We start from the raw sequence: 56226 nt of genomic DNA, 5'->3' as shown, positions 1-56226 counted from the left end.
GATGCACGCGTGACGGCGCTGCAAAAAGCCTTGACCACCCCTGACGCCCAAACCGCTGCGTTTTTGCAAGCCATGGCCGATGACGCTGTAAAAGTGAACGGCACACACGTGCTGGTGGTACGCGATGGCCAAGCGACAGACCCTGTGACCGGTGAAGCCAGTGCGCTGCCTGACACCGCAGAAGACGTGATCAACAACAACCGCATGCGCGGTGAGATTGATGCCGCGTTATCTGCCTTGCAATTGCTCAGCCCCGATGTCGCCTTACGCACGCAAGCCGCCAAATCGGTGCTGAAAGAGCCTGATCCCACCAAACTCGCCATGCTCGAAAAAGCCTTGGCAAGCGAGGCTGATGAGGGCGTGAAAAAACAAATGTTGTTAGCTCGCGCTGCAATTTTGCTCAACAGCGACAACGCTGACGAACGCTTTGCCTCGGCGAAAACTCTGGCCGACAGCCAAACCCCCGACACCCAACTCTTGCTCAATCAACGTCTGAGCCAAGAGGAAGACAAAAAAGTCCGCTCGCAATTGCAAACCTCGCTGCTCACCATCCAGGCCGCGCTGAGCTGGGGCGACAAACTCGGCGCATTGTTTACCGGCATCAGCTTGGGTTCCATCTTGTTACTCGTGGCATTGGGCTTGGCCATCACCTACGGCTTGATGGGCGTCATCAACATGGCGCACGGCGAGCTGATGATGATTGGCGCGTATGCCACCTATGTGGTGCAAGGCCTGTTTCGTCAGTACTTGCCAGGCATGTTTGACGCGTATTTGTTGGTGGCTGTGCCTGCTTCATTTTTGGCAGCAGCCCTCGTGGGCGCGGTGCTCGAACGCTTGGTGTTGCGCCACTTGTATGGTCGCCCGCTTGAAACGCTGTTGGCCACTTGGGGCATCAGCTTGGTGTTGATGCAAGGCGTACGCAGCATTTTTGGCGCGCAAAACGTGGGGGTTGAAAACCCCTCGTGGATGAGCGGTGGCGTGCAACTGCTGGCCAACCTCTCGCTGCCCTACAACCGTTTGATCATTCTTGGCTTCGCTCTGTTTGTGTTGGTCGGCATGACGCTGTTGATCAGCCAAACACGCTTGGGTTTGTTTGTGCGCGGCGTCACCCAAAACCGCCCCATGGCTTCAGCGCTCGGTGTGAACACGGCACGCGTTGACACCTACGCCTTTTCACTCGGTTGCGGCATTGCGGGCTTGGCCGGTTGTGCGCTCAGCCAAATTGGCAACGTGGGGCCAGACCTCGGACAGAGCTACATCGTCGATGCATTCATGGTGGTGGTACTCGGTGGCGTGGGGCAACTGGCAGGCACGGTGTACGCCGCGCTGGGCTTGGGCCTGATGAACAAATTGCTCGAAGGCGTGGCCGGCGCAGTGCTGGCCAAGATTGCGGTGCTGGTATTCATCATCGTCTTCATTCAAAAACGTCCCCAAGGCATCTTTGCCATGAAAGGCCGCAGTGCGGAGGCATGACATGACACATCTACCAGAACCGCCCGCATTGTTGGGCACCAAAGGCTGGGCATTTTTCTTGGCCGCCTTCATCACCGTGTGTGCGGTGGTGCCTGTGCTCAACCTGTGGGTGCCTGCCGACAGCGCGTTCCACCTCAGCGACTACGCCGTGGCTTTGATGGGCAAGATCATGTGCTACGCCATTTGCGCGCTGGCGATGGATTTGATTTGGGGCTACACCGGCATCTTGTCGCTCGGGCACGGACTGTTTTTTGCGCTGGGCGGCTACATGATGGGCATGTACCTCATGCGCCAAATTGGCACCGATGGCAATTACAAAAGCAATCTGCCCGACTTCATGGTCTTCCTTGACTGGAAAACCTTGCCTTGGCATTGGAGCTTCAGCGACAGCTTTGCCGCTACGTTGTTGCTGGTGGTTTTGGTGCCCGGCTTGTTGGCTTTTGTGTTTGGCTACTTCGCGTTTCGCTCGCGCATCAAAGGCGTGTACTTCTCCATCATCACGCAAGCCATGACGTTTGCAGCCATGCTGCTGTTCTTCCGTAACGAAACCGGCTTTGGTGGCAACAACGGCTTCACCGATTTCAAACGCATCTTGGACCTGCCCATTGCCACGCCCGCCATGCGCATGACCTTGTTTGTGCTCACGGGTTGGGCATTGTTGATGAGCTTTCTATTCGCACGTTGGTTGGTGCAAAGCAAGTTTGGCCGCGTGCTGCAAGCCATCCGCGATGCCGAGAGTCGCGTGATGTTTTCTGGCTACTCACCTCTGCCCTACAAGCTCACCATTTGGGTCATCTCAGCCGTGATGTGTGGCATTGCGGGTGCCTTGTATGTGCCGCAAGTGGGCATCATCAACCCGAGCGAGATGAGCCCTGCTAACTCGATTGAGATGGCGGTTTGGGCTGCTGTGGGCGGACGCGCTTCGCTGATTGGCCCCATCGTGGGCGCGTTCTTGGTCAACGGCATGAAGAGCTGGTTGACCGTGACCGCCCCTGAGTTTTGGTTGTACTTCCTTGGCGCTTTATTTATCGGCGTGACGCTGTACATGCCGCATGGCGTGGTGGGCTTGATTCAAAAACTCAGCACCAAGAAAAATGCACAGGAGCGTGTATGACCCCCGATCTGTTTGAAGAAGGCTCAGAGCGTTTGGCCACATACCAAGCGCGTCAGGCGGTTGAAGTCACCTCGGGCGACCGCAGCGCGGGCTATGGTCGCGTGCACGAACCCGGCAGCTTGGATCTCACGCACGGCCGCATCTTGTATTTGGAAGACGTGCATGTGAGCTTTGATGGTTTCAAAGCCATCAACGGTTTGTCGCTCGACATCGCACCCGGTGAGCTGCGCTGCATCATCGGCCCCAACGGGGCGGGCAAGACGACGATGATGGACATCATCACCGGCAAAACCAAGCCCGACTCGGGTCAAGTGTTCTTTGGCAGCACCATCGACTTGCTGCGCCACACCGAACCCGAAATTGCACAACTGGGCATTGGTCGCAAGTTTCAAAAACCCACCGTGTTTGAACAGTTGAGCGTGTTTGAAAACTTGGAGCTCGCCTTGAAAACCCACAAGGGTGTGGCCGCGTCGATGTTCTTCAAACTCAACGGCACGCAACGCGACCGCTTGAGCGAGGTGTTGCACACCATCCACTTGCAAGACAGCGTCACGCGTCAAGCAGGCAATCTGAGCCACGGTCAAAAGCAATGGCTAGAGATTGGCATGTTGCTCATGCAAGACCCCAAGCTCTTGCTGCTCGACGAACCCGTGGCCGGCATGACCGACTTTGAAACCGAACGCACCGCCGAGCTGTTCTTAAGTCTCAAAGGCAAACACTCGCTGATGGTGGTGGAGCACGACATGAGCTTCATCAACACCATCTCCGACATCGTCACCGTGCTGTGCGATGGTTCGGTGTTGGCGCAAGGCACGCTGGCACAGGTGCAAGCCGACGAGCGTGTGATTGAGGTGTACCTAGGCCGCTAACTCTGACGTTCACTATGCAAACACACGACATGCCTTTACTTCAGGTTTCAAACATCAACCAGTTCTACGGCGGCTCGCACATCCTGCGTGACGTGAGTTTTGAAGCGAACTTGGGTCGTATCACGGTGCTGCTCGGGCGCAACGGCGTGGGCAAGACCACGCTGCTCAAGTCGCTCATGGGGGCTGTGCCGATTCGCGATGGCAGCATCACCTTCAACGGCGCGTCGATTGAACGTGCCGCACCGTACGAACGTGCGCGTGCCGGCATTGGCTACGTACCACAGGGACGCGAAATCTTTGCGCGACTCACCGTAGAAGACAACTTGCGCATGGGGCTGGCCACTCAGCCTGCAGGCACAGACATACCTGCTGAGTTGTTTGAGTTGTTTCCTGTGCTGAAGCAAATGCTGCATCGCCGTGGCGGCGATTTGTCAGGCGGGCAACAGCAGCAACTGGCGATTGCACGGGCCTTGGCGTCTGGCCCAAAGTTGTTGGTGTTGGATGAGCCCACCGAGGGCATTCAACCCAGCATCATCAAAGACATTGGCCGCGTGATTCGCATGTTGGCCAGTCGTGGCGACATGGCAATTTTGCTGTGCGAGCAGTATTACGACTTTGCCGAAGAGTTGGCGGATGACTATTTGGTGATGGAACGCGGTGAAGTCATTGCACGCGGCATGGGCTCAGACATGCAGCGGGACAACGTTCGTCAGTTGGTGGCGATTTAAGTTGTTTAGCGCCTGAAGTTTTTCCGTGCGTGAAGGTTTCTCGCCGGAGGAAATCAGGTGATGCGGGTGCGGCGGCTTCCTCATGCTGGGGTACCAGAAATCGTCAGCCGCCGCGCCCGCATCACCTGATCGGTCGTCGAAGAAAAATGTCACCCTAAAAAACTGCCAGCCGCAGTCTGGGGGTAGAGGGCTTGGGCAGGTGACGATTTCTGGTACCCCAGCATGAGGAACCTGCCCAAGTCCTCTACCCCCAGCGAGCCCAGCAAAAAGCAGAAACTACATGGACCAAATTCGAGGCGGCACATTCGACATGCCCCATAGGCCCCGACGCCAAGCCGCCCAAACCCCACGCAACAACGTCTGCGCAGGCTCCACCAGGGGCGACAAGGTGCGCAACACCACCACGCGTGGATGCGGCGATGTCACACCCGCCACCAGGCCTGCAGGCGCAACTTCAGTCAACTCACGCGCCAAGGCCAACGCCAGATCGCGCCGTTCACGCAACAAATCAGACCCACACGCCAGCACCAAAGTCGCCATGCAACGGTGCTTGGCCAAGCCCAAGGGGCCATCCATCAAACGGGTATCTTGCGCATCTAACAAACCACGCTCAAGCCACACGCCCGACATTTCCATGTGTTGCTGCAACTGCCCGCTCTCAAACGGCAAGTTGGCATTCGGGAGTCCAAGCGCAGTGATGTCCCACGCCATCATCTCGGCTGTGGGGGCTAGGTCAAACACCGCATGGTTCAAACCGTGGCAGCCGTTATACGCAATGGTTTCCAGCGGCAGCCACTCTAGGCGTGCACCGTCGCCCACATGGGCTTTGACTTGTTGTGTCGCGAGACCTTGCTCGCTTCTGTAAAAACGTGTGGCGCCAGGCGTGGTGAGCAAGGCATGTGCGTGCGCATCGACGTTCAACGTGATGTCTAAGGTATCCCCACCTACCAAACCACTGGGCGGATGTACCAACACGTTGTGGCACACCGCATCCCCTTCGGGGTAGAGGCTCTGCAACACACGCAAAGGTCCACTGTGCGAAAACTTCGCCGTGGTGCGTGACGCGTTGTGCGTGTAGTCGATTTGAAGTTGTGCGAGCCAGCCTGCCATGTTTGCCCTGTGTTGGTGCTTGTTTATTTAAGTTTGGTGCATTCGGCACCAACAACAGCCGCACGCACAACCCATGCGCAGCTTGTGTGGTGCATCGTGCCATGTCCAAAGCAGCTCAGCTGTGCTTCATGCATACGACACTGCAGACTTCATGCCATGGCACCGTGTTTGGGCATAAAAGCTGCTGTGCATCCTCCATGAGGACTCGTTGGTCATGGTTGGGATGGATGTTAGGGGTGAACTGCGTCTACGCGTTGGCCCATGAGACTGTACCCACCATTGAAGTGGTGGCGCACTACGACAACAGCCTTGGATCCAGCAACGCTTCATCGCAAGGCAGCATCACCTCAGCATTGCTAGACAACCGCCCCTTGATGCGTCCAGGTGACGTGCTGGAATATGTGCCGGGTATGGTGGTCACGCAACACTCCGGCGATGGCAAAGCCAATCAATATTTTTTGCGCGGTTTCAACCTTGACCACGGCACCGACTTTGCCACCAGCCTCAATGGCATGCCCATCAACATGCCAAGCCATGCGCACGGTCAAGGGTATAGCGACTTGAATTTTTTAATTCCTGAACTGGTGCAGCGTGTGGATTACCGCAAAGGCCCCTACTTTGCACAAGACGGCGACTTTGCCTCTGCCGGTGCCGCAGACTTTCACTACAAAACACGCCTCGACAAAGATTTCACGCAACTCACCCTTGGACAGCGCGGCTATGGCCGAGCCATGGGCGCTGCATCACACGAATTAAACAACGGCATGCGCTATGTGGCGGCCATGGAGTTGATGCACAACGATGGCCCATGGACCGTGCCCGAACGCTTGCAACGCCGCAACGGTGTGTTCATGCTCAGCGACGGCTCACGCACCAACGGCTGGACGGCCAGCGCCATGCACTACACCGCCCGCTGGAATGCAACCGACCAAATTCCTTTGTCTATGGTGGAGTCAGGTCAGCTCGGTCGCTTTGACAGTCTCGATCCCAGCGACGGCGGACACACCCAACGCAGCAGTGCCTCAGTGGACTGGCGGCAAACGCATGATGGAATAACTGACAAAGTTCTGCTCTATGCCATTCGCTCCGAGTTGTCTTTGTTTTCGAATTTCAGCTACTACAGCACCCGCAGCACAGTAGGTGATCAGTTCATGCAGCAAGAGCAGCGGCAGGTGTATGGGCTCAAAGCATCACGCCAATGGACACTCGAAGGTGCGACGCGATGGGTGAACACGCTAGGCCTTCAAGCACGCAGCGATGTGGTGGATATGGACTTGGCCAACACACAAGGCCGCCAGCGCAACGACTGGCTTCGACAGGATCATGTGCATCAACAACTCAATGGGGTGTTTGGTGAAACACAAACGATGTGGACCACTTGGCTTCGCACCCAAGTGGGCTTGCGCGCCGACCAGTACAACACCTACGTCAGCAATGCGAACACGCCCAACCTTCTAGGCGCGGCCAGTAGTGCGCTGTGGTCACCCAAATTCACCGCTGTACTAGGGCCGTGGCACAAGACTGAGTATTTTTTAAATGCAGGCCATGGTTTTCACAGTAATGACGCACGCGGCGTCACAGACCCTCATCAGCCCACCCCAGCTCTGGTGCGATCTAGGGGCTATGAAGTTGGCATCAAAACAGAGGCAGTGGAGGGCTTGCAATCATCACTGGCCCTGTGGCGGCTCAACTTTGCGTCAGAGCTGGTTTACGTGGGCGATGCAGGCGCCACAGAAGCCGGAGCAGCAAGCCAGCGTACCGGTGTGGAGTTCAACAACCGCTGGACGCCCAACCGTCGCTGGGTCATTGATGCCGACCTCGCGTGGACACGACCACGCGCGATGAACACTGATGCAAGCCATGCCTACATTCCTAATGCCGTTGAAAGCGTGGCACTGTTGGCCGCCACGGTTAAAGACGTGGGTCGTTGGAACTTCACGGCTCAACTGCGCCACATCGGCTCGGCCGCTCTGGCCGAGGACAACCGCGTGCGCACGTCGCCAAGCACCGTCGTGAACTTCAAAGCGCGCACACAGCTCGATGCCCATCAAAGCGTGCACATCGATGTCTTCAATGCCATGAATCAACGTTACAGCGACATTGCGTATTTAGGTCATGATTTAAAACCCTACGCAACACCTAGCACTTCCGTGCTTCACGGCGACCAAGTGCAGGTTCACCCTGGTGAGCCTCGAACCTTTCGGGTGACCTATACCCAGCAATATTAGGCTGGCGCCGCCTACACTTGGGCGGTGACTTCTTCTCTTTCCTCCTCTGAAACTGTTGCCATCATTGGCGCAGGCCCTGCTGGTCTCATGGCCGCCGATATACTCAGCGCCTCTGGCGTGACCGTGCATGTGTATGACGCCATGCCCTCGGTGGGCCGCAAGTTTTTACTCGCAGGCTTGGGTGGCCTCAACCTCACACATGCCGAACCGTTTGACACTTTTGTCACTCGCTACGGCGCACGCCAAGACGCTTGCCGTGCATGGCTTCAAGACTTTGACGCCAACGCCATTCGCGACTGGGTCAAAGGCTTGGGGCTCGACACCTTTGTCGGCACCTCGCAGCGCGTGTTCCCCACCGACATGAAAGCTGCGCCTTTGTTGCGTGCGTGGCTACATCGTTTGCGCCACCCTTCGCAGGGCATGCCCGTGACCTTTCATATGCGCCACCGTTGGAACGGCGCACTCAACCACCACGACCAAGGCTACACCTTGTCGTTTGACACGCCGCAAGGCCCCGTTACCACGCAAGCTCGCGCTGTGCTGCTGGCATTGGGTGGCGGCAGCTGGGCCAAGCTGGGTTCAGACGGCGCATGGCAACCGTGGCTGCGTGACTTGGGTCTGGATGTGGCCCCCTTACACCCCAGCAACTGTGGCTTTGATGTACAGAGTCGCACAGGCCAACTAGGCTGGAGCACGCGTTTGTCTGAGCAATTTGCTGGCACGCCACTCAAGTCGGTGGCCTTGTCGTTCACCGACAGCTTGGGGCAACGCTTTGAACGACGTGGTGAGTTTGTGTTGACGGCCACAGGCATTGAGGGCAGTTTGGTCTATGCAGCCTCGGCTTTGCTGCGCGATGACATCGATCGCAGCGGCCACGCCACTTTGCACCTCGACCTCAAACCAGACTTCACGCCTGAGCGCGTGTTGGCCGAGGTGTCGCATCCACGCGGCTCACGCTCGTTGTCGAGCCATTTGAAAAGTCGTTTGAATTTGCAACCCGTGCATTTGGCGCTGTTACACGAAGTGTTGCCAAAAGACGCGATGGCCGATGCAACGCAAATTGCATCGGCCATCAAGGCCTTGCCCTTGACGCTCATGGCGCCCCGTCCCATCGACGAAGCCATCAGCACGGCAGGCGGCGTCAAGCTAGAAGCGTTGACACCTGAGCTCATGTCCCACCAGCACCCAGGCTTGTTTGTGGGCGGCGAGATGCTGGACTGGGAAGCGCCCACCGGCGGCTACTTGCTCAGCGCATGCTTGGCAAGTGGCCGTGTGGCGGGCTTAGGTGCCGCGCGTTATTGCGCGATGGCTTCGATGGCGATGTCGATGCGCACTTCATCACCCACATAAGGTGCGTATTTGCCAGCGTTGAATTCGCTGCGCTTGATCACGGTGAACGCGTTGGCGCCAATGGCGGGCTTTTTCAACATGGGGTGAGGCATGGCTTGGAAGCTGGTCACAGTCAAGGTCACAGGCTTGGTCACGCCCTTGATGGTGAGGTTGCCTTCCACCAGCTGAGGCTTGTCACCATCAAACACCACCTTGGTCGATTTGAACGTCGCCTGTGGAAACTTGGCAGTGTCCAAGAAGTCTTCGCCTTGAATGTGTTCGTTGAAATCAGCAAAGCCGGTGCTCACCGATTTGGTGTCGATCACGATGTCTACTGAGCCCTTTTTGGCTTCAGCATCAAACACCACTTTGCCCGTGGTTTTGCTAAAGCTGCTCAGCTGTGTGCTGTAGCCAAAGTGTGAATACGAAAAACGTGGGAAGGTGTGTGTACCGTCCACACCATAAGTCACTGGGGCTGCCAGAGCGGAAGTGGCGACTGCGCTGGTCAGCGCCAAAGCGGCGGCGATGCGTTTGATAGATGTCATGTGAAAGCTCCTTTTAAAAAATCATTTGCCAGGATTGGCGGTGAGTTGAAAGTTGACTTGGATGTCGTTGGCAACGACATCAAACTTGGCCCAGATGCCCTCGCCAATGACGAAATCACCACGGCGCATGACAAAGCCGCCGGTGAACACACCCGCGTTACCTTGCGCCACATGCTTGAGCGGGAATTTGATGTCTTGGCTTTTGCCTTTGATGGTGAGCACACCGCTCACTTCAAACTGGTTAGCGCCCGTGGGCTTAATTTGCTTGCTCACAAAGGTAGCTTTGGGAAACGCTTTGACGTTGAACCAAGATTTACCCACCACTTCGTCATCTGCATCAGATGAGCCTGCATCGACGCTAGCTAGGTCAATTTCAATTTGCGCTTGTGCGGCGGCGGGTTTGGCGGGGTCAAACGTCAACTGTGCGTTGAATTTTTTAAACTGGCCGTCCATAGCCACGCCCATTTGTTTGTACTGAAACGTGACTTTGCTTTTGTCGGCTTGGATGGCTTTGTACTCCACCGCTTGCGCAGTCAGCGCCAACGTGGCGACGACGAGTGTGAGAAGTTTTTTCATACGGAATCCTTTGCAGAGGTGCCATGCGGCAGCATGCGTTTCAAAATATCGTCTTTGTCAATCCAGTGGTGTTTGAGCGCGGCGGCTACATGACCTGCCAACAAGAACAACAAGAAGAAGTTAAGCACCTCATGCACCTCGTGCAACAAGTGGCCGAGCTCTTTGTCTTTTTCTAGCAAGTCGGGCAGCGGCAACACGCCAAACCAAACCGTTTGCACGCCCTTGGCGGAGCTCAACAACCAGCCACTCAATGGAATGATGATCATCAACCCGTACAAAGCCGCGTGACCCAAGTGCGCCAAGCGTTGCAAGGTGGGCGACATGCTGCTTGGGTAGGCCGGCGGTGGGTTGAGCACACGCCAAAGTAGGCGCAGCCAAACCAAGGCGAACACTGTCACACCCGCCCATTTGTGCCATGAGTAGTACTGCAACTTTTCTGGCGACAGCGCCATGTCTGTCATCACAAAGCCTAAGGCCAACAAACCCATGATGAGCACAGCCATGCCCCAATGCAACAGTTTTGCGACGGCGTTATAGGTCGGGTTCATGTGCGCTCCTTTAGTGGACGAAGGCATAGCCATCCATCGAAATCACGTAGTTATTGATGCCACGATAAAACGCTTGTGGTGTTGCATCAGCGCCTGCAGCGCCCAAAGCCACAAAGAGTGGCAGCAAGTGGTCCTCGCTCGGGTGAGCCTGTGCACCATCTGCATTGAGTCGGCGATAGTTCATCAAAGCGTCCACGTTGTGTGCGCTCAGTTGTTCTTGCAACCAATCCGTGAACCGTGGGACATAGGCTGGTGTTTGTCCACCCATCGCTGTCGCCGTTTGCCAATCTCGCAAGTTGTGTGTGAGATTGCCCGAGGCGACCACCCAAATGTTTTGATCAGCCAAGGGCGCCAAGGCTTGTCCCATGCGATACGCATGCGCTGGACCGCCATGCATCTGCATCGACAAGGGAACAATGGGCACATCGGCATCAGGAAACATTTGGCGCAAAGGCTGCCAAGCGCCGTGATCTAAACCATGCTGACTGTCTGCCACCTCAAAACCTGCAAGTTGCAATGCAGCTCGCACTTCCTCGGCCACCTCGGGGCAGCCCGTGGCTGGGTATTGAATGTCATAGAGCGGCGCAGGAAAGCCGTAAAAGTCATGGATGGTTTCGAGCTGTGTGGCACTGCTCACGGTAGGAATGCGCGTGTCCCAATGTGGGCTCACCACCACGATGGCGCGCGGCGCAGCCAGTCGAGTCACCACCTCAGACATGGCAGCACCAGCAGCCCCTGGCTCGAGTGCGAAAGTGGGCGCGCCATGTGGCACGAAGAGGACGTTTTTGAATGCGGTCATGCTGTTTCTCTGTTCTGGGACGTGAATGTAGACACGAATCACCCAACGAAAAAGTAGCAAATCTTCAATTGTTTGTTGCAAAATGAACAACAATGGACAAATTCAATGCAATGCAACTTTTCGTGCGCGTGGCAGAAACGGGCAGTTTTACGGCGGTCGCTCAACAGTTAGGCGTGGATCGCTCCGTGGTGACACGTCAAGTCTCAGCGCTGGAAACACAGCTGGGCACCAAGCTGATGACGCGCAGCACCCGCAGCCTCACGCTCACCACGGCAGGTTCGGCTTATCTGGAAAAGTGCCGCGTCATCTTGAACATGCTGGACGCTGCAGAATCAAGCTTGGCGGAAGAAAAGGCCGTACCACGGGGCCGCTTACGGTTGGGTTTGCCTCTGAGCTTTGGTCTGCAACGCCTCATGCCTGTGCTGCTGCAGTTTGCACAAAAACACCCGCAAATTGAGTTGGTCATGGATTTTTCTGATCGACGTAGCAAACTGATCGAAGAAGGCATTGACCTGTCAATTCGCATCACCAACCGGCTGGAGCCCAGCGACATTGTTCGCAAATTGGGGGCGTCGCGCCTCATCACCGTCGCTTCACCACAGTATTTGGCCGAGCACGGCAAACCCAAGCACCCCAGCGATCTCGCGCATCATGCAGGGCTGCTGTATGCGTTGGATTTTCAATCGGACACATGGGCGTACGCGCACAAAGACGGCACCGTCACACGCGTGAACATGCGTCCGCGCTTGGCGGCCAACAACGGCGAGGCTTTGATGGAGGCCGCGGCACAAGGTCTAGGCATCACCCGCCAACCCGACTTCATTGCACGCCCTTACATCGACAAAGGCCAAGTCAGCGAGGTGCTGCCGGGCTTTGCATCTGAACCTTTGGGTATTTACGCGGTCTTACCAAGCAACCGTTACGTGCCGCATCGCGTGTCTGTCCTCATCGAGTACTTGGCCAAAGCTTTGAACCCAGACATGTCTGCCTAAGGGCGTTTGGCCAGCAAATCTGAATGCGCTGCTTCGTACGCAGCGGCCACTTGCAACAATTCTTCATCGCCTTGCGGACGCCCCATGAGCTGAATGCCCATTGGCCACGCATGCGTGGAATGAAAGCCTGCTGGCACGCTGATCGCAGGCAAGCCACCCAAGGTGGCATAGATGGTCACTTCCATCCACCGATGGTAGGTATCCATTTCACGACCACCGATGTGCGTGGGCCAACGTTGGTCAACGGCGAATGGCCAAACTTGCGCCACAGGCAAGGCGATCACATCCACGTTTTCAAACAGCGTGAGCAGGTGGTGATAGAAGCTGGTGCGGGTTTGACTCGCTTTGGAAAAATCGTTGTAGCTCAAAGTCAACGAGTGGTCATATTCCCACAGCGCTTCAGGCTTGATGTGATCACGCGCATCGGGCAACGACATCAACGCCCCCACGCGTGGCCCCACCAAAGCACGACGCCATGCCAGCCAGCATTGCCACAAACGATCGGTGTCAAAGCCCAGTGACAGCGGCGTCACGATGGCACCTTGCGAAGCCATGCGCTGTAACGCCTCTTCACACACCGACACAATGCCTGGCTCCATGGCGAGATAACCATTGAGGTCTCCCAACCAACCAATGCGTACGCCTTTCATGCGCGATGCATCGCATGTCACGCCGTCCACGCTCAATGGGGACGATAAGGACAAGGGCACACGCGTGTCATGCCCCGATTGCACCTGTAGCAGCTTGGCCAAGTCGGTGACCGTCCGAGCCATCGGGCCTTCCGTACCCAATTGGTCTAGCCACACATCGCTGCTCGGTCCAAATGGCACACGGCCTTGGCTTGGGCGCATGCCAAAAATATGGTTCCATCCCGCCGGGTTGCGCAACGAGCCCATGAAGTCAGAGCCATCGGCCACCGGCAGCAGGCGCTGCGCCAATGCCACGGCCGAGCCTCCGCTGCTGCCGCCAGCGCTGACCTTCACATCCCAAGCATTGGGCGTTGCGCCAAACAATTCGTTGAACGTGTGCGAGCCCAGCCCGAACTCTGGCATGTTGGTTTTGCCGACCACGATGCAACCTGCGGCTTTCATGCGCGCAGCCATCACACAGTCTTTTTGCGCCACCATGTCCTTCAACAGTGGGCTGCCATAGGTGGTGGGAAAACCCACCGCCGCTCCTGTGTCTTTGATGGCTTGTGGCATGCCGTGCATCCAACCACGCGAGTGGCCCACCGCCAACTCGGCATCACACACATCAGCTTGCGCCAGCAAAGTGTCATCCGCTGCCAAGTTGACGATGGCGTTGTAGGTCGGGTTGAGTCGATGGATGCGCTGCAAATACGCCTGCATCACCTCGCGACACGACACCTGCCGCGCGTGAATCGCTTGCGACAAGGCGTCTGCATGAAGGTCGGTGATGGCGTCGTGTGCGTTCATTTACTGAGGTTGCAAGTTGATCGATTTGGCGATGGCTTGGTAGCGTGCGATTTCAGACACATAGAGTTTGTCCAACTCTGCAGGCGTCATGGGCTTGGGCAAAGAGTTGCCTGTGCCTTCGTAGGCCTTGCGAATGTCTGGGTTTTGCAAGCTGTCGTTGATGGCTTTGTTGAGTTTGGCCACCACATCAGCGGGCGTATTTTTGGGCACTTGGATACCCGCCCACAAATCAAACTCAAAGCCTTCTAAGTTTTTATTCGCCGCCAGCGGCTCCAAGTTTGGAAAACGCGCCAATGGTTGCTTGGCCGTGATGCCCAAAGCTTTGACCTTGCCCTCTTGAATCAACGCAGGCACGTTGCCCACCAAGGGCATGAACACCATGTCAATTTGACTGCCCATCAAGTCGGTCAAGATCGGCGCCATGCCTTTGTAGGGTACATGCAGGGTTTTGGCTTTGGTGAGTTGCGTGAAACGTTCACCCACCAAATGGTAGAGGGAGCCTGGGCCCACGCTGGCATACGAGAGCTCTTTACCACCGGATTTTTTTGACAACTCAATCAACTCATTGACGTTGTTGACGGGCAAGTCCTTGCGGGTCAACAACACCATCGTGGTGGTGACCAACTGAGCGGCTAACTTCAAATCTTCTGGTTTGTATTTGACTGCGCTCATGGCGAGAGGCGCCAGCATGAGCTCCATGGGCGAGCCCAACACCATTTGGTAACCGTCCGCCGGTGCACTCAGCACTTTTTGCACACCCAACGCGCCGCCGACGCCGCCCGTGTTTTCGACAACCACTTGTTGTCCTAACTGCTTAGACAGCTCTGGCTGAATTTGCCTTGCCACAAAGTCAGAGCCGCCGCCCGCTGGATAAGGCACCACCATGGTGAGCAAATGATTGGGGTAATTTTGCGCCCATGACGACAGCGCCGCAGCACTCAAAGCGGCCAACATGAACGTGCGTTTGGTAATAGAGAGCAACGGCATAAGGTTCCTTCGCGATAACAAGATGAACAAAGCATCTAGCATCGCGGCACTGACGTGCAAGGGCTATCAAAAATTGGCAATTCGATGCTCGGGATTACCCGCAACCTTGCAGATGGCTGGCTTAAGCGGCTGCGCGCAAAGTGGCGGAGGGAAGTTCGCCAAAGAGACGTTTGTAGTCTTGCGAAAACTGTCCCATGTGCCAAAAGCCCCAGCGCGAAGCGATGTCAAACACGTTCTCGCCCACCTGCGCTTGCTTGAGCGCTTGCTGCGTGCGATTGAGTCGCGTGATGCGCTGGTATTTCATCGGACTCATGCCCAAAATTTCTTGGAAGCAATAGTTAAGCTTGCGCTGGCTCACGCCCACACGTTTGCAAATTTCCAACATGGACAACGCTTCGTCTCCACCGGTTTGCCACATCCATTCGCAGGCACGGTCAACCACCGCCTTGCGCATGCCGAGCGCTCGCACGTCTGACATATCGCAAGATGCAGGCAAGGCGTCAACCCATTCCAAAATCACATCGTCGCGCAAGATTTCCAATGCCTTGGCATTGGCGGCCAAGGGCAGGCCAGACTGGCTACATTCAAAAATTTGCCGATGCAAAGCCAACAAGCGTTGCGCACGATCGGCCCCAACGGAAACCACGCGCTGTTGCGACACCCAAGCGGCCATGGACGTGTGTTGCGTGCGCGCCCAAAGAGACGCCAGCAACTCGGCGTCCACCACGATGCCGATCAAGTTGAAGTTGGCAGGGCTGCACAAATCCAACCCATCACTGGGCCCGACCATGACATCGTGTTGACCCACGGATGCGCCTGAGAACAGAGCGGGCGTAGTGTCTGAGCATGCAGGCAATGCGAACAAATAACTGTCGTCCCCCAAGTCGCCGCGTTGGCGAATGGCTTGGTTGGCCCCCTCATGCACCAAGCTCACGCCCGGCAGCTGCATGAGATGCACTTGCCCTGAAAACTTGCCACACGACATTTGGTCGTACTGCAAAGACCACCCCGCCTGCGCCTGTGCTTGCTCATGCGCATCATGGGTTTTGACCAAGCGCGACCAAGGCTGCGCGGCAGAGCCGCCAAGCCGATGATCAGAAGCGCAGGTGTGAGGCATGGCCTGAGTTTAGTCAGACCGCGCCCTAGTACAAACCCCAAATCAAATGTGCCAAATCTCGATAGCGGTGGCACACGTCACTTCTTACGATGCAAGCAAATTCTGATGAAGGAGAGGCTTGTGTCCTTGCAGTCATTCACCACGCACAGCGCGATCGCGACGATCTTGGCCATTGGCGCCACGCTCAGCCATGCCGCAGCGCCAGCACCTGAACCTTTGCCCGCCGAGACGCTCACCGTCAGCAGCATCTCACCCAACATCACACAACGTGTGTACGTGGCCGACATCGCGATTGGGCACATCTCCGACGGGCGCATCCGCGTGTTCGATGCACAGCATGGCAAGTTCTTAGGCATGGTGTCGACGGGGTATGCCGGCAACTTCACCGTCAACCCTGCCGCACATGAGTTGTATGTAGCCACCACTCACCTCAGCCGCAGCTCTCGCGGCGACCGCACCGACGTTTTAGAGGTGCATGACACGGAGAACCTCGGCTTCAAGTACGAAGTGATCTTGCCATCTAAACGCGCACAAGCCCTCAACTACCGAGGCCTCGTGCGCACCAACAGCACTGGTAATTGGGTGTTTGTACAAAACGCAACGCCCGCCACATCCATCACGGTGGTCGATCTAAACCAACGCCGCGTCTTGGCTGAAGTGCCCACACCCGGCTGCTGGGGCGTTTTGCCTTCTGCCACGCATGCCATGCGCTTCTCCATGTTGTGTGGCGACGGCAAAGTGGCCACCGTCACCTTGAACGAGCAAGGGCAAGTGAGCGAGCGCCAAACCACCGCCAAATTGTTTGATGCCGATATGGATGCGTGGTTTCACCATGCCGAACAAGTGGGCGACAGATATTGGTTCGTCTCGTTCAAAGGTGTGTTGACCGAACTCGACCTCAGCGGCCCCGTCGCTGCCGTGCGTCAAACACGTCCTTTGGTCGACGCTGCAGCAGCACGCAAAGGCTGGCGTCCTGGCGGCTACCAAAACTTTGCCATTGACCCAAGCGGCCAACGTTTGGTGGTGGCCATGCACGCACAGGGCAGCGAAGGCACACACAAACGTCCCGCCCAACAACTGTGGACGTTTGATCTGGCAAGCGGCAAACGTCTGAGCACTGTGCCGGGACGCAGCACCATCTCTCTGACCTTTTCACGCAACGGTCAACGCCTACACGGCTTAAACGGTGAGGACGGCAGCATGACCATTTGGCAATGGTCTGACACGGGCCCAAAGCGTGTGCAAGCCACCGTGGCCAAAGCCGGTGAGTCATCAATGCACCTTGAATCTCACGACTAGGAGCACGCATGACAGACCTCTTGAACAGCCCCTTGTGGGTACTCATCTCAGCCTCCGCGCTGGCGGTGCTGTTTGCGCATGCGGCTTTGCTCAAAGCAGCGGACCGCGAACTGCTGCTTCACCACTTGGCTGGTTATGGCATTCCAGTGGGTGTGCGCGGTGCGTTGGCACATGTGGTCATAGCAGTTGAGGGTGTGACCGCCGCAGCGCTTCTGTCGCCTTGGCGTAGTGTTGGCGCATGGCTGGCTGCTGCGCTGTTGGGCATTTATGCCTTGGCCATGGCCTTGCAACTCGTGCAGCGGCGTGTCATTGACTGCGGCTGCGGCGGGCAAGCGCTGCCTGTGTCATGGGTCTTGGTGTTGCGCAATAGCTTGCTGATGGCGCTCGCGTGGATGGCAAGCCAAAGCGCCGACATGCGCGATTTGGCATGGATTGATTTTTGGGTGGTGATGGCCGCAGTGTTGCTGATGGTGGTGCTCTACACCGCCATTCACCAAGTGCTGATGCAGCAAGCCATGCTGCGACAACGTCTGTTTTCTGGGAGCTTGTGATGAATGCTTTGACAATTTCTGTGGCCTTGTTGTGGGTGGCTGTGCTGGTGCTTGCTGTTTTGTTGTGGGCCATCTCACGACAAGTGGGCGTGTTGTTTGAACGCGTAGCCCCTATGGGAGCTTTGGTGACGGACTCAGGGCCTCCCGTGGGCTCGCCCTCACCCATCTTTCAGCTCACCGGCATTCAATCTGAACCTGTGCAAATTGGCGGCGAGCATGCCACAGCGAGCTTGGTCTTTTTCTTGTCACCGACATGCCCTGTCTGTAAAAAGCTCCTGCCCGTACTCAAGGCCGTGGCACACGACGAGAAGCAAGACCTGCGCATTGTTTTGGCCAGCGACGGCGAGGCTGCAGAGCATTTGCAATTTGTGCAACAACAAAGCTTGAGCGGCATGCCTTATGTGTTGTCCACTCAGTTGGGCATGGAATACCGTGTGTCACGCTTGCCTTACGCCGTCTTGCTCGACAAGCAAGGCGTTGTGGTTTCTAAAGGTCTGGTGAATTCGCGCGAACAGCTTGACAGCTTGCTCAACGCGCATGACATGCAAACCCCCACGATTCAGCAATACCTCAGCGGCTCACCCGCATAAAGGAGGCACATCATGCAATGGCTCTTCCAACTCATTGACCGATTGACCGAACGGTCTGTTCGACAAGTTGCCCATTCCCACGGACGACGCAGCCTCATCACCAAACTTGGCGTGGCCTTGGTCGGCGGTGCCGTGCTACCCATGCTCCCGTTTGACCGCAGTGGGCAGTTCATGTCGGCCAACGCAGCGCAACCTAAAAAGCCTGCGCCCAACATGGACCCCACGCAGTGCGAGTACTGGCGCTATTGCGCATTTGACGGCTATCTGTGCACCTGTTGCGGTGGCTCTCTCACGCAATGTCCACCGGGCACTGAAGCCTCTAAGGTCAGTTGGGTGGGCACATGCTTGAACCCCGAAGATGGTCGACATTATTTGGTGTCGTACAACGACTGTTGCGGCAAAGGTTCGTGTGGCGAATGTTTATGCAACAACAACGAACGCGAACGCCCCGGCTACCGACTGGGTGTGCACAACGACATCAACTGGTGCATGGCCAATACCAGCTCGATGTTCCATTGCACCACCTCCATCATCGTTGGGGTGGCTTGATGCGTCGACTTCGCTGGGTTGTGTGGGCCTGTGCATGGCTCTGCCAAGGTGTTGGGGCGCAAACCACAGGCGCCGCTTTGTTTGAAACACACTGCAGCACTTGCCATCAAACCGATGGGGGTGGAACAGTAGGTCTAGCGCCGGCACTCAAAGGTGAACACTGGCAAGCGCTCAACAAAGACCGCCAATATTTGCTGACGGTACTCACCAAAGGTCTATCGGGACGCATTGAGGTCAATGGTCAAGTATTCATTGGCAACATGCCCTCGTTTGCGTCGCAGCTCGATGATGCGGCGTTGGCTGTATTGGCTCAGCACGTGCGCACGCTTCAAAGGGATGCACAGCAGGGACAGGCTTATTCAGCCGAAGAAGTGTTCGCCGTACGACAACTTGCAGGCAGCCCTCCTCAAACGCGCCAACGCCGCCAGACCTTACTCAGCGGGAACTGACATGCGGTTGGTGGCTGGCTTGGTGTTTGCAATGGCTTGCCTGAGCAGTCTGCATCTACAAGCTGGCGTGTTGGGAACGGCCGCACCCGTACGGGCTGAAGCCCCTTCGGTAGCCACCACCAGCAGCCCCCGAAGTTTGTATGTTTTGCATTGCGCCGGTTGCCACGGCATGGACGGCTCGGGCTCTGAGCTCGGTCAGGTGCCCGATATGCGGCAACTCGGTCGGTTTTTGACGCACCCGGAAGGTCGACGTTTCTTGGTGCAAGTGCCGGGGGTCATGGGGTCAGGCTTGAGCGACATCGATGTGGCACGCGTGACAAACTGGGTCTTCACCAACTTGGTCACCGATATCAATAGGCCAACATTTACGCCCTACACCGCTCAAGAAATCCAACAAGCACGTGCCAATCCCCTCAAAGATGTGATGGCCACGCGGGCACGATTACTCGCCCAAAAACCTTAGGCAATCGCCCCATCGAACTGAAACGCGCTAGGCCACTATGATGTAGGGCCTGCCCCATTTCATTTTGTTCAGCTATGTTCCGCACCCTCCTCAAATCAAAGATCCACCGCGTTGCCACAACCCAGTGCGAGCTCCATTACGAGGGCTCCTGCGCCATCGACGAAAACTTGCTTGATGCCGCCAATATTTGCGAAAACGAGCAAGTGCATATTTGGAACATCAACAACGGCGAACGCTTCATCACCTACGCGATCAAAGGCGAGCGTGGCTCGGGCATGATTTCAGTCAACGGCTCTGCCGCACGCCGCGCCAGCGTGGGCGACTTGTTGATCATTGCCTCCTTCGCGCAAGTGCATGAAGACCAAGTGGCCAAGCATGAGCCGCAACTGGTGTTTGTGGATGAACACAACCAGCAAGTGGGCCTGCGCCACCATGTACCCACGCAAGCCGCGCCTGGTCACAGCACGGATGAGTGCTAATTTAACTTGGCCTCAAGATCAACCCGCTCCGAGTGAGCGGGTTTTATTTTGGATCTACCAAGTGGCCACGTACATCACGTTCAACGTGATTGATGACGCGGCAATGTTGGCTTTTGCGTTTTCATAATTGCCATCCATCACCTTAGAACGGCGCACGATTTGTTCTCAGTATCGGGTAGCGATTGAATGTGGGATCGTGGTACGGGATTTGTTTGATCCAAAAATCCATGCGCATCTCTGGATCGTCTTTGAAACGATCATCGCGATCCATTCGTGTTTGATATTCTTTGCGCAAATCGGGTAGTTTTTGATGAAGCGCCTCACCATAACGCTCTCTGATTCGCCGATCTTCGCGATACATCCACTGAGCAATTTGAAGTTGGCGATGGTTTGAGATGTGATCCGTCACTTCGTAAGCCGTGTTGAATAAACCCCAGCGCGACAACGAGTCTGGTGCGACAGGCTCTAACAGGTGTGCAGCCAATAGCGATCGCGCTTGCCGTATTGGCACGTAGAGCGAACCCGCCAGCAAATCCGCATATGCATCCACCCACTCACCTTGCACATTCGTTCTGAGTCGACCTTGAAATGTTCTGGATTCAAACGAAATATTCTCTGAATTAACTTCCAATGCTTGCACCGACAAACTTTTGAGCGAACGGGGCAGCGTTTGGTAGACGATGTGGTGCTTTTGAAGATACGGCAAAACAACCGATGCCCATCCTGCGGGGATCAAATAGCCGGCTTGAGGCAAATTAACAATGGCATCGTTGACAGGTTGGATGTCGTTATAAACAGGCACACGCCACACCACAGGCTCATTCAGGTGATAAGTGATATGCCGCCCACCGACGACGGGTGCTTGCAAGTGCGTGGTGTATTCGTATCCCAGCAAGTCCATTTGACCCGTGGGTATTTCAACACCTGTTTCGAGTAGGTTGTGCCAATCTAAGGCGACCGTCTCGCTGTACATTTTTTCGGAATGTTCATCGGCATTGGTGGCAACTTTTAAAAGCTCACGACCATCTTTTGCAATCAGCTCCAGCGCTGCAGTCAACACATCAATGCCCGTTCGAACTCGCTGCGCATAAGGCGTCCAGGCATGGTGTTCGACCAAGAGCCCTATCCGATTACGCAGAACAGCGTACACATGTGAGAACCGCGGTGCGTCTGCATCGCGCATGATGCCAGCCCTTGGATTTTCGAAATCAAGCAAAACCGGGGTGAAATCCAGTGGATGCTGCCCCTTTGCGCGCAAACGTGACATCATGTCACTCAACAGCTGCTCGGACACCTCATGCAATGCATCATCAGCACTGAACATGGAGGACATGGACAACGACACGCCATGGCGAAAGCGAACACCATCGGTCACATGCAAATCCAGCGTTAGAAGCGGGTCCCATTGCGCCACCAATTGAAGCATCGCGTTCATCTCGGGGGATTGACCCAGCATCCAATCACGGTTCAAGTTGATGCGTTGTGCGGTGACACGCTCGCCTTGCAAACCAGGGCCATTTTGATTAGGCCGGTTGTAGGGACTTGGGCGTTCATGCCCGTCCACATTAAAGACAGGCACAAACAAAAGCAGCTGTTGTTTCAGCGGATCATGGCTCGGTGGCGTATTCAGCCATTGGCGAATCAGAATGAGGCCTGCGTCTTTACCGTCAATCTCACCTGCATGCGTACCCCCGATCGCCAATACCACGGGGATTCCTTGGCGTTTAGCCTGAGTGGGGTTTAACGCACCACTGCGACTCACGGCCAAGACCCATAGCGGTCGCCCCTCTGATGATCGCCCCATGCTGAAGCAACGTGCCGAATCGGGATACTTTTGCGCCAATGTCTGACACATCGTTTCGACCTCGGCATAGCCGCCTGTCAGACGAAACTTGCTCGTCTCTGCTTGCAATAAATCCGTCGCTTCTTTTGCCGCTTGTCCCCACCCGCTCGTGGTGCAAAGAAAAAAGAGAACTAACCAGCGAAGAAAAAATTTACCGTCGAACAAAAGAGGCCCTCTACGAGAAGGTGAATAGAAAAATTTTGATGATTCTCGTCTTCTTTTGATCGATTTCTCACCCCTACGCCGATCTCAATAAAGCGACTTATTTAGGCAAAAAACACGGAGTCAGGCTCGGCAAGTTCTATGGCCGAATCAACTAAAGCATAGGTTCTAGAACATATTTGATATTGAGAGAAATACCGCGAATCACTACGATCTTAGGGTTTTTAAATTTCCCCTATTCCATGAGATTTGCCATCGTTACATCCTCTATTTCTCTTGTGCTCATCGCGATCGTGAGCGCAATCGCCATTGCGCTGTTGTCTTGGATTTACGCTTCAAGCTCTAGCAGCGAGCCAACCCCAGATAACAAGGTGGAGATCTTGTGGGGACAAAGCAGCTAAAGCCATGAAACCACGCATCCTCATCGCCATATTTTTCACGCTTGCCAGCATCAGCTCAGCAGCCATGCTTTTTTTAGACAAACCCAACAAGTCATTGCGCAGAGCCAACGAACTAGCAAACACGATTGAAATCAAGTGGGGCGAAGGCTCTGAAGCTGGCGTACCAGAGATCTTGACTAAAACCTCAAAATAAAAAAAGCCTCTGCGCTTTCATTGCGCAGAGGCTTTTGTCGGCAAGGTCTGCTTAGCGTGACTTACGACGTGCAGGAGCCTTTGCTGCTTTAGGGGCATGCTCTTTCAATTTAGCGATACCTTCTTGTGCCAATTCAGCTGTCTTTTTGGCGTTTTTGCGCACTTCGGCAAATGCTTTGTTGCTAGCTTCCACGGCCGCTTTCACAGCTGACACAGCAGCTTCCGAGCCTTCAGGTGCTTTTTTCAAGTTGTCAGCCAAAGCCTTGTTGGCAGCGGCATGGGCTTGATCAAAATGACCTTCAGCAAAGGCTGCGCCTTCTGCTTGAAACTCTTGGCTCAACTCATACGCTGTCGCAGCAAAACCTGCCAAGCTTTTAGCCGAGTTTTCCAATTGGGCTTTCAACAGCTCCAAAGCGGCAGCAGGGTCTTTGACTTCTAAAGCCGAGACCAATTGTTCTTGGGCCAATTCCGCATTGACACGCGCTTGCTCCAACGCCAATTCGGTCACACGCTCGAGTTGCGCGAAAGACATATTGGCCAAGTCAAAAGCAGCTTTCACAGAAGCATCCACTTGAGGTTTGATTTGGTTTTGCATTTGCAATCCTTTAAAAATTAAATTCGATGGAGGGATGGTATAGGCGTCTTTTTCGGAAAACAAGCCAAAACGCGCCCTTTAGAGCCAGCTCTCTATCTCAAACATGGCCGAAACGATGGTTTGTCCATAACGCTTTAACAAGGTATTTACCAGATTGCCACAGATGCATCGTTGGTTATTCTTTGCACTCAGCTTACAAATTTTGTCCTATTGGCCATATGCAACAGCTTTTCAATTTCAGCCTCAAAGCCTGTTTGGCCCTGGTTGCCGTCGGTGAGGCTTCCTTGATCTTTTTAAGCGACTTCTCAGGTTACATGTTTGATGTGGTGATTTTGTCGCTCGCGTTTGCCATGACGGTCTATTGCTTTGTGAGAGCCATACGCAACTACACATCGGACGTTCAAAAGCTGGGTTTATAGGCGTTCATTCGAGCTACCATCTGCGGCATGCTGCAGTACGAAACCGTTCCCGTCACCCCATTCCAACAAAATTGCTCCATCGTTTGGTGCGACCAAACCATGAAAGCCGCAGTCATCGACCCTGGTGGCGATTTGCCCGTCATTCAGGCAGCCTGCCAACAGTTGGGCGTGACCTTGGAGCAAATCTGGATCACCCACGCCCACATTGACCATGCCGGCGCCACGGCAGACTTGGCCGAACAGCTGGGTTTGCCGATCTTCGGCCCCCATGAAGGCGATCAGTTTTGGATTGATGGACTGCCACAGGCTGCAGCCAGCTATCGCTTTCCACCGGCACGCGCATTCACCCCCACGCGCTGGCTGAATGACAACGACACCGTCACCCTCGGGCAACACACGTTGCAAGTGCGTCACTGTCCGGGCCACACGCCTGGGCATGTGGTGTTCTACTCACCCGAAATCAAGCGTGCTTTTGTGGGGGATGTGTTGTTTGCCGGGAGCATTGGTCGCACAGACTTTCCTCGCGGCAACCATGACGACTTGATCAACAGCATCACCCAGCGTTTGTGGCCGATGGGTGACGACACTGTTTTCATTCCCGGCCATGGCCCTGAAAGCACATTTGGTCGAGAACGCAAAACCAACCCCTATGTGGGTGGCACCTGACGCATCAAAGTGTTATTTGGTCCGCTCGTATAGCGGCATGACCTTGGGCAAGTTGGCCTGAATTTCTTCAATCCGCGTGTTGCCCGAAGGGTGCGTGCTGAGCCATTGCGGCGGCGCACCTTTGTTGGCTGCACTCATTTTTTGCCACAGGGTGATGCCTGCACGCGGGTCGTAGCCGGCACGGGCGGCGATTTCCATACCCACCAAGTCCGCCTCGGTTTCATCATCGCGGCTGAATTTGAGGTTCAACAAGTTAGCACCTTGTTTGGCAACCAAATCCGTAAGTTGTGGATTCACACCAAAGAACACGGCCGCAACCGTACTGCCAATTGTTGCCACGCCATTGGTGGCAGCCGCTTTACCCATGCGCTCACGGGCGTGTTCGCGCAAGGCATGGGCAATTTCGTGGCCCATGACCATGGCCACTTCATCATCCGTCAGTTGCAACTGTGTGAGGATGCCGCTGTAAAAGGCAATCTTGCCACCGGGCATACAAAACGCGTTGATTTGGTTGGAGCCCACCAAGTTCACTTCCCAGGTCCACTCTTTGGCACGCGGATTCCATTCAAAGCTGTGCGGGATCAGCTCTTTGGCAATGCGGCGCAAACGAATCACCTGTGGATGGTTGTCTGGCCCCAGCGCGTTTTTGCTAGCGGCTTCTTTCATCATGTCGCTGTATTGTTTGCGAGCCGATTGCTCCACCTCGGCTGCTGGCACGAGCCCTGCAAACACCGAGGCCTCTTTGTTGACTTCTACGCCATCGCGCGCGAGCAACGCACCGCTGCCTAAACCGCATGCGCAACCCACACAACCGTAAAGAAAAGCACGTTTGGTGACCATAGAAAATTCTCTTGATGAAAGCCTGAAAATAGAGGCATGAACGATACAACAAAACCAAGTTGGCTTGCAGCCTTACGTGTGTACCTCGAGCCTGCGTCTTGGCGCATGTTGTGTCTTGGTTTTTCGGCAGGTTTGCCGCTGTTGTTGGTCTTAGGTACCCTGAGTTTTCGCCTGCGCGAAGCGGGCATTGACCGCAGCACAATTGGTTTTTTAAGTTGGGTCGGTTTGGCTTATGGCTTCAAGTGGGTGTGGTCGCCCTTGGTCGACCGTTTGCCTTTGCCCTTGCTCACCCACTGGCTGGGTCGCCGCCGCAGTTGGCTGCTGTTGTCCCAAATCATGGTGATGGCGGGCTTGGTGGGCATGGCGATGCTAGACCCACAAGTGGCGTTAGAACCTGTGGTGTGGTGTGCGCTTGTTGTGGCATTTGGTTCGGCCACACAAGACATTGCATTGGATGCTTTTCGCATTGAATCCGCCGACACCCAGCACCAAGCGGCCTTGGCCGCAACCTATCAAACCGGCTACCGCTTGGCCATGATTTGGGCGGGCGCTGGCGTGCTGTGGGTGGCCGCTCGTGCTTCAGGTGCTGAAGAAACGACCTACCAACACACAGCTTGGCAAACTGCATATTTGGTCATGGCGGCTTCGATGGGTGTGGGCGTGCTCACAGTGTGGGTGTCTCCAGAGCCGGCCTTGCGTGAACTGCCCCCTGCACGCAATGCCGCTGAATGGTTGCGTGGCGCACTCATTGAACCCTTTGCCGACTTCATTCGGCGCTACCGCTGGCAAGCAGCGATCATCCTTGGGCTGATTGCCGTCTACCGCATCAGCGATGTGGTGATGGGCATCATGGCCAATCCGTTTTATGTGGACATGGGCTACACCAAAGACGAAGTGGCGGCCGTCACCAAAGTATTTGGCGTGATCATGACCTTGCTGGGTGCATTCATCGGTGGCGTGTTGTCGATGCGCTTGGGTGTGATGCGCATTCTCATGTTGGGTGCTGTGCTCAGCGCTTTGACCAATTTGTTGTTTGCATGGCTGGCCACACGCGGCCATGATCTAACGGCTTTGGTCTGGGTCATTTCGGCAGACAACTTGGCCAGCGGCATTGCGTCCGCAGCATTCATTGCATATTTGTCGAGCCTGACAAACGTGAACTACTCGGCCACACAGTACGCGCTGTTCAGCTCCATGATGTTGCTGGCCCCGAAATGGTTGGCTGGCTTTTCGGGCGTGTATGTGGACGCGCATGGCTATGAGGCGTTTTTCACGAGCACCGCGTTGTTAGGTGCGCCTGTGTTGCTTTTGGTGTGGTGGGCTTCGAGGTTGTCACCTCGCTGATTTACCTTGTCTTTACCTCGCGTTCAGAGAAGCACACACTTGGCAAGTGCATGATGAGCCCACCATGAATACCTTGCTTTTGATTGAAGATGATCATCGCCTTGCCAATATGGTGAGCGAGTACTTAGAACAATCCGGTTTTTCAGTGCAGCACGCACCGAATGGCTTGAACGGACTCAAAACCCTGCAAGACATCCACCCTTCTATGGTGCTGCTCGATTTGATGCTGCCTGACATGGACGGCTTAGAGGTTTGCAAACGCATCCGAGCTTTGCCTGGTACTCTGGCACAAACCCCCGTTCTGATGCTGACCGCCAAAGGCGACCCGATGGACCGCATCGTGGGCTTGGAACTCGGCGCTGACGACTACCTGCCGAAGCCGTTTGAGCCTCGCGAATTACTGGCACGCATTCGCGCCGTGCTGCGACGACATGCGCCACATGAAACCACCAAAACCTCACACCAAACTTTGAAATTCGGCTCTCTTGAGCTCGATCGCGATGCCCGTACCGTCACCGTGCAAGGACAAGTGTGTGACCTCACCTCTTACCAGTTTGATTTGCTGTGGGTATTGGCTGAGCGCGCTGGCCGTGTGCTGTCGCGTGACCAAATCATGGGGGCCGTACGCGGCCGTGAGCTAGAAGCTTTCGATCGCTCGATTGACGTACACATGGGTCGCATTCGAACCGCCATTGAAGACGATCCCAAAGCCCCCAAAAGGATCCTCACCGTGCGCGGCGTAGGCTACGTGTTCGCCAAACAGCAAGACTGACATGACTTCCTCATCCACACCCAACCGTTCGTTGCACTTGCCCTTGTACGTGCGCATTTGGTTGGCCGTGGTGTTTGCAGTGGCGGTGTTGACCCTGCTCACGGGTTGGGTCATGCGCATGTCGGCCGAGCCTCCGCTGCGCGAAGTGATGGTGCGCAACACGTCTGGCGAATTGGTGGGCGAGGGCAAAGCACGTTTGCGACCACTGGATAATCTGCCAATTGAAGCACCTCCGGTGCCCGACCCAGACATGCCTCATCCGCCAGGACACTTTGGCTCGGGCCCTGAATTCATGGTGCGCATGCACAACGGCGAAATGATGCATGTGCATTTGCCTCGCCCACCCCGCAACTTTTGGTCACGCACGCCTTTTGGCTTCGCGTGGACCTTGGGCTTGGTGGCCTTAGCTGTGGCGCTTGGCACATATCCCATCGTTCGCCGACTCACACGCCGCTTGGAGAATTTGCAAAAAGGTGTGGAGCAGTGGGGCACGGGTAACTTGTCGGCCCGTGTGGCAGAGCAAGGCAATGACGAAGTGGCCTACCTTGCACAACGCTTCAACCATGCCGCCGAACAAGTGGAGCAACTGGTCACGTCGCACAAATCGCTGCTGGCCAATGCCTCACATGAACTGCGCTCACCCCTCACCCGCATTCGCATGGGATTAGAGTTGATGGGCGACTCGCCTTCGCCAACCATGAAGGCTGAGATTTCGCGCAGTGTGAGCGAGCTCGATCAACTGATTGATGAGATTTTGTTGGCTAGCCGACTCGACGCCAAAGAAGCCGACCTCGGCACCATTGAACCTGTCGACTTGACAGGCCTTGCCAGCGAAGAGTGCGCCCGTGTGCAAGCGCATTTGGAATTGGGTTTCGACCCACGCAGCATCATCGTTCCCGGCGTGGCCAAGCTGCTGCGCCGTGTTTTGCGTAACTTGTTAGAGAACGCGCGCCGCTACGGCACGTCAGACATTGAGGTACAGCTCAGCGCTCAGACTGTTGACCAAGAAAACTGGGTCCGGTTGTGCGTGTGTGACCGTGGCCCAGGTGTGCCACCTGACTTGCGCGAACGAATTTTTGAACCGTTTTATCGCTTGCCAGGCGCCAGCGAGCGCGAAGGTGGCGTGGGTCTGGGCTTGTCGTTGGTGAAATCCATCGTGCAGCGCCATGGTGGCCGCGTTCATTGCGAAGACCGTGAAGGCGGTGGCGCTAGGTTCGTGGTGATGCTGCCAGCCTGATCAGCAAGCAAACCCGGCCACTAACCGCTGCACCATCTCGGCCGCAGAACATTCTGCACACCCCGAACGGTTGATGCCGGACCACAAAGGCGTGAAGTCATCACACCCCTTCGCCTCGGCTTTCGCACGCAACGGAGCGATGCTTTGCGTGGCCATGGGGAATATGGGGGCGGTTGCGTTTTCAGGGCCGATCTCGTGCATCACTCGGTTGAACATGCCTCTCGCCAACCCCCCTGTGAATAAATTGGTCAGCGCTGTCGGCGCTTGCACATCACGCAAACGCGCACGATGAAGTGCGCTGGTCTTGGCTTCGTGGCACAACAAGAATGACGTGCCCACTTGCACAGCCGAGGCACCTGCAGACATGGCCGCATGCACATCGTGTGCATCAGCGATGCCGCCAGCAGCGATGATGGGTACATGAATATTCGGTGTCAGTTGCTGGAGCAGGGTCAATAAATTTGACTGTGCTGTCACATCACGGTCTAAAAAATGGCCACGATGCCCACCCGCTTCTAGCCCCTGTGCAATCACGCCATCAGCGCCGTGCGAAACCAACCATTGCGCCTCCTTCAACGTCGTTGCGGACGACAACACCAACGCACCACGCGCTTTGACACGCGCCAACAGCGGTTGACTCGGCAAACCAAAGTGAAAGCTCACCACCGTGGGGGTGAACTCCTCCAGCACTTCCGCCATTTCTTCATCGAACGGGCGACGTCCAGGTGCAGCGGGAATGGTGGATGGGTCAACGCCAAATTCTTGGTAATAGGGTCGCAAAGTGGCTTGCCACGCCGATTCAGCGGTCGTCGTGTGCGTAGGCGTTGTGTGGCAAAAGAAATTGACGTTGTACGGCAAGCCACTGGCTTGCAGCACTTGCAATTCACGTCGCAAACTTTGAGCATCCAGCATGGCTGCAGGCAGCGAACCCAAACCTCCAGCAGCGCTCACGGCCATCGCCAAGCTGCTGTCTTGCACGCCCGCCATGGGCGCTTGAATGAGGGGATAGCGAGTTTTAAGAATGTGATGGAGTGACATGGCGACTATGATGGAAATCTAAATTTATACCTGAGCGTTCATCCAATTGAATTCCATGAAAAAACGCATTCTTATCTTGTCACACGACAACAAAGTTGGCGATGCCATTGTGGCAACGGGCATCTTCAAACCGTTGCGTACGCACATGCCTGACTGCGAAATAGGCGTACTTTGTGGCCCGAGCAATGCGGCGCTCTATAAACACCACCCAGATGTTAAATGGTTGCATGTATCTCCGAGTCGCAACGTGTTTTCTCGCATGTGGGCCAGCTTTAAAGCGCGACTGGTTCGGTACGACATGGTGGTGCACTTCGGATTGGATTTGGCAAATCCTTCGCAGCAAATTGTTTTGAACATGGTGAATGCCAAGCAACGTTTCTTATTTTCTGAGCATCCCATCCATCCGTTGCCTAATGATGTCGTGATTCATGGCATATCCGAGACATCACACTACTCTGAGCGACATGTTCAACTTTTGCGCACACTGAACATTCCGGTCAATTCATACCGATATGACATTCGCCTTGACGAACAGCCATTAGCTACAGAAGTCGAGCAGGCTCATCCCTTGTTGGTCATCAACAGCCAAAGTAGTACGTCCAATCGCTCTCTGTCTACCGCTTGGTTACATGACTTTGTTGTGAACGTGCTGGCTCAGCATCCAACGATGAACATCCAGCTTTTGAGTGCTAGCCCTAGCCACGAGACTGAACTTCTCAAAGCCATGTCGGGTTTAGAGCCTCGCGTCGCTATTTCACGTTTTCATCCAAGCGTGAGCCACTCTCTTCGCGTCATTCGTACGGCAGACTTCGTACTCACTCCAGACACCTATGCTGTTCACGCAGCCAGCGCTTGGAATATCCCAGTGGTTGCGTTGTATTTGCCTGCCGGTCCGACGAAAGTTTGGACACCTTTGTCTGATACCTACATACAAATTGAAGCGAGTTCAGGAAAAGTGGTGAGCGACATTCATGTGTCAGACGTGATGGCTGCATTGAATGAGGTGATGACGCAACCTCATTCGCGCCGTCATGTTCAGGCTCACTGAGCTCAGCACTCAGTGGCCGAACTGTTGAAAACCAGCCACACAGACGTCCATGAATTGTTGACGCAAGGCGTTGCGCCTCTTCAAGGCGGATCGTTTCTTCGACTCGACCTCATGCTCAGGGCGCGGCTCCCATACGACGGGCAATAACCAATGTCCCTGCGATGTCTGTTCAGTTGCACCCAGTTGCTGCCAGAGCTCGTCATAACTCATGCTGATGCGTTTAGACAAACTGAAATAGTTGGCGTAGGCGTGCTTTTTGTCTGCCACCCCCACAATGTCCGTCAAGCCCCAAGTTTGAGCCAGCGCCTGTATCGCATGAAGCAAAAAGAACCCGGGCTTTGTGCGCTCTAAAGCCTGCGTGGCCTGTTTGATCAAATCCTTGGTGTTCGAGACACCTTGGAAACAGCCTAAAAACATGGCGTGACCATCGCCTGGCAATCCAAGCATGTGGGCAGGCAACACACTGATCGATGAGCGCATCAATAAGACCCCGTTGACATGCAACGTCAACATCAGCTCGCCTTCTCGACCCAAACCACGGCTGGGGCCAAGCATGACCTCGAAGTCTGTCTCGTTATGTCGAATCTTGGCGATGCTCATCCTTTCAGGCTCATAAAAAGAGCGCATGAAAGACGCTTTGAACTTTTGCTCAAACCACTCCATAAAAGCGAGCTGCGCCTTGGCGCGTGCTTGACTGTCTAAACCCGTCCAGAGATAAGCGCGTGTGCACTTGAGCAGCAAAGAGGGGTCTCTCTCCAACAAGCTGGTCAGTTGATGCGACTCAAAGTACTGCTGGACTTCTGCAAGCTCGGAGCGAAAAAGTGTTTGTCTTAGCTTGAACTTCAAGCGACGCTTCATGGTCTGAATCTTCCCACCGGCCAAGTTGTCGGTGAGCAAGAAAAGCTCTTCTGAGTTAGACCACATATATTCTCAATTCAATGATTTGACGGCCACCCACAATGTGGCCTTTGTTTTCACAGCAAGCGGTACACCCGCTCGGCTGCGACATCTTCTAAGCAACGCATGTGACCGAGTGGACAAGTGCGTTCGTAGCAAGGGGCACACGCCAGCGGGGGTTGGTAGTTTTTATCGACACGCAGCCAGACCACGCGCGCGCGATCATTCAATGGCGGGGTGTGCTCTGGACTCGATGAGCCAAATACAGCCACTTGTGGCACACCAAAGGCAGCTGCCACATGCATCAAGCCCGAGTCATTGCTCACCACACGAAACGCATAGGCAATCAGCGCAAAGGCCTGCATCAAGTTGGTTTGCCCCGCCAAGTTAAAGCAGTGACCTGGCTTGCTTGCGTTGGCAGCCGTGGCAATTTCTTGGCAGATGTCGAACTCTTTGTTGGAACCGAGCAAAAAGACAGGTCGATCAATCTTGCCTGCCAACTCGGCAAAATGCTTTGCAGGCCATCGTTTGGCAGGGCCGTATTCAGCACCAGGCGCAAACACCACAAAACTGTGCTTGGCCAAAGTCGGCAAGGTGGGCATGTCGGTTGCAAGTTGCTCTAGCGCCTCATCCAACACACCGACGGGTGCTTTGAGCACGGGGCGCAAATCACCCACCAGTTTCATCGGACCGCTGCGGCTTTGGCCGACCAAGCTGAGCGCGGCGTACCACTCCACCATCGGCGGGCGCTCTTCGGTATCAGGATTACCGAGGCGGTCAGTCAGAAGACCGTAACGCATCTCGCCGGTATAGCCCACGCGTTTGGCAATGCCAGCCATCCAGGGCAGCAAGGCACTCTTCAAGGAGTTGGGGCACACATAGGCCACATCAAACTTGCCACGCAGTTGGGCCGCCAATTTGATGCGCCCCATCAGCTGCAAGCCACCGTGCTTGAACGGCATTTCAATCACCTCAGCCACACCTGGCATCACACGGTAAACCGGTGCAATCCAAGGCAAAGCAGCGACGGTGAGGCGCTCGCCACGCGCAGCCAAGCGACGTAGCAAGGGCTCGGTCATCACCGCATCCCCAATCCATTGGGGTGCAATGATGAGCGCGTTTTTAGTGATGGCCGCCAACGTGCTCGCCGGCTTTGAGTTTGTACACAGTGCCGCAGTAAGGGCACTTGGCTTCACCGGTGCTGGCCACATCCAAGTAAACCTTGGGGTGGCTGTTCCAGAGTTTCATATCGGCCTTGGCGCTGGGGCAGTAAACGCCGCCGTTGCCGTTTAAATCTTTGGCCAAGAGTTCAACTGTGTTGCTCATGTTCTTTTCCTAAAAGTTCAAACGTCGCTGCTTAGACTTTGGTGAGCCAGTGTGCGTACTTGGGGTTGCGGCCGTTGACGATGTCAAAGAACGCTGTTTGGATTTTTTCAGTGATCGGGCCGCGGCTGCCTGCACCCAATTGGATGCGGTCGAGTTCACGAATCGGTGTGACTTCTGCAGCAGTGCCTGTGAAGAAGGCTTCATCAGCGATGTACACCTCGTCACGCGTGATGCGCTTTTGCACAATCTCAAGGCCCAAATCTTTGGCGATGTGGAACACAGTGTTGCGGGTGATGCCGTTCAAAGCGCCAGCTGACAAGTCGGGCGTGTAGATGACGCCGTCTTTGACCACGAAGATGTTTTCGCCAGCGCCTTCAGACACAAAGCCTGAGGTGTCGAGCAACAAGGCCTCGTCGTAACCTTCGTCAGTTACTTCCATATTGGCCAGGATGGAGTTGGTGTAGTTGCTCACCGCTTTGGCTTGCGTCATGGTGATGTTGACGTGGTGGCGGGTGTAGCTAGAAGTCTTCACGCGGATGCCGCGCTTCATGCCTTCTTCGCCGAGGTATGCACCCCATGTCCATGCTGCGACCATCAAATGGATGGTGTTGCCTTTGGGGCTGACGCCCAATTTCTTATCGCCAATCCAAGTCAGGGGACGCAAGTAGCCGGACTCCAGCTTGTTCTCACGCACCACATCGCATTGCGCTTGGTTGACTTGCTCTTTGGTGAACGGAATGTTCATGCGCAAGATCTTGGCGCTGTTGAACAAGCGGTCGGTGTGCTCTTGCAAACGGAAGATGGCTGTGCCTTGCTCGGTTTTGTATGCGCGTACGCCTTCAAAAGCGCCGCAACCGTAGTGCAGGGTGTGGCTCAACACATGGATCTTGGCGTCGCGCCAATCGACCATCTGGCCGTCCATCCAGATTTTGCCGTCACGGTCAGACATGGATGATGGGATCACGACGCTCATGGGATTTCCTTTGGACTGATGATGTTGTTGTCGCCTGTTTTGGCGTAATACTTCATTTTAACGGGGCTAGAACCCGCCAATTCAAAGCGCTTAGTCGTTCGCCGCGTGGCTGACCGGTTCGACGTCTGTGGCTTGGAAGGGGCGATCCAGGGTCCAGCTTTGCAGCTTGCCCTGCACAAACACGCAGCGCACGACCGATTGGCTGCCATCGCGCCAGCTGAAGACCTCGGGCTGAGCGCCCTTTTCGGACTCTGCTTGGCCCAAGGCTTTGGTCATCGCAATGACGTGCATCAAGCTGACGCCAGCTTTGAGCTTGGCATTGAGCATGACGGCGCTGTCGACAAAGCCAATCGGGCGGTTGCTGGCCCGCTTCATGATTTGTACCAAACGCGTGAAATACAAGAGCAGCCACATGACGCCGCCCGTCACCACCATGGCAATGCCCATCCAGCCCCAGCTTTGCCAAGCCCAAGCCGTCAGGCCTACCGCTCCAATGGGCACCAAATATCTTTGAAAGTTCATGCGCCTATTGTCTCAGGCTCAGTGCGGATCTTCGAACCCCCGCATCACGGCAAGCTAAACAGAGCAATGCAGCGTAACTTGCAAACCACCCAAATCGGCCGACTTGCCCAGCTGCACATCGACTTGCTGCAAGCTGGCAATGTGACGCACGATGGACCAACCCAAGCCGCTACCCGTAGCCTCAGTGCCCAACACTCGGAAGAAACGCTCACCTAAGCGAGCCATGTCAGCACTCGACAGCCCAGCGCCACTGTCTTCCACGGTCACTTGGGCATGGTGACCGTCCAAGCGCTGCGCATGGATGCGCACCACCGCCCCATCGGGGCTGTAGCGCAAAGCGTTGTCAATCAGGTTGCGAAGCAAGATCTGCCACAACGTGCTTTGCCCGTTGACTTGCAATGGCTCAGGTGCCAGCAGCTCCAGCGTTTGGCCTCGGCGCAAAGCATCGGGTGTGAGGTCGGCCATGACTTGTTGGGCCAGTTGGTCTAGGCGAAAGGGTTCAGACGCTACATCTTGCGGGCCTTCGACACGGGCCAGTGTGAGCAACTGCTCGACCACACGCGAGGCGCGATCACAACCCAGCAAGGTGTCTTGCAAGGCTTGCTGGCGCACTTGGTCATGAGCGGCGGAGGTAAGCGCCACTTGCGCTTGGGCGCGAATGGCGGCAATGGGCGTGCGCAGCTCGTGGGCAGCATCGGCAGTAAAGCGGCGCTCGGTCTCCATGCGTTGGGCCAAGCGCTGCAGCAAGTCGTTGAGCGCGTCCAACATGGGCTGCACTTCTTGGGGCGTTTCGGGCAGACTCACGGGCGTGAGAGTTTGGGTGTCGCGCTTGATCAGCGCTTGGCGTAAGCGCTGCAAGGGTTGCAGGCCTGAACGCACGTTCCACCACAGGCCAATCAGCAACAGCGGCAAGGCAATGGTGAGCGGCGGCAAGAAGCCCAGCAGCACCGCACGCAAAATTTCGTCGCGGCTGTCTAAGCGCTCGGCCACATAAATTTGCACATCATGTTCGCGCCCAGGGGCTGCAAAAACGCGCCACGATTTGCCATCGGGCAAAGTCAGCGTTTCAAAACCTGACTTGTGCTGCGCCATGGGCTCGTGCGCCACATTGGGCGAATGCATGACCAAGCGATCTTCGTCAAACACTTGGTAGGCGACGCGATGGGCGTATTTGTGCAAGGTGGGCGCATCCAACAAAGGCTCTTCGTCTTCTGGCGTGGCGTTCTGCTGCACCACCAACAAGGCCGCCGATTGCGCCAAGTGGGCGTCTAGCAACTCATCGACTTCATGCTGCGCTTCAAACCAAACAAAGGCAGCCGTGGCCACCCACACCACCAAAACACCGCCTAGGGTGCGCGTGAGCAAGCGCTGCTGTAATGAGAATTTTTGTAACATGTGACTGGCCAACGTATCAAGGCATGACGATGTAACCCACACCGCGCACGGTGTCGATCAGCCCCGCGCCCATCTTGCGACGCAGGTGGTGAATATGAACTTCAATGGTGTTGCTCTCCACCTCATGGCCCCAGCGATACAAGTGCTGTTCTAGCTGCTCGCGTGACAGCACGCGCCCCGCATTGAGCAACAAAGCCTGCAGCAAATCAAACTCTCGGGTGGACAGGCTGATCGTTTCACCCGCACGGCTCACTTGCCGTGCGGTGGGGTCCATCGCCACATCACGCACTTGCAGCAAAGTTTGTGTTTTACCGTGGGCACGACGCACCAAGGCGTGCAAGCGAGCGGCCAACTCATCCAAGTCCACAGGTTTGACCACATAGTCGTCGGCGCCTAGGTTGAGCCCTTCAATGCGTTGAGCCACAGCATCACGCGCCGTCAGCACCAACACGGGGGTGTCGATGCCGCGCGCCCGCACAGCCTTTAGAACGGTCAAGCCATCTTGGCGCGGCAGGCCAATATCCAGCACTGCGGCCTGATGCTGCGCGCTCAACAGTTCGCGTTCTGCGGCCACGCCGTCGCGCACCCAATCCACTTGGAAGCCGCGCTGGTCTAGACCCGCGCGCAAGCCGCCGCCAAGCAGCTCATCATCCTCGGCCAGAAGTATTCGCATAGCCTCGCCACATCGGTCGTAGGGCTTGTGGGCCGCGCCATACGCGCAGCGTCACCACCATCCCCACGTGCACACACACCATCGCCATGACCGCGTTGCCCAAGCCTTCGTGTAGCTCTTGCAAGGCATCGTTCAACCAACCATCGCCTAAAAGTTCATTGTAGGTAGCCCACCCGCTGGCAATCGCCACCGCGCTGAAGGCATAAATACCCAGCACCGCAGCGCTCAGCACCCAGCTGCTAGCACCCACCCAAAAGTTGCGGGTGTGCCATTCGCCTTGCTTAGCCTTGGTCACCCAGACACGCCACATGGCTACGCGGCGCAGCAACAAACCCCAGCGTGCCGAGGCCGGCCCAACCCAACCCCACACCCAACGAAACGCCAGCACAGTGGCCAAGCTGTACCCGCTGTACACATGGACCAAGCGCCAATATTCAGACTCTGAGGTGACATAAGACACAAAAAATGCCAAGGCCATGCTGGCATGCGCCATACGCGTACCAAAGTCCACCACAGGTTGGCGCGCTTGAGACATGACGGTGGGCGCGATCTCTTGCGTAGGATTCAAAACAGTGTGGTTCATTTTGGAATCCTCACGCGATCTTCCTCAAAGTCGCCTTGCGCCGCATCACGGTGGCACGCCGTGCAGTTCGCAGGGCTTTTGATCGACGCACGTTTGAACGTAGCTGCGCTCACCTCTCGGTGTTTGCGCTCAAACCAAGCCGAGCGAGTGATACGGTCAAGTGGCGGCTCTTCGCGCGCACGCTTGCCTTGGCCACCGTAGGTTTGCAACCAAGTGTCGATTTGTTTTTGTGTGGCCGTATCCAACGAGGCATCGCTGCCGTAATGTTTGTCCAAACCATGCATCACCCGTTGCCACGAGGCTTTGTGCAGCAAATTGGGCGGGAACGCCAAGTGGCAGCTGCCGCACTCTTGGCTATACACCGCCGGTGGCGTTGGGCCTTTGTAGCTATCCGCCCACGATGCGGTGATGCTAAATAAGACTGCGGCAACCACGGAGCGCACTAAAAATGAAAAAGCAAAATGCATGACGGTCTCTTATCAACGCAAGGTGATGAGCCAAGCCAACACATCGGCTTTTTCAGCGGCGGTGCATTCCCGCGCCAGCACATCTTTGCAATTGCGGCGAAACCACTTTTCTACTTTGGCGCTGTCAGTAAATCGCTTGGCGTTAGCAACAGGGGCCAATGGCTCAATGGCTTTATCAGTGCTGGCATGACGCCCGCCTACCGTGGGCGATTTGCCGTGGCAGCTGGTGCATTGCCATTCTTGGCCATGACTAGCCTTGAAGAACGTTTCGCCTTTTAGGGCGCTGGCAGGCAGCCCGGACTGCGCGGTGTAGCCCGCCAACAACTCGGCAGGTGTTGCAGCCCATGCATTGAGCGAAACAAATAACAGCACTATGAAGAAGTTGGGAAGCATGGTTGTGTGCCTTTCAAAACCAATGCTAGTGAGCGCGTCTTAGGGTTTTCTTAAGGTTTCCCTCCTGACCCTTAAGGCTGCCTTAATCTGGCGTCAGCACACTTGCGCCATTCGTTGTTGATGGAGTTGGTATGTCACGTTCTGTTTTAAAACCAAAAGTCCTTGCCTTGCTACTGGCTGCCACTGGTTTTCTTAGCGCATGCGGAGGGGGCGGGGGCGGAGGTGACAGCGATGCCTATTGGTCTGCTAACCCAGCAGGAGCTGCGACTTTCAACGGTGCAGCTGCCGCTTATCAGGGTTCCATCACCGGTTTAGGTTCCATCGTGGTCAACGGCGTTCGGTTTGAGACCACAGACTCTGTGGTTTACGACAGCGATGACTTCAGCTCCAGCTATGACAGCAACACATCCACCTTCAGCAGCCCACTCGCACTGGGCATGACCGTCGCATTGTTTGGCGATGTCGACGATGCGCAAAACCTAGGACGCGCGGCTCGCATTCGCGTGGTCGGCGGAGTGCGCGGGACGATGAACGCCATCAGCGCGTCTGCCATTACTCTGCCAACGCAAGTCATTCAAATCACCTCTGCCACAACTTATGGCGGCACATCCAATGGCACATCGAGTGGCACAGCGGTAACGACTTATGCTGACTTAGCAGCACTCGCCGGCACAAACCCGTTACTCACTATCTATGGCCTTACCCAAGCAGATGGCAGCTTCTTGGCCACCCGCGTTGTAGTCACCAATCCAGCAACACATGCATTGGATCTAGCGGTGCGGGGCAACATCACAGCGATCACAGGAAATACCTACACGGTTAAGACAGGCGCAGCTTCGAGCATCACGGTGGACTGTAGTGCTTGCACAATTCAACCCACTGGCAACGTACCCGTAGTTGGGGATGCGGTTCGTGCATTGGCCCCACTCAGCACAGATTGGGATGGCACGACCCTGACAGCCACACGTTTGCAATTGGTCAACGCAGCTTATCTCACCCGTTTCAATGGTGCCCCCAACGCCTCGACTTATGCCAAGATCAAAGGCATTGCCACCCAGTCGAACGGCAATTGGTATGTGGGAGGTGTTGAGGTCAGTGGTGCCACCTTGACTGCCAACACGCTTTACGAAATCAAAGGTACTTGGTCAGGCTCGGTGCTAAACGCATCTCGGGTAGAGGTCGAGGGACAGCGCAGCTTTACCAACGGCCAGGGTCAAACCTTGACTTATTCCAACGAGTTTTATGGCGCTGTCAGCAACTTGAGTGGCAGCACCTTCACCGTTCAAGGTGTAAATGTGAATGCTGGCTCTGCTTACTTTCCGATTGGCTCAATCGCTAACCTTAGCAATGGCTCTTTTGTAGAGGTCAAAGGCAACTACGTGAACGGCAGCTTGAGCGCCACAAAAGTAGAGATCAAATACGCTTCAAACAGTAACGCCAGCACAGGACGCGTATTTGAAATGTATGGCCAAGTCAGCGGCTGGTCTGGCGTCAACAGCACCTTTAACTTGACGCGTTTGGGTGTGACCTATACCGCACAAACTTCTGCCAACACATACTTCAAATACGGCGCGCCAAGCAACGGCAGCTATGTGGAAGTCAAAGGCTATATGGATGCCAACAACATCTTCCAAGTGATCAAGCTCGAGTTGAAAACCGGTTACCACGACTACGACGATTGATGCGTTAGCCCAGCTCACGCACCAGAGCAATGGCTTCGTCCACCCGCTCGACCGCATGCACCTTTAAGCCTTCAATCGGTTTTTTAGGTGCATTCGCCTTAGGAATGATAGCCACGCTAAAGCCCAGTTTGGCGGCTTCTTTCAAGCGCTCTTGACCACGCGGTGCGGGGCGCACCTCGCCCGCCAAGCCCACTTCGCCAAAGGCAATGAAGCCTTGCGGCAGCGGCTTACCACGTAAGCTACTTTGAATTGACAGCAGCACCGACAAGTCTGCTGCCGGTTCGCTGATGCGCACGCCGCCGACGGCGTTGACGAACACATCTTGGTCCATGCACGCCACGCCTGCGTGGCGATGCAACACAGCCAGCAACATGGCCAAGCGATCGCGGTCCAAGCCCACGCTCAAGCGGCGGGGCGATGGGCCACCGGTATCAACCAAGGCTTGCACCTCCACCAACATGGGCCGCGTGCCTTCAAGCGTGACCAGCACACAACTTCCGGGCACGGGCTCGGTGTGTTGGCTCAAAAAGATGGCGCTCGGGTTGCTCACACCTTTCAAGCCTTTTTCGGTCATGGCAAAGACGCCAATTTCGTTCACCGCACCAAAGCGGTTTTTGATGGCGCGCACCAAACGGTAGCTGGAATGGGTGTCGCCTTCAAAGTACAACACCGTGTCCACCATGTGCTCGAGCACGCGCGGGCCAGCGAGTGCGCCCTCTTTGGTTACGTGCCCCACCAACACCACGGCGGTCCCTGTGGACTTGGCCATGCGCGTGAGGTGTGCCGCGCATTCGCGCACCTGCGCCACCGAGCCCGGTGCGCTGGTGAGTTGATCGGAATACACGGTTTGAATGGAGTCCATCACCACCACGGCAGGCTGCAATTTGTCGACGGTGGCCAACACTTTTTCAAGCTGGGTTTCAGCCAGCACTTGCACTTGCGAGTGGTCCAACCCCAAACGACGCGAGCGCAGGGCCACTTGTGCACCCGACTCTTCACCCGTCACATACAGCGTGCTCATGCCGCTGCGCTGCAAACCGTCCATGGCTTGCAACAACAACGTGGATTTGCCAATGCCGGGGTCGCCGCCAATCAGCACCACGCCGCCTTCCACCATGCCGCCGCCCAACACGCGGTCTAGCTCGTCTTGGCCCGTGGGTGTGCGGGCCACGTCTTGCGCTTCGATGTCGGAAAGAATCGCCACCTCTGATGCGGGGGCCAAGGCGGCCATACCGGCGTAGCGATTTTTGGTGGCGGCAGCGGTTTCGACTGCGCTTTCTATCAGCGTGTTCCATGCGCCGCAGGACGGGCATTTGCCCAGCCACTTGGCGCTGATGCCACCGCAGTCGGTACAGGTGTATTGGGTTTTGTCTTTGGCCATGCCCAGATATTACTGGATAAATAGCCAGTAGTATTGACTGGTGTCACTGATACGCGACATCTTGCAAGCGAGCTTGCTCCCACACATGGTCGATTTCAGCTCTGAGTGACTCCATTGACAGCGGCTTGGACACATACCCATCCATGCCCGCTTGAAAATAGCGCTCGCGGTCACCTTTGAGCGCATTGGCGGTTACCGCGATGATCGGGGTTCGCCTCAGGTGTTTTGTTTTTTCAAGGTCACGAATCAACTGGGTTGCCTCTATGCCGCCCATTTCTGGCATTTGAATGTCCATCAAAATCACATCAAAGTGGCGGTTGTCGAAGGCATCCACCGCCTCCATGCCATTGCTCGCCAAGGTGACCTCAAAGCCGAGGCGGTTGAGCAAAATAGACTGCAGCGTTTGGTTGATCGGCGTGTCTTCCACCAGCAGTATTTGTCGCGCGGGGACCGCAGAGGGTCTCTCAGCCACGGCACCCACTGCAGCCTGCGCATTTGTTTCTAGCTTGGCCAAGCTGTTGAGGCAACTCATCAGTTCATGGGCATCTATTGGTTTGATCAAGAAGCCCTGCAATTCCAATTCCACCAACTGATGTTGAGAGGTTTGCTCACTCAAAGCCCCCATCATGAACACTGGCAGCTGATGGGCAGTGCGTTGCTGGCGTAACTGTGACGCCAAGGCATAACCGTCTATGTCCGGCATATTCACATCGATCAGGGCGCACACGGCTTGCGCCAGTTGTGGGGTGTGCAGGGCTTGAGCGGCACCATCACACATCACAGGTTTCAACCCCACATCACTCAGACGCTTAGCCAAAACTTGACGACTGCTGGCGGTGTCATCCACCAGCAGCACGGTTTTGCCGCGCAAACTTGTGTTGAGCTCAGGCAATGTGTCCTGTGTGCGAGACGTCGATTGCAAATGCACAGTAAAACTAAACACACTGCCTTTGCCGACCTGGCTTTGAACCGTGATCTCCCCGCCCATCATCTGAACCAAACTCCGACTGATGGCCAACCCAAGGCCTGAGCCTCCAAACCGACGCGCGGTGCTGGAGTCCGCTTGGGTGAACACATCAAAAATCAAGCTCTGCTTTTCTAAGGAAATTCCAATCCCCGTGTCTTTGATGTGCATGATCAGCCAGACGCCATCATCTGACGGGGCTGGCTTGAGTTGTTCAACGGTCAGCATGACCTCACCTTGGGCCGTGAATTTGATGGCATTGCCCAACAAATTACTGATCACCTGCTGCAAACGCAAAGGATCACCAACAACCATATCGGGCACATCGGTGCCCACATCGCAAACGAATTCCAATTCTTTCTCGGAGGCACGTAAAGAAAGCGTTCGTGTTGCTTGCCTCAGCAAACCATGCAGGGAAAACTCATGCGGATCAAGATGTAGTTTTCGCGCCTCTATTTTTGAAAAATCCAAAATGTCGTTGATCACCACCAAGAGTGAATTCGCCGACACTGACACCATCTCCAAATAGCTGCGTTGCTCGGCCGTCAGTTGGGTTTGCAAACACAACTCCGTCATTCCCAAAATCCCATTCATGGGGGTGCGAATTTCATGGCTCATCGTGGCCAAGAAACTGCTCTTAGAGGCGTTGGCCTCTTGTGCTGCGTCGCGGGCCAACGACAACTCGGTCTCAGCGCGGATGCGCGCATCCATGAATTCGTTGAATGCACGAACCACGGTCTTAATTTCTTGCCCACCAATCTCCTGAACGGCCGTAGCAGTTTTGCCATCTCGCATCTGCGTTGCCTTGTCGTGCATGGCCTGCGCCAACTGCGCCAGCGGCTGCACCAAGCGACTGGCAAAGCTCAACAAGAACGGCACGATGGCCAACATCAACAGCACGCTGACCAAGACCATCTTTTCGTACAAATCCGCAAGGGGCTTGAACGCCTCGGCCGAAGGAATCACAGAAGCCACAATCCAGTCCGTGGTGGCTAGTCGTTTAAAAGTAAACAAACCTTTCAAACCCCTTGTATTGACCCCTTCTTGGGTACCTTCAAATCCTTGCATTGCGTTTTCAAACGGCGCATTGCCCGTATTTGGCGGCAGTGGCTTCAAGATCACATTCGGATCTGGGTGTGCAATGCGAACACGATCTTTGGTCACCAAATAGTAATAGCCATCTTCACCATTTTTTTGGGTGGCAATCGACCCCAACAGGTTAGGCTTATAAAGATTGAGCACACCGCCAATGATGCCAATCAAGCGCCCTTTGGCATCCTTGATAGGCGCAGCAATCACGACAATGGGTTGCTTCGTGGCCTTGCCCAAAATCGGTTTAGAAATGACCGGTTTTTCTGTCGCAATGACGCCTTGGATGTAATCGCGTGAAGACATGTCGAGCGTGCGACGACCTGCTTTGATCGGCCAGTCGACCAGCAGAATTCCTTTGGCGTCAAATATGTACAGGTCGTCGTACACATTGAAAAGCGCGAATTCCCGCTGCAGGAATTTTTCTAAGGCAGCAACGTTTGCCATTGAAGAAGGCGGCACATTCGCGCCGACACTTGCCAGCATGTCCATGCTGTTTTGCAATTTTTCGTCGAGGCTCTGAGCAAAGGCCGTGAGACTGCGAAATTCGTTCTTTTCAATTCGCTGAACAATATCGCCGCGAAGCACCGAAAACTGCAAAATCAACTGCGCGAGTAGCAACACAAACCCGATCGCGATCACACTCAGCGATAACTGCAGCTTAATGCTTAGGTTTTTCATTTTGGAGAAAGTTGGTAACTTCTCCGGACCATAGCAGGCCCACTAGCTAACGGCTTAAGTACCGCTCTCTTTCTTTCAGACCTTCAAGCTTGAGTGCTTAGTCTTGAGAGAAGTTCACCCGCGCTGACACCGCACACATCAGCTCATAGCCGACAGTGCCTGCTGCCTTCGCGACGTCATCAATCGGCAACACAGCCCCTTGACTGGCCTTGCCCCACAGCGTCACTTCACTGCCAAAGGCTGCTTGTGGGGTGGGGCCGAGATCCACAGCAATCATGTCCATGCTCACGCGCCCCAGCGTGCGGGTGCGCACGCCTTCAACCAGCACAGGTGTTCCGGTAGGGCAATGGCGTGGATAGCCATCCGCGTACCCACAAGCCACGATGCCAATGCGCATCGGCGCATCCGCTGTAAACGATGAGCCGTAGCCCACGGTGTCGCCGGCTTGCAGCGTTTGCACCGCAATGATTCGACTGCGCAGGCTAAGGGTGGGCTGCAAACCCCATTGCGCCATATCGTGCTCAGGAAAATCAGGTGCACTGCCGTACAACGCAATGCCAGGACGCACCCAATCGGCGGCCACAGCCGTGTCGCTGGCATGTCGCAACAAGCCCGCACTATTGCAAGTGCTGCGCTCGCCAGGCAAGTCCTCGGTGGTTTTGGCAAAGACGCGCATTTGTTCGGCAATGCCTTTAGGTCCATCCGCGTCACTGAAATGCGTTACCAAAGAAATTTCATCGACTTGCGGCAGTTGGTTCAGCCGCGTCCAAGCCGACCGGAACCGTGTGGGCGTGAAACCCAAACGGTTCATACCACTGTTCATTTTGAGGAATACCCGATGCGGGACTTGTGTTTTGTGACGGCTGAGCATGTCAATCTGTTCGTCGCAATGCACGGTATGCCACAGGTCAAGGCGTGAGCACAGCTCTAAGTCGCGCGCTTCAAACACCCCCTCCAGCAAAAGCACGGGGCCGCGCCAGCCCAAGCTGCGCAAGCGTTGCGCCTCATCTAGGTCCAACAACGCAAAGCCATCGGCACCACGTAAACCGTCAAACACACGTTCAATGCCATGACCATACGCATTGGCTTTGACGACAGCCCACACGCGAGCGTCTGGAGCAGCAGCGCGCATGCGGGCCAAGTTGTGACGCAGCGCGTCGGTGTGAACAAAGGCTTGAATCGGACGGGGCATAGTCAATATTGTGGCACCCGCGTGATATAACCTCGGGTAGTTCAAGAAGAAAGAAAAAACAACAGGTGTACAGCTCTTCTGCACACCTGCCAGACCTACCCATGAAGCGCGGTTTTTACACCATCATGTCGGCGCAGTTTTTCAGCTCGCTGGCCGACAACGCACTGTTCGTCACAGCCGTAGAACTCCTCAAATCCGATGGCGCACCCGAGTGGCAACGTGCGGCTCTTGTGCCTATGTTCGCTTTGTTTTACGTGGTGCTCGCACCCTTTGTGGGCGCATTTGCCGACGCGAGACCGAAAGGCGAGGTCATGCTCATGAGCAACACCATCAAAGTGGTGGGCTGCTTGATGATGTTGTTTGGCGTGCATCCTTTGCTCGCCTACGCCGTGGTGGGATTGGGCGCGGCAGCGTATTCACCTGCCAAGTACGGCATCTTGACCGAGTTGCTCCCTGCATCTCAGTTGGTCAAAGCGAACGGCTGGATCGAGGGCTTGACGATCGCCTCCATCATCTTGGGCGTGTTGTTGGGTGGCCAGCTGGTCGGCCCCAATTTGTCAGCATGGTTGCTGTCGTTTGACTTGCCACTACTCACGACAGGCGTTGACACCTCCGCCGAAGCCGCCATTTGCCTGCTGATTCCGCTGTACGCCTTGGCCGCTTGGTTCAACAAACGCATTCCCTACACCGGTGCCGCGCTCATTCCCATGCGCCTTGATCCAGAAAAAAGCATGGTGCGCAATTTGTTGGCACTCCTGCCCGATTTTTGGCATTGCAACCAGCGTCTGTGGCAAGACAAGCTGGGCCAAATCTCATTGGCCACCACCACCTTGTTTTGGGGTGTCAGCGGCAACTTGCGCTACATCGTCTTGGCATGGAGTGCTGCTGCTTTGGGCTACACCACCACGCAAGCGTCAAGCTTGGTGGGTGTCGTTGCCATTGGCACGGCTGTCGGTGCTGTGGTCGCATCTATAAAGATGAAGCTCGACCATGCCACACGCCTCATGCCTTTGGGCATCGCCATGGGTTGCTTCGTGGTGGCCATGAACTTCATTGACAACTTGTGGTTGGCTGTGCCCTTCCTCATCATCTTGGGCGCTTTAGGTGGCTTCTTGGTGGTACCGATGAATGCGCTGTTGCAACACCGCGGCCACAACCTCATGGGAGCAGGTCGCTCCATTGCTGTGCAAAACCTGAATGAACAACTGTGCATTTTGGGTTTGGGCTTTTTGTACACGTTTAGCACCGGCATGGGACTCAGCGCCTTTGGTGCCATCACCGCCTTTGGCGTGTTGGTCGGCTATGTGATGTGGCTCATCAAGCTGTGGCATGAACACAACCACAACCACCACCGCGAGGAGTTGGCGCGTTTGATGCACATCGCACGCAACGACGATTTGCACGGCTAAGCAGTCCGCACACAGCACCTCATGACGCGCCCCGCGCTGGCCGTGTTGGCCTTGGCTTTCAATGCGCTGGTATGGGGCTTGTCGTGGTTCCCTTTACGTGCGCTGGACGCGCAAGGCCTGCACCCTTTATGGGCCACGGCGGCTGTCTTCACCCTGGCAACGATCGTACTGAGCTTGATCTGTCCTTCAGGTTGGACACACTTCAGACAACACCCGCAACTCTATTGGCTCATGGCCGTGTCTGGCCTCACCAATGTGGGGTTCAACTGGGCCGTCACCACTGGCGATGTGGTGCGCGTGGTGTTGCTGTTTTATCTGATGCCGACTTGGTCGTTGTTGCTGGCATGGTGGCTGCTGGATGAACGCCCCACACGGGGGGCATTGGTGCGCTTGTCGCTCACTTTGGTGGGTATGGTGCTCGTCCTCACCACACCTGCATCGCCTTGGCCACTGCCGCAAGATCTGGCTGATGTTCTTGCTCTGCTCGCAGGTTTTTGTTTTGCCCTGACCAATATTTGGTTGCTGCGTTTGCAACACACACCTGAGTCGTCGCGCATGGTCGCCATGTTTGCAGGCGGCGCTTGGATGGCCATCGCGTGCGCGTTGCTGGCATCCACTCTGAGCGTGATACCACCGCTCTTTGCATCGCCTCTTGAAAATGCCAGCCTCTCCGTCCTCACAAGCTGGGCACCTTGGGTGCTGGGGCTGAGCGCCGCATTTTTGCTGTCTAACTTTTCTTTGCAGTACGGCGCGGCGCGCTTAAGCGCACACACCACAGCGATGGTGATGATGTCGGAAGTGGTCTTCGCCAGTGTGTCCTCAGTTGCACTAGGGGCTTCCGTGCTCACATGGCGCGTCGCGCTGGGTGGCGGCATGATTGTGGTCATGGCCTTGCTGGCATCGCATGCACATACATCCATGGAGACTCACAAATGACCGCGCTCAAAGATTTCGCCGCCCAACGCATCGACGGCACACCTCTGTCCTTTGCTGACCTGCAAAACCAAGTTTTGCTGATTGTGAACACCGCTAGTGCCTGCGGCTTCACGCCCCAGTTTGAAGGGCTAGAGGCGTTGCATCAAACCTATGGTTCACGCGGTCTCGCCGTGATTGGCTTTCCATGCAACCAGTTTGGCGCCCAAGACTCGGGCACCAACGCGGAAATCGGCGCCTTTTGCCAACGCAACTACGGCGTGAGCTTCACGATGATGGAAAAAGTAGATGTGAACGGCGACAACGCCCATCCATTATTTAAGTGGCTCAAAGCCGAAGCACCGGGTCTTTTGGGCAGCGAGGGCATCAAATGGAACTTCACCAAGTTCTTGGTCGGCAAAGACGGTCACGTGCTCAAGCGATATGCATCGATGGATGCGCCAGCCAAGCTGGCCAAAGACATCGAAGCAGCTTTGGCGGCTTAATTCAAAGCCGCATCCAGCACTTCCACCCAATGCTTCACAGGCACATCTGTGCCGCTTTGCAAGTGAGTGATACAGCCCACGTTGGCACTCAGGATGGCTTGGGGCTTGAGTGCATCCAAGTTACCCAACTTGCGGTCACGCAACGTGTAGCTGATGTCGGGGTTGAGCACGCTGTAGGTACCTGCAGAGCCGCAGCACAGATGTGATTCATGGTTAGCGACTTGAATTGAGAAACCCAAGGCCGCCATGTGTTGCTCCACACCACCTTTGAGCTTTTGACCGTGTTGCAAGGTGCAAGGCGGGTGATACGCCTGAGCGCCTACCGCAGCAACCGCCGCTGCGTTCAATTTAGGTTTGAGTAAGGGCACCAACTCGGGCAACAACTCGCTCAAGTCTTGGGTGAGATCGCTGATGCGTTTGGCTTTGGCGGCATAAACCGCATCATCCTTCAACACATGGCCGTAGTCTTTCACCATCACGCCACAGCCTGAGGCGTTCATCACAATGGCTTCCACGCCTTGCTCGACAAACGGCCACCACGCGTCAATGTTGGCGCGTATTTGCACCAAGCTACCGTCTTGGTCATTCAAGTGAAATTTGACTGCACCGCAGCATCCCGCTTCGGGCGCCACAATGGTTTGAATACCCGCGGCATCCAGCACACGCGCAGTGGCCGTGTTGATGTTGGGCAGCATGGCGGGCTGCACACAGCCTGCGAGCATGAGCACTTTGCGGGGGTGTTGCGTTGTGGGCCACACCACGCCATTGCGCTCAGCAGTTTGAGGCGCTGGCACTTTGGCTTTGAGCTTGGCAGGCAATACACCGCGCACCGCTTGGCCGAGCTTCATGGCCGGCGCGAACAGCGGAGAAGTGAGGCCTTCTTTCAAGGCCCAACGCATGAAGCGTTCACCCACAGGGCGCGGCACTTGCGCGTCCACCACCTTGCGGCCCACGTCCACCAAGTGACCGTATTGCACGCCGCTGGGGCACGTGCTTTCGCAGTTGCGGCAAGTGAGGCAGCGGTCCAAGTGTTGCTGCGTGGCTCGCGTGGGCGTGGCACCTTCAAACACTTGTTTCATCAAATAGATGCGGCCGCGTGGGCCATCGAGTTCATCGCCTAACAGTTGGTAGGTCGGGCACGTCGCTGTGCAAAAACCGCAGTGCACGCACTTGCGCAAAATGGCTTCGGCTTGTTCGCCTTCGGGTGTGCCGACGTATTGGGGGGCCAGGTTGGTTTGCATGTGAGGCTCTGTGTTTTAAACACGACCAGGGTTGAAGATACCGGCTGGGTCAAACTGTTTTTTGAGTTCGTTTTGAATGCGCTGCTGCACCGCGTTGAGTGGGGTGTACACGCCTACGGCTTTATCGGCGTCACCATGTGCAGCGCTGGTACGGAACAAGGTGGCGTGGCCGCCTGCTTTCACCGCCGCCTCGCGCACTTGCGCAACGGCTGAGGCAGGCGCCCACAACCAACGCTGGGCACCATGCCACTCGATGTATTGGGCGCATGCAACGCCGTTGACACGCACATCCAGCACAGGCGCGGTTTGCGGCACGCTCAGGCGCCACAAGCAGTCTTGATCGGTTGGGGCTTTGAAGAAATCCAAAGTGTGCTCGCCGCTGCCACGCCAGTCGTCAACGACATCCTGTGCATTCATGCGTGTCACGTGTGCACCCAAGGCTTGCACATCAGCGCTCATTTTGGTCACGGCGGCATCCACGGCTGCAACAGCCCCACGCAAGCGGACAAAGAAAAAATCTTGCGCCGGATCGGCGGTGGTGTCGTACACCCACGCGCTGGCGTTCAAGGGCAAGGGTTGACCGCCCCATTGGTTGATGAGTTTCAAGGCTTGCGCTTGGCTAACGCCAGCGCACACCAAAGTGGCCTCACCGGGCGCGACAGGCAACACCTTCAATGACACCTCGGTGATGAGCCCCAACTGACCCCAGCTACCGGCCAACAAACGCGACACGTCATAGCCCGCCACGTTCTTCATCACTTGACCGCCAAAGGTGAGGTGTTCGCCTTTGCCATTGATGACGCGTGCACCCAGCACAAAATCGCGCACCGTGCCCACGCTGGCGCGCGAGGGCCCCGCCAACCCTGCAGCCACCATGCCACCAATCGTGGTGCCTTCGCCCAAAGCATCGTGCCGCCCTGCTGAGAAGTGCGGTGGCTCGAAAGCAAAGCTCTGACCTTTTTCAGCCAACGCCGCTTCAACCTCGGCCAAGGGGGTGCCTGCACGCACGGTGATCACCAACTCGCTGGGTTCATAACTCAAGATGCCACTGTAAGCGCGGGTGTCTAGCACTTCGCCTTGCAGCGATTGCCCCAAAAAGTCTTTGGTACCACCCCCACGCAAGCGCAAGGGCTGGCTGGTTTGAGTGGCGTGAAGGATACGGTCGGTGAGGTGTTGCAGCGTGTCTTGCATGAACCGCATGGTAGCCGCTAGGTTTGCAGCTGGTTTTGAATTTTTTGCACAGTCCTGTCAAAAATAAAAAAAGCCCGCCGAGAGGCGGGCTGTGAAGTCCAAGGAAAACTTGAAGTACTTGAAAAATTAACGGTGGTAGGCCGTTTCGCCGTGTGAGCTGATGTCGAGGCCTTCGCGCTCTTCTTCTTCGGTCACACGCAGACCCAACACGATGTCCACCAGTTTGTAGGCCACGAATGACACCACAGCAGACCAGACGATGGTGGTACCCACAGCAGTTGCTTGGATGATCACTTGGTCGACGATGGAATAGTCAGGGTTCACGGCATTGGCCACGTAGTCGAACACGCCAGTACCGCCGAGGGATGGGGCTGCAAACACGCCGGTCAACAACGCACCCAAGATACCGCAGACACCGTGCACGCCGAACACATCGAGTGAGTCGTCAGCGCCCAAGAGGCGTTTCAAACCATTCACACCCCACAAGCCGCCGAAGCCGCCCACCAAGCCGATCACGATGGCACCCATGGGGCCCACGAAACCGCAAGCGGGAGTGATCGCCACCAAACCAGCCACAGCACCCGAAGCAGCACCCAGCATCGAAGCTTTGCCTTTGGCCATCGCTTCACCGGCAATCCAAGCAATGGTCGCTGCGCCAGTGGCCACCAAGGTGTTCACAAAAGCGAGGGCTGCTACACCGTTGGCTTCGAGGTTCGAACCAGCGTTGAAACCGAACCAACCCACCCACAAGAGAGAGGCACCGACCATGGTCAATGTCAAGCTGTGAGGCGCCATCGATTCTTTGCCGTAACCGACGCGCTTGCCGATCACATAAGCACCGACCAAACCAGCCACCGCAGCGTTGATGTGCACCACCGTACCGCCTGCGAAGTCCAACGCACCCTTGGCCCACAGCCAGCCAGCAGCGGCCGTCACAGTTTCCAAGCTAGCAGCGTCAGTGATGGCGTCAGGGCCGTCCCAGTACCAAACCATGTGGGCCACGGGCAAGTAGCTGAAGGTGAACCACAACACGCAGAACAACAACACAGCCGAGAACTTGGCGCGCTCAGCGAATGAGCCCACGATCAAAGTGCAAGTGATCGCAGCGAAGGTTGCTTGGAAGGCTGCGAATGTGAATTCAGGAATCACAACGCCTTTGCTGAACGTGGCAGCAATGGAGTCAGGCGTGATGCCTTTGAAAAACAACTTGTCAAAGCCACCAAAGAAAGGTGAACCACCGGTGAAGGCCACGGTGTAACCGTAGATCGTCCACAACACATAAATGAGTGAGCTCACCACGAAGACTTGCATCAACACAGACAGCATGTTTTTGCTGCGAACCAAACCACCGTAGAACAAAGCCAAACCGGGGATGGTCATCAAGATCACCAACAAGGTGGAAATCGTCATGAATGCGGTGTCGCCCTTGTTAGGGATGGCGGCAACTGCAGCGGCTGCTTCGGGGGCAGCTTGGGCCAAAGCGGCGCTTCCAGACAAAAGGAAGCCAGCGCCTATGGCCAGATAGGCGAAAAGTTTAGTCATGATGGATCTTCTTTCTTAAAGTGCTTCGGGCCCGGTCTCGCCGGTACGGATGCGAACAACTTGCTCTAAGTCGTAAACAAAAATCTTGCCGTCGCCGATTTTTCCGGTACGGGCAGAACCTTCAATCGCTTCGATCGCGCGGTCAACGTGTTCAGCGTCGACCGCAGCTTCGATCTTGACCTTGGGCAAGAAGTCAACCACGTACTCAGCACCGCGATACAACTCGGTGTGGCCTTTCTGACGGCCGAAGCCTTTGACTTCAGTAACAGTGATGCCCTGCACGCCAATTTGAGAGAGGGCCTCACGGACCTCGTCCAACTTGAACGGCTTGATGATGGCGGTGATGAGTTTCATGGTTGCTCCTAGAGAAGACAGTACGTTGGTTTAGAACGCGTACTTGACGCCAACGACCACTGCGTTTTTGCCAGCGTAGTAGCTAGTAGATGACAAGCCTTTTGAGAGCGTCTCATCAGCTGTTGTTTTGATAGCGGCAACGCTCGCTGTCAAGCCATCACCCAAGTCTTTGTTCAAGGTCAAAGCGAAGTCGCTGTAGCCATAGATTTGGTTTGCGTTCTTGATGCTTTGGCGGCCAGCGTGAGGCACGATGCTGTAACCATTGCCCAAATCAAATGTGGCGCTCAAATCCCAGTAGGTGCTGCCCTTGCTGTCAGAGTAGCCGAACAAGTTAGATGTGGCTTGTGAATACTTCAATGTTGCTGGGCCGTAAGTGGCGGCGCCATAGACTTCGTCTGTGTTGGCGTTCACGTTAGCAGAAGGTGCTGCGTCTTTGTATGTGTTGCCCACGTACTGGTAACGCAAGTAGCCGACGTCATAAGCCAAACCACCTGCTTCAAACTTATAACCACCGTAAAGATCCAACTCAACTGGACCTTTGGCTGTTTTACCGCCCGTGCCCAAAGCAGCATCTTTGATCCACTTGATCGTCGAAGCCCAAGCGCCCAGATAGAAGCCATTGGCATTGGCGTAGTCGATGCCGCCTTGCAATGCTGGATCGCCTTTGGTTTGAGCGATACCGCGGTAACGGTACTGGCTCACGACACCCACGTTGTATGTCACTTCTGGCGCTGCAGGCGCTGTTTGCGCAAACGCTGCAGAAGATGTGGCCAAGAGGGCCAACAAAAGTTTGGACTTGATGTTCATAGTTTTCTCCATTGAAAATTTAAGAGGGATACACCTACTTAGCAGGGTCCGTGCCAGCGCCAAAGTCCACAAAAGTGCTCTCTTCACTCACGCCGTGACCCAAAGTGATGCAGTAGTCTGACTACCCCATCATTTTGGTGCACTTCTTTGGTGCGCTACTTCGTACTACTTGCCCCGCAATGGGGATAACCCTTGGAACTGGAAGTTGTATGTCGCTTGCTTTGATTCACAGCCGCGCACTCTTGGGTTTGCAGGCACCGGCTGTCACCGTCGAGGTGCATTTGGCCAATGGTCTGCCAAGCTTCACGCTGGTGGGTTTGGCCGATACCGAAGTGAAGGAAGCGCGCGAGCGGGTACGGTGCGCCATTCAAAACGCGGGGCTGGAGTTTCCAAGCAATAAGAGAATCACCGTTAACTTGGCGCCAGCCGATCTACCCAAAGACTCGGGGCGCTTTGATTTACCGATCGCTTTGGGCATCTTGGCTGCGCATGGGCAGCTAGACATCGCCGCGTTGGCTCAACATGAATTTGCTGGCGAGTTATCTTTATCGGGGGAGTTACGGCCCGTGCGTGGTGCATTGGCCATGGGGCTGGCACTTCGCGGTTCGGGTGTGCGCACGCGCTTGGTGTTACCTCTCGGCAGCGCAGAAGAAGCTGCACTTGTCCCCACGGCCGAGGTCTACCGCGCCCAGCACTTGAGCGATGTGGTGGCGCACTTTGCAAAACCAGAGGTGAAGGGCTTGATGGCTCAGCGCGAAGAAGGCAACAGCCATGTTGCACACACCACAGAAGGGTGGTGTCGCATCGAAGCGCCGTCGCTGATTGCGACACAAGGCAATGCCCCTCACACAAACATCAGCGACTTGGCAGATGTCAGAGGACAAGCCATGGCACGTCGCGCCCTTGAGATTGCAGCGGCGGGTGGTCACTCGCTTTTACTAGTGGGCCCACCTGGCACAGGCAAGTCCATGTTGGCACAACGCTTTGCAGCCCTACTGCCTGAGATGACCTTAGATGAAGCTTTAGAAAGCGCTGCCGTTGCCAGCTTGGCAGGACGCTTTGAATTGAACCAGTGGATGCAGCGGCCCACGCGCAGCCCACATCACACGGCCACCTCGGTGGCGTTGGTCGGTGGCGGCACACCGCCGCGCCCGGGCGAGATATCGCTTGCGCACAACGGTGTGCTCTTCCTGGATGAGCTGGCCGAGGTCAAACGAAGCGCTTTGGAGGCATTGCGTGAACCCCTAGAGAACGGCCACATCACCATCTCACGGGCGGCCACGCAGGCGAAGTTCCCAGCACGGTTTCAGCTGATCGCCGCGATGAACCCCTGCCCATGTGGTTACTTAGGCTCTTCCGTCAAAGCCTGCCGCTGCACGCCTGACCAAGTGACGCGTTACCAAGGCAAGCTGAGCGGACCGTTGCTAGACCGCATTGATTTGCAAGTGGAAGTGCCGACCCTGACTGCTGATGTGTTGATGCAGACAGCACCCGGTGAGTCCACGGCCACGGTACGTGCGCGATGCCTAGCCGCACACGCCAAAGCCATAGCGCGACAAGACGTACCCAACCAAGCCCTGCAAGGCCAAGCTTTAGAAGCGCACATGCAGCTAGACGCAGCAGCGGCCACGTTTTTGCAAAACGCAGCCACCAAACTGGGCTGGTCCAGCCGCAGCACACACCGTGCGATACGCGTGGCACGCACCATTGCAGACCTGGCCGGCAGCACCGCTATACAAGTGGCACATGTGGCCGAGGCGCTGCAATACCGTCGCGTGCTGACTTAAGCGCGAGCGCCCAGCACGATGCCCTCACGCTGCAATTGCGCCATGACCTCTACACCTTCACGCACAAACGCTTCGGGCTCAGGATGTGACAACCAACGTGCCAGCACCAAAAAGGCTTGCTCACCGGTTTGACCTTCGCGCAGCAGGTCGAGCAACTGACCTCTGAACACGCTGCTCTCAAACACATGCAACTCATCGTCCATGTCTCGCAACATCGACACATAGGTGCTTTGCATGTCGTCAGGTTCGTGGTCGGTGTCAATGCTGTGCACGGGCCATTCGTAAGCCGCCTCCACATGCGTCGGGTTAAGCACCACCGCATGGCGCATCACATCCGCCGCGTCATCAAAAGCGGGCCACTTCACAGGTGCCGTGTTGACTGCGTTTTGTAGCCATTCGAAATGCGCCAAGTCTTGTAGCCAGGCAGGTAAGGTTTGCATCTCGGGGCTTTCGCACACATGCTCAACAAAGGCACGTTGCGTGGTGCTGGCCCAAGGGGTGTGATTGGGTGCATCTTTTAAGAAGAGGCGCACCGCATGCTCCCAAATATCCTCGCCTAACAACGCTTGGGTTATCGGAAAGGCGGGCTCCAACACATCGCACAAATGTTTCACCATTTCTTGGGTACAAGCAGCAGCGGCAACTTTGTCGACGCCATCGGGGGCTGGCACACCCAAAGGGTCGCGTAAATGGCGGGCTAGAGCAAATTGGTATTGGCGGAAATCGGTCAGCATGTCAGAGCCTCCAAGTTGAGTTGTTTCACATCGTCCACACAACGTGCCACGCGTCGATGGGTGCGCGCCAACACATCGCCCAACAAGGGGTACTCGCGCCCCACGCGCACGTAGTCAATGCTGCTCAAGGGCAAAGCGCGCAAAAACGCATGTGGATCAAAACCAAAATGCAAGCCGTTGGCCGCCAATGCATGCAAGTCCAAATGCAGACTGCAGCCTGAGGCGCTGACAACTTCAGAAATGAACTCTGCTTCATTCATCTCCACCAAAGTGGGAGCCATGTGGTGCATCACATTTCGAATACCAATGCGCAAACCCAACGCTTCTTGCACTTGGGTAATGCGTGACACCGTCCACTGCACTGCTTGGCGCGTACTGGGAATGGGCAAGTTGATGAACAAGGGCGCGTCGTCCGCGCTCCAAGCCAAGGCTTCAGAAAACACCTGGATACTATGTTCAACAATGAAGCTGCGCAGATCACGTAAAACAGCTTTGTCCAAAACCCCTGGACCACCCAGTGACAGGCTCTGACTCAAACACACGCCGGGGTAATGCTGCGTGAGTTGCTGTAAATCTTTACCCGCCGTGCCACCAATACCGATCCAATCGGGTGGCGTGAGTTCTAAAAACTGCAAGTTGTCAGGGGCACGGCTTTTCAGCGGTGCCAGCAGCGCAGGTCGCAAGGCCAAACCTGCGCCTTGAAGGATGTGATGTTTCATAAGGTCGCTTTCATACAA

57 protein-coding genes (1 of these 57 cut by a window edge) are annotated in these 56226 nt (G+C 55.8%); 25 read left to right on the top strand and 32 right to left on the bottom strand.

The genetic code is table 11. The features are described 5' to 3' along the window. The 4 genes in view from urtB to urtE are tightly spaced (at most 14 nt apart) and all read left to right on the top strand, a layout consistent with a single transcriptional unit that may run on beyond the window. Window positions 1-1473: the 3' portion of an urea ABC transporter permease subunit UrtB gene (gene urtB / locus QMG27_RS00515; protein ID WP_281812076.1), read on the top strand. Its footprint begins 171 nt before the window's first position; the window shows 1473 of its 1644 coding nt (coding positions 172-1644); the start codon falls outside the window, past its left edge; it ends in the stop codon at window positions 1471-1473. 1 nt (window position 1474) lies between these two features. Continuing rightward, complete coding sequence (gene urtC, locus QMG27_RS00510) at window positions 1475-2587, top strand: urea ABC transporter permease subunit UrtC (protein ID WP_281812074.1); 1113 nt, start codon at window positions 1475-1477, stop codon at window positions 2585-2587. Next, entirely contained in the window at window positions 2584-3456 is an 873-nt protein-coding gene (gene urtD, locus QMG27_RS00505; RefSeq protein ID WP_281812072.1) for an urea ABC transporter ATP-binding protein UrtD, read from the top strand. The genes urtC and urtD overlap by 4 nt, the downstream gene beginning before the upstream one ends. 14 nt (window positions 3457-3470) lie before the next feature. Beyond that, the gene (gene urtE, locus QMG27_RS00500) at window positions 3471-4184 is read left to right on the top strand and encodes an urea ABC transporter ATP-binding subunit UrtE (protein WP_281812070.1); all 714 of its coding nucleotides are present in this window, start codon (window positions 3471-3473) and stop codon (window positions 4182-4184) included. 276 nt (window positions 4185-4460) lie between these two features. Here urtE and QMG27_RS00495 read toward each other — a convergent pair whose 3' ends face one another. Next, on the bottom strand, window positions 4461-5294 hold the full coding sequence (locus tag QMG27_RS00495; RefSeq protein WP_281812068.1) for an urease accessory protein UreD: 834 nt from the start codon (window positions 5292-5294) through the stop codon (window positions 4461-4463). Window positions 5295-5530: 236 nt separating this feature from the next. Between QMG27_RS00495 and QMG27_RS00490 the strand changes: the two genes are divergently transcribed. Together QMG27_RS00490 and QMG27_RS00485 are read left to right on the top strand one after the other, a co-directional pair. Further along, window positions 5531-7522, top strand: coding sequence for a TonB-dependent receptor (locus QMG27_RS00490; RefSeq protein ID WP_281812067.1), 1992 nt, complete (start codon window positions 5531-5533; stop codon window positions 7520-7522). Between the two features lie 24 nt (window positions 7523-7546). Next, window positions 7547-8872, top strand: a complete 1326-nt coding sequence (locus QMG27_RS00485) for a TIGR03862 family flavoprotein (RefSeq protein ID WP_281812065.1) — start codon at window positions 7547-7549, stop codon at window positions 8870-8872. Here QMG27_RS00485 and QMG27_RS00480 read toward each other — a convergent pair. From QMG27_RS00480 to QMG27_RS00465, 4 genes are read right to left on the bottom strand one after another with little or no spacing between them, the layout of a single operon-like run. Continuing rightward, window positions 8818-9387: a YceI family protein gene (locus QMG27_RS00480; RefSeq protein WP_281814685.1), complete on the bottom strand. Its 570-nt coding sequence runs from the start codon at window positions 9385-9387 to the stop codon at window positions 8818-8820. The genes QMG27_RS00485 and QMG27_RS00480 overlap by 55 nt on opposite strands. 30 nt (window positions 9388-9417) lie before the next feature. Then, window positions 9418-9972: a YceI family protein gene (locus tag QMG27_RS00475; protein ID WP_281812063.1), complete on the bottom strand. Its 555-nt coding sequence runs from the start codon at window positions 9970-9972 to the stop codon at window positions 9418-9420. Then, window positions 9969-10520, bottom strand: coding sequence for a cytochrome b (locus tag QMG27_RS00470; RefSeq protein WP_281812061.1), 552 nt, complete (start codon window positions 10518-10520; stop codon window positions 9969-9971). Before QMG27_RS00470 ends, QMG27_RS00475 begins: the two co-directional genes overlap by 4 nt. 10 nt (window positions 10521-10530) lie before the next feature. Further along, a complete protein-coding gene (locus QMG27_RS00465) occupies window positions 10531-11319 on the bottom strand; it encodes a class III extradiol ring-cleavage dioxygenase (RefSeq protein ID WP_281812059.1) in 789 nt (262 codons plus the stop codon). Between the two features lie 110 nt (window positions 11320-11429). Between QMG27_RS00465 and QMG27_RS00460 the strand changes: the two genes are divergently transcribed. Beyond that, window positions 11430-12311 (top strand): LysR family transcriptional regulator, encoded by an 882-nt coding sequence (locus QMG27_RS00460; protein WP_281812057.1) that lies wholly within the window; start codon window positions 11430-11432, stop codon window positions 12309-12311. Here the strand turns inward: QMG27_RS00460 and QMG27_RS00455 are convergent. The 3 genes from QMG27_RS00455 to QMG27_RS00445 form a co-directional block, all read right to left on the bottom strand. Continuing rightward, on the bottom strand, window positions 12308-13747 hold the full coding sequence (locus tag QMG27_RS00455; RefSeq protein ID WP_281812055.1) for an amidase: 1440 nt from the start codon (window positions 13745-13747) through the stop codon (window positions 12308-12310). The two genes, QMG27_RS00460 and QMG27_RS00455, sit on opposite strands and share 4 nt — an antisense overlap. After that, on the bottom strand, window positions 13748-14734 hold the full coding sequence (locus QMG27_RS00450) for a tripartite tricarboxylate transporter substrate binding protein (protein WP_281812053.1): 987 nt from the start codon (window positions 14732-14734) through the stop codon (window positions 13748-13750). A gap of 121 nt (window positions 14735-14855) precedes the next feature. Continuing rightward, a complete protein-coding gene (locus QMG27_RS00445; RefSeq protein WP_281812051.1) occupies window positions 14856-15851 on the bottom strand; it encodes a helix-turn-helix domain-containing protein in 996 nt (331 codons plus the stop codon). A gap of 120 nt (window positions 15852-15971) precedes the next feature. On the opposite strand from QMG27_RS00445, the gene QMG27_RS00440 reads away from it, so the two are divergent. The 7 genes from QMG27_RS00440 to panD all read left to right on the top strand — a co-directional run bounded on the left by QMG27_RS00440 (window position 15972) and on the right by panD (window position 20231). Beyond that, on the top strand, window positions 15972-17150 hold the full coding sequence (locus tag QMG27_RS00440) for an amine dehydrogenase large subunit (RefSeq protein ID WP_281812049.1): 1179 nt from the start codon (window positions 15972-15974) through the stop codon (window positions 17148-17150). Window positions 17151-17158: 8 nt separating this feature from the next. Further along, window positions 17159-17701, top strand: coding sequence for a MauE/DoxX family redox-associated membrane protein (locus QMG27_RS00435; RefSeq protein WP_281812047.1), 543 nt, complete (start codon window positions 17159-17161; stop codon window positions 17699-17701). Next, window positions 17701-18291, top strand: a complete 591-nt coding sequence (gene mauD, locus QMG27_RS00430) for a methylamine dehydrogenase accessory protein MauD (protein ID WP_281812045.1) — start codon at window positions 17701-17703, stop codon at window positions 18289-18291. Before QMG27_RS00435 ends, mauD begins: the two co-directional genes overlap by 1 nt. A gap of 12 nt (window positions 18292-18303) precedes the next feature. Next, window positions 18304-18840 carry a methylamine dehydrogenase light chain gene (locus QMG27_RS00425; RefSeq protein ID WP_281812043.1) on the top strand — a complete coding sequence of 179 codons (537 nt, stop codon included), beginning with the start codon at window positions 18304-18306 and terminating at the stop codon, window positions 18838-18840. Further along, window positions 18840-19289: a cytochrome c gene (locus QMG27_RS00420; protein ID WP_281812042.1), complete on the top strand. Its 450-nt coding sequence runs from the start codon at window positions 18840-18842 to the stop codon at window positions 19287-19289. The genes QMG27_RS00425 and QMG27_RS00420 overlap by 1 nt, the downstream gene beginning before the upstream one ends. A gap of 1 nt (window position 19290) precedes the next feature. After that, window positions 19291-19752, top strand: a complete 462-nt coding sequence (locus QMG27_RS00415; protein WP_281812041.1) for a cytochrome c — start codon at window positions 19291-19293, stop codon at window positions 19750-19752. Window positions 19753-19826: 74 nt separating this feature from the next. Further along, window positions 19827-20231: an aspartate 1-decarboxylase gene (panD, locus tag QMG27_RS00410; protein ID WP_281812039.1), complete on the top strand. Its 405-nt coding sequence runs from the start codon at window positions 19827-19829 to the stop codon at window positions 20229-20231. Between the two features lie 142 nt (window positions 20232-20373). Here panD and QMG27_RS00405 read toward each other — a convergent pair whose 3' ends face one another. Next, the gene (locus QMG27_RS00405) at window positions 20374-22239 is read right to left on the bottom strand and encodes a M14 family zinc carboxypeptidase (RefSeq protein WP_281812037.1); all 1866 of its coding nucleotides are present in this window, start codon (window positions 22237-22239) and stop codon (window positions 20374-20376) included. A gap of 402 nt (window positions 22240-22641) precedes the next feature. Between QMG27_RS00405 and QMG27_RS00400 the strand changes: the two genes are divergently transcribed. Next, on the top strand, window positions 22642-22830 hold the full coding sequence (locus QMG27_RS00400) for a hypothetical protein (protein WP_281812035.1): 189 nt from the start codon (window positions 22642-22644) through the stop codon (window positions 22828-22830). A gap of 51 nt (window positions 22831-22881) precedes the next feature. On the opposite strand, the gene QMG27_RS00395 is transcribed toward QMG27_RS00400, so the two are convergent. After that, the gene (locus QMG27_RS00395) at window positions 22882-23424 is read right to left on the bottom strand and encodes a phasin family protein (protein WP_281812033.1); all 543 of its coding nucleotides are present in this window, start codon (window positions 23422-23424) and stop codon (window positions 22882-22884) included. A gap of 446 nt (window positions 23425-23870) precedes the next feature. Here QMG27_RS00395 and QMG27_RS00390 point away from each other — a divergent pair, with 446 nt between their 5' ends. Beyond that, window positions 23871-24509: an MBL fold metallo-hydrolase gene (locus QMG27_RS00390; protein WP_281812031.1), complete on the top strand. Its 639-nt coding sequence runs from the start codon at window positions 23871-23873 to the stop codon at window positions 24507-24509. 12 nt (window positions 24510-24521) lie between these two features. Here QMG27_RS00390 and QMG27_RS00385 read toward each other — a convergent pair whose 3' ends face one another. Next, complete coding sequence (locus tag QMG27_RS00385) at window positions 24522-25349, bottom strand: M48 family metallopeptidase (protein WP_281812029.1); 828 nt, start codon at window positions 25347-25349, stop codon at window positions 24522-24524. A gap of 36 nt (window positions 25350-25385) precedes the next feature. Between QMG27_RS00385 and QMG27_RS00380 the strand changes: the two genes are divergently transcribed. The 3 genes from QMG27_RS00380 (at window position 25386) to QMG27_RS00370 (ending at window position 28702) form a co-directional block, all read left to right on the top strand. Next, window positions 25386-26693 carry an AmpG family muropeptide MFS transporter gene (locus QMG27_RS00380; protein WP_281812027.1) on the top strand — a complete coding sequence of 436 codons (1308 nt, stop codon included), beginning with the start codon at window positions 25386-25388 and terminating at the stop codon, window positions 26691-26693. Between the two features lie 64 nt (window positions 26694-26757). Further along, window positions 26758-27465, top strand: a complete 708-nt coding sequence (locus QMG27_RS00375) for a response regulator transcription factor (protein WP_281812026.1) — start codon at window positions 26758-26760, stop codon at window positions 27463-27465. 1 nt (window position 27466) lies between these two features. After that, entirely contained in the window at window positions 27467-28702 is a 1236-nt protein-coding gene (locus tag QMG27_RS00370; protein ID WP_281812024.1) for a HAMP domain-containing sensor histidine kinase, read from the top strand. Here the strand turns inward: QMG27_RS00370 and QMG27_RS00365 are convergent, their stop codons facing one another. After that, complete coding sequence (locus QMG27_RS00365; RefSeq protein WP_281812022.1) at window positions 28703-29740, bottom strand: nitronate monooxygenase; 1038 nt, start codon at window positions 29738-29740, stop codon at window positions 28703-28705. It abuts the gene before it with no gap. A 55-nt stretch (window positions 29741-29795) separates the two neighbouring features. On the opposite strand from QMG27_RS00365, the gene QMG27_RS00360 reads away from it, so the two are divergent. Beyond that, window positions 29796-30788: a glycosyltransferase family 9 protein gene (locus tag QMG27_RS00360; RefSeq protein WP_281812020.1), complete on the top strand. Its 993-nt coding sequence runs from the start codon at window positions 29796-29798 to the stop codon at window positions 30786-30788. A gap of 9 nt (window positions 30789-30797) precedes the next feature. Here QMG27_RS00360 and QMG27_RS00355 read toward each other — a convergent pair whose 3' ends face one another. From QMG27_RS00355 to QMG27_RS00310, 10 genes are all read right to left on the bottom strand, one after another. Continuing rightward, on the bottom strand, window positions 30798-31712 hold the full coding sequence (locus tag QMG27_RS00355) for a DUF535 family protein (RefSeq protein WP_281812018.1): 915 nt from the start codon (window positions 31710-31712) through the stop codon (window positions 30798-30800). A gap of 50 nt (window positions 31713-31762) precedes the next feature. Next, window positions 31763-32824: a lipopolysaccharide heptosyltransferase II gene (gene waaF, locus QMG27_RS00350; RefSeq protein WP_281812016.1), complete on the bottom strand. Its 1062-nt coding sequence runs from the start codon at window positions 32822-32824 to the stop codon at window positions 31763-31765. Next, window positions 32808-33011 carry a zinc-finger domain-containing protein gene (locus QMG27_RS00345; protein WP_281812014.1) on the bottom strand — a complete coding sequence of 68 codons (204 nt, stop codon included), beginning with the start codon at window positions 33009-33011 and terminating at the stop codon, window positions 32808-32810. Before QMG27_RS00345 ends, waaF begins: the two co-directional genes overlap by 17 nt. Window positions 33012-33042: 31 nt before the next feature. Beyond that, the gene (locus QMG27_RS00340; protein ID WP_281812012.1) at window positions 33043-33984 is read right to left on the bottom strand and encodes a branched-chain amino acid transaminase; all 942 of its coding nucleotides are present in this window, start codon (window positions 33982-33984) and stop codon (window positions 33043-33045) included. A 90-nt stretch (window positions 33985-34074) separates the two neighbouring features. Continuing rightward, a complete protein-coding gene (locus QMG27_RS00335) occupies window positions 34075-34506 on the bottom strand; it encodes a glycerate kinase (protein WP_281812011.1) in 432 nt (143 codons plus the stop codon). A gap of 54 nt (window positions 34507-34560) precedes the next feature. Then, window positions 34561-35901, bottom strand: a complete 1341-nt coding sequence (locus QMG27_RS00330) for an ATP-binding protein (RefSeq protein WP_281812009.1) — start codon at window positions 35899-35901, stop codon at window positions 34561-34563. 16 nt (window positions 35902-35917) lie between these two features. Beyond that, on the bottom strand, window positions 35918-36574 hold the full coding sequence (locus QMG27_RS00325; RefSeq protein ID WP_281812007.1) for a winged helix-turn-helix domain-containing protein: 657 nt from the start codon (window positions 36572-36574) through the stop codon (window positions 35918-35920). Continuing rightward, window positions 36549-37157 carry a cytochrome b/b6 domain-containing protein gene (locus QMG27_RS00320; RefSeq protein WP_281812005.1) on the bottom strand — a complete coding sequence of 203 codons (609 nt, stop codon included), beginning with the start codon at window positions 37155-37157 and terminating at the stop codon, window positions 36549-36551. The genes QMG27_RS00325 and QMG27_RS00320 overlap by 26 nt, the downstream gene beginning before the upstream one ends. Beyond that, on the bottom strand, window positions 37154-37624 hold the full coding sequence (locus QMG27_RS00315; RefSeq protein WP_281812003.1) for a diheme cytochrome c: 471 nt from the start codon (window positions 37622-37624) through the stop codon (window positions 37154-37156). Before QMG27_RS00315 ends, QMG27_RS00320 begins: the two co-directional genes overlap by 4 nt. A gap of 12 nt (window positions 37625-37636) precedes the next feature. Continuing rightward, window positions 37637-38017, bottom strand: coding sequence for a DUF1924 domain-containing protein (locus tag QMG27_RS00310; RefSeq protein ID WP_281812001.1), 381 nt, complete (start codon window positions 38015-38017; stop codon window positions 37637-37639). Between the two features lie 131 nt (window positions 38018-38148). Here QMG27_RS00310 and QMG27_RS00305 point away from each other — a divergent pair, with 131 nt between their 5' ends. Further along, window positions 38149-39699, top strand: coding sequence for a DUF5666 domain-containing protein (locus QMG27_RS00305; protein ID WP_281811999.1), 1551 nt, complete (start codon window positions 38149-38151; stop codon window positions 39697-39699). 4 nt (window positions 39700-39703) lie between these two features. On the opposite strand, the gene radA is transcribed toward QMG27_RS00305, so the two are convergent. The 3 genes from radA to alr form a co-directional block, all read right to left on the bottom strand. Beyond that, window positions 39704-41080, bottom strand: coding sequence for a DNA repair protein RadA (radA, locus tag QMG27_RS00300; RefSeq protein ID WP_281811997.1), 1377 nt, complete (start codon window positions 41078-41080; stop codon window positions 39704-39706). A 43-nt stretch (window positions 41081-41123) separates the two neighbouring features. After that, window positions 41124-43814 carry a response regulator gene (locus QMG27_RS00295; protein WP_281811995.1) on the bottom strand — a complete coding sequence of 897 codons (2691 nt, stop codon included), beginning with the start codon at window positions 43812-43814 and terminating at the stop codon, window positions 41124-41126. A 97-nt stretch (window positions 43815-43911) separates the two neighbouring features. Next, entirely contained in the window at window positions 43912-45006 is a 1095-nt protein-coding gene (gene alr / locus QMG27_RS00290) for an alanine racemase (RefSeq protein ID WP_281811993.1), read from the bottom strand. A 101-nt stretch (window positions 45007-45107) separates the two neighbouring features. Here alr and lplT point away from each other — a divergent pair, with 101 nt between their 5' ends. From lplT to QMG27_RS00275, 3 genes are read left to right on the top strand one after another with little or no spacing between them, the layout of a single operon-like run. Beyond that, window positions 45108-46415 (top strand): lysophospholipid transporter LplT, encoded by a 1308-nt coding sequence (lplT, locus tag QMG27_RS00285; RefSeq protein WP_281814684.1) that lies wholly within the window; start codon window positions 45108-45110, stop codon window positions 46413-46415. Window positions 46416-46436: 21 nt separating this feature from the next. Continuing rightward, window positions 46437-47351: a DMT family transporter gene (locus QMG27_RS00280; RefSeq protein ID WP_281811991.1), complete on the top strand. Its 915-nt coding sequence runs from the start codon at window positions 46437-46439 to the stop codon at window positions 47349-47351. Continuing rightward, window positions 47348-47833 carry a glutathione peroxidase gene (locus tag QMG27_RS00275; protein ID WP_281811989.1) on the top strand — a complete coding sequence of 162 codons (486 nt, stop codon included), beginning with the start codon at window positions 47348-47350 and terminating at the stop codon, window positions 47831-47833. Before QMG27_RS00280 ends, QMG27_RS00275 begins: the two co-directional genes overlap by 4 nt. Here the strand turns inward: QMG27_RS00275 and glcF are convergent. The 5 genes from glcF to QMG27_RS00250 form a co-directional block, all read right to left on the bottom strand. Then, window positions 47830-49074 carry a glycolate oxidase subunit GlcF gene (glcF, locus tag QMG27_RS00270; protein ID WP_281811987.1) on the bottom strand — a complete coding sequence of 415 codons (1245 nt, stop codon included), beginning with the start codon at window positions 49072-49074 and terminating at the stop codon, window positions 47830-47832. The genes QMG27_RS00275 and glcF overlap by 4 nt on opposite strands. A 15-nt stretch (window positions 49075-49089) precedes the next feature. Then, window positions 49090-50265, bottom strand: a complete 1176-nt coding sequence (gene glcE / locus QMG27_RS00265; RefSeq protein ID WP_281814682.1) for a glycolate oxidase subunit GlcE — start codon at window positions 50263-50265, stop codon at window positions 49090-49092. 126 nt (window positions 50266-50391) lie between these two features. Next, window positions 50392-51807 (bottom strand): ammonium transporter, encoded by a 1416-nt coding sequence (amt, locus tag QMG27_RS00260; RefSeq protein ID WP_281811985.1) that lies wholly within the window; start codon window positions 51805-51807, stop codon window positions 50392-50394. Between the two features lie 15 nt (window positions 51808-51822). After that, window positions 51823-52161, bottom strand: a complete 339-nt coding sequence (locus QMG27_RS00255; protein ID WP_281811983.1) for a P-II family nitrogen regulator — start codon at window positions 52159-52161, stop codon at window positions 51823-51825. Window positions 52162-52191: 30 nt separating this feature from the next. Beyond that, window positions 52192-52968 (bottom strand): TorF family putative porin, encoded by a 777-nt coding sequence (locus QMG27_RS00250; protein WP_281811981.1) that lies wholly within the window; start codon window positions 52966-52968, stop codon window positions 52192-52194. Window positions 52969-53177: 209 nt separating this feature from the next. Here QMG27_RS00250 and QMG27_RS00245 point away from each other — a divergent pair, with 209 nt between their 5' ends. Beyond that, window positions 53178-54755, top strand: a complete 1578-nt coding sequence (locus QMG27_RS00245) for a YifB family Mg chelatase-like AAA ATPase (RefSeq protein ID WP_281811979.1) — start codon at window positions 53178-53180, stop codon at window positions 54753-54755. Here QMG27_RS00245 and QMG27_RS00240 read toward each other — a convergent pair. Further along, a complete protein-coding gene (locus QMG27_RS00240) occupies window positions 54752-55489 on the bottom strand; it encodes a putative DNA-binding domain-containing protein (RefSeq protein WP_281811977.1) in 738 nt (245 codons plus the stop codon). The genes QMG27_RS00245 and QMG27_RS00240 overlap by 4 nt on opposite strands. Then, window positions 55483-56208, bottom strand: coding sequence for a DUF692 family multinuclear iron-containing protein (locus tag QMG27_RS00235; protein ID WP_281811975.1), 726 nt, complete (start codon window positions 56206-56208; stop codon window positions 55483-55485). The genes QMG27_RS00240 and QMG27_RS00235 overlap by 7 nt, the downstream gene beginning before the upstream one ends. Window positions 56209-56226: the final 18 nt, after the last annotated feature.

This window comes from Limnohabitans sp. MORI2, assembly GCF_027925025.1.
In the GTDB taxonomy this organism is placed as follows: Bacteria; Pseudomonadota; Gammaproteobacteria; order Burkholderiales; family Burkholderiaceae_C; genus Limnohabitans.
Note: the sequence above shows the minus strand (reverse complement) of the source record. Positions and strands in the feature narration are given on the sequence as shown.

Bases quoted from the DNA above. Each gene is read 5' to 3' on its own strand.
- QMG27_RS00390 (WP_281812031.1), top strand. From the start codon at position 23,871: ATGCTGCAGTACGAAACCGTTCCCGTCACCCCATTCCAACAAAATTGC.
- amt (WP_281811985.1), bottom strand. From the start codon at position 51,807: ATGACTAAACTTTTCGCCTATCTGGCCATAGGCGCTGGCTTCCTTTTG.
- lplT (WP_281814684.1), top strand. From the start codon at position 45,108: ATGAAGCGCGGTTTTTACACCATCATGTCGGCGCAGTTTTTCAGCTCG.
- QMG27_RS00415 (WP_281812041.1), top strand. From the start codon at position 19,291: ATGCGGTTGGTGGCTGGCTTGGTGTTTGCAATGGCTTGCCTGAGCAGT.
- urtE (WP_281812070.1), top strand. From the start codon at position 3,471: ATGCAAACACACGACATGCCTTTACTTCAGGTTTCAAACATCAACCAG.
- QMG27_RS00255 (WP_281811983.1), bottom strand. From the start codon at position 52,161: ATGAAACTCATCACCGCCATCATCAAGCCGTTCAAGTTGGACGAGGTC.
- mauD (WP_281812045.1), top strand. From the start codon at position 17,701: ATGAATGCTTTGACAATTTCTGTGGCCTTGTTGTGGGTGGCTGTGCTG.
- glcF (WP_281811987.1), bottom strand. From the start codon at position 49,074: ATGCAAACCAACCTGGCCCCCCAATACGTCGGCACACCCGAAGGCGAA.
- QMG27_RS00355 (WP_281812018.1), bottom strand. From the start codon at position 31,712: ATGTGGTCTAACTCAGAAGAGCTTTTCTTGCTCACCGACAACTTGGCC.
- QMG27_RS00470 (WP_281812061.1), bottom strand. From the start codon at position 10,520: ATGAACCCGACCTATAACGCCGTCGCAAAACTGTTGCATTGGGGCATG.
- QMG27_RS00475 (WP_281812063.1), bottom strand. From the start codon at position 9,972: ATGAAAAAACTTCTCACACTCGTCGTCGCCACGTTGGCGCTGACTGCG.
- QMG27_RS00450 (WP_281812053.1), bottom strand. From the start codon at position 14,734: ATGCCGTTGCTCTCTATTACCAAACGCACGTTCATGTTGGCCGCTTTG.
- QMG27_RS00460 (WP_281812057.1), top strand. From the start codon at position 11,430: ATGCAACTTTTCGTGCGCGTGGCAGAAACGGGCAGTTTTACGGCGGTC.
- QMG27_RS00305 (WP_281811999.1), top strand. From the start codon at position 38,149: ATGTCACGTTCTGTTTTAAAACCAAAAGTCCTTGCCTTGCTACTGGCT.
- QMG27_RS00250 (WP_281811981.1), bottom strand. From the start codon at position 52,968: ATGAACATCAAGTCCAAACTTTTGTTGGCCCTCTTGGCCACATCTTCT.
- QMG27_RS00345 (WP_281812014.1), bottom strand. From the start codon at position 33,011: ATGAGCAACACAGTTGAACTCTTGGCCAAAGATTTAAACGGCAACGGC.
- alr (WP_281811993.1), bottom strand. From the start codon at position 45,006: ATGCCCCGTCCGATTCAAGCCTTTGTTCACACCGACGCGCTGCGTCAC.
- QMG27_RS00435 (WP_281812047.1), top strand. From the start codon at position 17,159: ATGACAGACCTCTTGAACAGCCCCTTGTGGGTACTCATCTCAGCCTCC.
- QMG27_RS00335 (WP_281812011.1), bottom strand. From the start codon at position 34,506: ATGAACTTTCAAAGATATTTGGTGCCCATTGGAGCGGTAGGCCTGACG.
- urtC (WP_281812074.1), top strand. From the start codon at position 1,475: ATGACACATCTACCAGAACCGCCCGCATTGTTGGGCACCAAAGGCTGG.
- QMG27_RS00445 (WP_281812051.1), bottom strand. From the start codon at position 15,851: ATGCCTCACACCTGCGCTTCTGATCATCGGCTTGGCGGCTCTGCCGCG.
- QMG27_RS00245 (WP_281811979.1), top strand. From the start codon at position 53,178: ATGTCGCTTGCTTTGATTCACAGCCGCGCACTCTTGGGTTTGCAGGCA.
- QMG27_RS00365 (WP_281812022.1), bottom strand. From the start codon at position 29,740: ATGTCACTCCATCACATTCTTAAAACTCGCTATCCCCTCATTCAAGCG.
- QMG27_RS00420 (WP_281812042.1), top strand. From the start codon at position 18,840: ATGCGTCGACTTCGCTGGGTTGTGTGGGCCTGTGCATGGCTCTGCCAA.
- QMG27_RS00275 (WP_281811989.1), top strand. From the start codon at position 47,348: ATGACCGCGCTCAAAGATTTCGCCGCCCAACGCATCGACGGCACACCT.
- QMG27_RS00280 (WP_281811991.1), top strand. From the start codon at position 46,437: ATGACGCGCCCCGCGCTGGCCGTGTTGGCCTTGGCTTTCAATGCGCTG.
- QMG27_RS00310 (WP_281812001.1), bottom strand. From the start codon at position 38,017: ATGCTTCCCAACTTCTTCATAGTGCTGTTATTTGTTTCGCTCAATGCA.
- QMG27_RS00495 (WP_281812068.1), bottom strand. From the start codon at position 5,294: ATGGCAGGCTGGCTCGCACAACTTCAAATCGACTACACGCACAACGCG.
- QMG27_RS00330 (WP_281812009.1), bottom strand. From the start codon at position 35,901: ATGTTACAAAAATTCTCATTACAGCAGCGCTTGCTCACGCGCACCCTA.
- QMG27_RS00455 (WP_281812055.1), bottom strand. From the start codon at position 13,747: ATGAACGCACACGACGCCATCACCGACCTTCATGCAGACGCCTTGTCG.
- QMG27_RS00295 (WP_281811995.1), bottom strand. From the start codon at position 43,814: ATGAAAAACCTAAGCATTAAGCTGCAGTTATCGCTGAGTGTGATCGCG.
- QMG27_RS00325 (WP_281812007.1), bottom strand. From the start codon at position 36,574: ATGCGAATACTTCTGGCCGAGGATGATGAGCTGCTTGGCGGCGGCTTG.
- QMG27_RS00375 (WP_281812026.1), top strand. From the start codon at position 26,758: ATGAATACCTTGCTTTTGATTGAAGATGATCATCGCCTTGCCAATATG.
- QMG27_RS00370 (WP_281812024.1), top strand. From the start codon at position 27,467: ATGACTTCCTCATCCACACCCAACCGTTCGTTGCACTTGCCCTTGTAC.
- glcE (WP_281814682.1), bottom strand. From the start codon at position 50,265: ATGCAAGACACGCTGCAACACCTCACCGACCGTATCCTTCACGCCACT.
- QMG27_RS00320 (WP_281812005.1), bottom strand. From the start codon at position 37,157: ATGAACCACACTGTTTTGAATCCTACGCAAGAGATCGCGCCCACCGTC.
- QMG27_RS00360 (WP_281812020.1), top strand. From the start codon at position 29,796: ATGAAAAAACGCATTCTTATCTTGTCACACGACAACAAAGTTGGCGAT.
- QMG27_RS00395 (WP_281812033.1), bottom strand. From the start codon at position 23,424: ATGCAAAACCAAATCAAACCTCAAGTGGATGCTTCTGTGAAAGCTGCT.
- QMG27_RS00235 (WP_281811975.1), bottom strand. From the start codon at position 56,208: ATGAAACATCACATCCTTCAAGGCGCAGGTTTGGCCTTGCGACCTGCG.
- QMG27_RS00385 (WP_281812029.1), bottom strand. From the start codon at position 25,349: ATGGTCACCAAACGTGCTTTTCTTTACGGTTGTGTGGGTTGCGCATGC.
- QMG27_RS00315 (WP_281812003.1), bottom strand. From the start codon at position 37,624: ATGCATTTTGCTTTTTCATTTTTAGTGCGCTCCGTGGTTGCCGCAGTC.
- QMG27_RS00465 (WP_281812059.1), bottom strand. From the start codon at position 11,319: ATGACCGCATTCAAAAACGTCCTCTTCGTGCCACATGGCGCGCCCACT.
- radA (WP_281811997.1), bottom strand. From the start codon at position 41,080: ATGGCCAAAGACAAAACCCAATACACCTGTACCGACTGCGGTGGCATC.
- QMG27_RS00240 (WP_281811977.1), bottom strand. From the start codon at position 55,489: ATGCTGACCGATTTCCGCCAATACCAATTTGCTCTAGCCCGCCATTTA.
- QMG27_RS00340 (WP_281812012.1), bottom strand. From the start codon at position 33,984: ATGAGCGTCGTGATCCCATCATCCATGTCTGACCGTGACGGCAAAATC.
- panD (WP_281812039.1), top strand. From the start codon at position 19,827: ATGTTCCGCACCCTCCTCAAATCAAAGATCCACCGCGTTGCCACAACC.
- QMG27_RS00425 (WP_281812043.1), top strand. From the start codon at position 18,304: ATGCAATGGCTCTTCCAACTCATTGACCGATTGACCGAACGGTCTGTT.
- QMG27_RS00400 (WP_281812035.1), top strand. From the start codon at position 22,642: ATGAAACCACGCATCCTCATCGCCATATTTTTCACGCTTGCCAGCATC.
- urtD (WP_281812072.1), top strand. From the start codon at position 2,584: ATGACCCCCGATCTGTTTGAAGAAGGCTCAGAGCGTTTGGCCACATAC.
- QMG27_RS00380 (WP_281812027.1), top strand. From the start codon at position 25,386: ATGAACGATACAACAAAACCAAGTTGGCTTGCAGCCTTACGTGTGTAC.